This is a genomic window from Novosphingobium sp. (genome assembly GCF_040079535.1).
Lineage (GTDB): Bacteria > Pseudomonadota > Alphaproteobacteria > Sphingomonadales > Sphingomonadaceae > Novosphingobium.
Genome location: NZ_JBEBKB010000020.1, coordinates 1 through 43,944 on the forward strand (window position 1 = coordinate 1; position 43,944 = coordinate 43,944).

At 61.9% G+C, this 43,944-nt stretch carries 51 protein-coding genes and 1 pseudogene; 34 read left to right on the forward strand and 18 right to left on the reverse strand.

Features of this window, described 5'->3' with window-relative positions; all coding sequences use genetic code 11:
- From ABL914_RS08185 to ABL914_RS08210, 6 genes and pseudogenes are all read left to right on the forward strand, one after another.
- A pseudogene (locus tag ABL914_RS08185) lies at positions 1–239 on the forward strand (hypothetical protein); the annotation flags it as partial.
- Positions 240–409: 170 nt separating this feature from the next.
- Positions 410–847, forward strand: a complete 438-nt coding sequence (locus tag ABL914_RS08190) for a TIGR01244 family sulfur transferase (RefSeq protein WP_391562690.1) — start codon at positions 410–412, stop codon at positions 845–847.
- A gap of 5 nt (positions 848–852) precedes the next feature.
- Positions 853–1,266 carry a hypothetical protein gene (locus ABL914_RS08195; RefSeq protein WP_391562691.1) on the forward strand — a complete coding sequence of 138 codons (414 nt, stop codon included), beginning with the start codon at positions 853–855 and terminating at the stop codon, positions 1,264–1,266.
- Entirely contained in the window at positions 1,259–2,155 is an 897-nt protein-coding gene (locus tag ABL914_RS08200) for a sterol desaturase family protein (RefSeq protein WP_391562692.1), read from the forward strand. The genes ABL914_RS08195 and ABL914_RS08200 overlap by 8 nt, the downstream gene beginning before the upstream one ends.
- A gap of 58 nt (positions 2,156–2,213) precedes the next feature.
- Positions 2,214–3,800, forward strand: coding sequence for a GMC family oxidoreductase (locus ABL914_RS08205; RefSeq protein ID WP_391562693.1), 1,587 nt, complete (start codon positions 2,214–2,216; stop codon positions 3,798–3,800).
- A gap of 12 nt (positions 3,801–3,812) precedes the next feature.
- Positions 3,813–4,274: a GreA/GreB family elongation factor gene (locus tag ABL914_RS08210; RefSeq protein WP_391562694.1), complete on the forward strand. Its 462-nt coding sequence runs from the start codon at positions 3,813–3,815 to the stop codon at positions 4,272–4,274.
- On the opposite strand, the gene ABL914_RS08215 is transcribed toward ABL914_RS08210, so the two are convergent.
- Positions 4,275–6,020 (reverse strand): DEAD/DEAH box helicase, encoded by a 1,746-nt coding sequence (locus ABL914_RS08215; protein WP_391562695.1) that lies wholly within the window; start codon positions 6,018–6,020, stop codon positions 4,275–4,277. It abuts the gene before it with no gap.
- Between the two features lie 130 nt (positions 6,021–6,150).
- Between ABL914_RS08215 and ABL914_RS08220 the strand changes: the two genes are divergently transcribed.
- A complete protein-coding gene (locus tag ABL914_RS08220) occupies positions 6,151–7,044 on the forward strand; it encodes an aminoglycoside phosphotransferase family protein (protein ID WP_391562696.1) in 894 nt (297 codons plus the stop codon).
- Here ABL914_RS08220 and ABL914_RS08225 read toward each other — a convergent pair.
- Both ABL914_RS08225 and ABL914_RS08230 read right to left on the reverse strand, forming a co-directional pair.
- The gene (locus tag ABL914_RS08225; RefSeq protein ID WP_391562697.1) at positions 7,038–7,820 is read right to left on the reverse strand and encodes an inositol monophosphatase family protein; all 783 of its coding nucleotides are present in this window, start codon (positions 7,818–7,820) and stop codon (positions 7,038–7,040) included. The two genes, ABL914_RS08220 and ABL914_RS08225, sit on opposite strands and share 7 nt — an antisense overlap.
- Positions 7,820–8,755, reverse strand: a complete 936-nt coding sequence (locus ABL914_RS08230) for a ribose-phosphate pyrophosphokinase (protein ID WP_391562698.1) — start codon at positions 8,753–8,755, stop codon at positions 7,820–7,822. Before ABL914_RS08230 ends, ABL914_RS08225 begins: the two co-directional genes overlap by 1 nt.
- 272 nt (positions 8,756–9,027) lie before the next feature.
- On the opposite strand from ABL914_RS08230, the gene ABL914_RS08235 reads away from it, so the two are divergent.
- The 5 genes from ABL914_RS08235 to ABL914_RS08255 all read left to right on the forward strand — a co-directional run bounded on the left by ABL914_RS08235 (position 9,028) and on the right by ABL914_RS08255 (position 13,536).
- The gene (locus ABL914_RS08235; RefSeq protein ID WP_391562699.1) at positions 9,028–9,474 is read left to right on the forward strand and encodes a hypothetical protein; all 447 of its coding nucleotides are present in this window, start codon (positions 9,028–9,030) and stop codon (positions 9,472–9,474) included.
- 347 nt (positions 9,475–9,821) lie between these two features.
- Positions 9,822–10,541 carry a class I SAM-dependent methyltransferase gene (locus ABL914_RS08240; RefSeq protein ID WP_391562700.1) on the forward strand — a complete coding sequence of 240 codons (720 nt, stop codon included), beginning with the start codon at positions 9,822–9,824 and terminating at the stop codon, positions 10,539–10,541.
- A gap of 5 nt (positions 10,542–10,546) precedes the next feature.
- Positions 10,547–10,936, forward strand: a complete 390-nt coding sequence (locus ABL914_RS08245; RefSeq protein ID WP_391562701.1) for a GtrA family protein — start codon at positions 10,547–10,549, stop codon at positions 10,934–10,936.
- A 100-nt stretch (positions 10,937–11,036) separates the two neighbouring features.
- A complete protein-coding gene (locus ABL914_RS08250; RefSeq protein WP_391562702.1) occupies positions 11,037–12,035 on the forward strand; it encodes a glycosyltransferase in 999 nt (332 codons plus the stop codon).
- Positions 12,025–13,536, forward strand: coding sequence for a hypothetical protein (locus tag ABL914_RS08255; RefSeq protein WP_391562703.1), 1,512 nt, complete (start codon positions 12,025–12,027; stop codon positions 13,534–13,536). The genes ABL914_RS08250 and ABL914_RS08255 overlap by 11 nt, the downstream gene beginning before the upstream one ends.
- Positions 13,537–13,554: 18 nt before the next feature.
- Here ABL914_RS08255 and glpX read toward each other — a convergent pair whose 3' ends face one another.
- Complete coding sequence (glpX, locus tag ABL914_RS08260; RefSeq protein WP_391562704.1) at positions 13,555–14,538, reverse strand: class II fructose-bisphosphatase; 984 nt, start codon at positions 14,536–14,538, stop codon at positions 13,555–13,557.
- A gap of 165 nt (positions 14,539–14,703) precedes the next feature.
- Here glpX and ABL914_RS08265 point away from each other — a divergent pair, with 165 nt between their 5' ends.
- Positions 14,704–15,195, forward strand: coding sequence for a hypothetical protein (locus tag ABL914_RS08265; RefSeq protein WP_391562705.1), 492 nt, complete (start codon positions 14,704–14,706; stop codon positions 15,193–15,195).
- An 85-nt stretch (positions 15,196–15,280) separates the two neighbouring features.
- The gene (locus tag ABL914_RS08270; RefSeq protein ID WP_391562706.1) at positions 15,281–15,742 is read left to right on the forward strand and encodes a hypothetical protein; all 462 of its coding nucleotides are present in this window, start codon (positions 15,281–15,283) and stop codon (positions 15,740–15,742) included.
- Here ABL914_RS08270 and ABL914_RS08275 read toward each other — a convergent pair.
- Positions 15,739–17,049 (reverse strand): homoserine dehydrogenase, encoded by a 1,311-nt coding sequence (locus tag ABL914_RS08275; RefSeq protein WP_391562707.1) that lies wholly within the window; start codon positions 17,047–17,049, stop codon positions 15,739–15,741. The genes ABL914_RS08270 and ABL914_RS08275 overlap by 4 nt on opposite strands.
- A gap of 63 nt (positions 17,050–17,112) precedes the next feature.
- The gene (locus ABL914_RS08280; protein WP_391562708.1) at positions 17,113–17,943 is read right to left on the reverse strand and encodes a hypothetical protein; all 831 of its coding nucleotides are present in this window, start codon (positions 17,941–17,943) and stop codon (positions 17,113–17,115) included.
- 354 nt (positions 17,944–18,297) lie between these two features.
- On the opposite strand from ABL914_RS08280, the gene ABL914_RS08285 reads away from it, so the two are divergent.
- The 4 genes from ABL914_RS08285 (at position 18,298) to ABL914_RS08300 (ending at position 20,959) form a co-directional block, all read left to right on the forward strand.
- Positions 18,298–18,960 carry an energy transducer TonB gene (locus ABL914_RS08285; RefSeq protein ID WP_391562709.1) on the forward strand — a complete coding sequence of 221 codons (663 nt, stop codon included), beginning with the start codon at positions 18,298–18,300 and terminating at the stop codon, positions 18,958–18,960.
- Between the two features lie 77 nt (positions 18,961–19,037).
- Positions 19,038–19,796, forward strand: coding sequence for a MotA/TolQ/ExbB proton channel family protein (locus ABL914_RS08290; RefSeq protein WP_391562710.1), 759 nt, complete (start codon positions 19,038–19,040; stop codon positions 19,794–19,796).
- A gap of 119 nt (positions 19,797–19,915) precedes the next feature.
- Positions 19,916–20,449, forward strand: coding sequence for an ExbD/TolR family protein (locus tag ABL914_RS08295; protein WP_391562711.1), 534 nt, complete (start codon positions 19,916–19,918; stop codon positions 20,447–20,449).
- A gap of 51 nt (positions 20,450–20,500) precedes the next feature.
- Positions 20,501–20,959 carry an ExbD/TolR family protein gene (locus ABL914_RS08300; RefSeq protein ID WP_391562712.1) on the forward strand — a complete coding sequence of 153 codons (459 nt, stop codon included), beginning with the start codon at positions 20,501–20,503 and terminating at the stop codon, positions 20,957–20,959.
- 83 nt (positions 20,960–21,042) lie between these two features.
- Here ABL914_RS08300 and ABL914_RS08305 read toward each other — a convergent pair whose 3' ends face one another.
- Positions 21,043–23,493 (reverse strand): ligase-associated DNA damage response DEXH box helicase, encoded by a 2,451-nt coding sequence (locus ABL914_RS08305; RefSeq protein WP_391562713.1) that lies wholly within the window; start codon positions 23,491–23,493, stop codon positions 21,043–21,045.
- 85 nt (positions 23,494–23,578) lie between these two features.
- Between ABL914_RS08305 and ABL914_RS08310 the strand changes: the two genes are divergently transcribed.
- Together ABL914_RS08310 and ABL914_RS08315 are read left to right on the forward strand one after the other, a co-directional pair.
- Positions 23,579–24,880, forward strand: coding sequence for an MgtC/SapB family protein (locus tag ABL914_RS08310; RefSeq protein ID WP_391562714.1), 1,302 nt, complete (start codon positions 23,579–23,581; stop codon positions 24,878–24,880).
- Positions 24,881–24,912: 32 nt separating this feature from the next.
- Positions 24,913–25,704 carry a dienelactone hydrolase family protein gene (locus ABL914_RS08315; RefSeq protein ID WP_391562715.1) on the forward strand — a complete coding sequence of 264 codons (792 nt, stop codon included), beginning with the start codon at positions 24,913–24,915 and terminating at the stop codon, positions 25,702–25,704.
- Here ABL914_RS08315 and ABL914_RS08320 read toward each other — a convergent pair.
- Positions 25,697–26,533: a hypothetical protein gene (locus ABL914_RS08320; RefSeq protein WP_391562716.1), complete on the reverse strand. Its 837-nt coding sequence runs from the start codon at positions 26,531–26,533 to the stop codon at positions 25,697–25,699. The genes ABL914_RS08315 and ABL914_RS08320 overlap by 8 nt on opposite strands.
- A gap of 42 nt (positions 26,534–26,575) precedes the next feature.
- Here ABL914_RS08320 and lipB point away from each other — a divergent pair, with 42 nt between their 5' ends.
- Both lipB and ABL914_RS08330 read left to right on the forward strand, forming a co-directional pair.
- Positions 26,576–27,250: a lipoyl(octanoyl) transferase LipB gene (gene lipB, locus ABL914_RS08325; protein WP_391562717.1), complete on the forward strand. Its 675-nt coding sequence runs from the start codon at positions 26,576–26,578 to the stop codon at positions 27,248–27,250.
- Positions 27,250–27,561, forward strand: coding sequence for a hypothetical protein (locus ABL914_RS08330; RefSeq protein WP_391562718.1), 312 nt, complete (start codon positions 27,250–27,252; stop codon positions 27,559–27,561). Before lipB ends, ABL914_RS08330 begins: the two co-directional genes overlap by 1 nt.
- A gap of 9 nt (positions 27,562–27,570) precedes the next feature.
- Here ABL914_RS08330 and ABL914_RS08335 read toward each other — a convergent pair whose 3' ends face one another.
- The gene (locus ABL914_RS08335; RefSeq protein WP_391562719.1) at positions 27,571–28,455 is read right to left on the reverse strand and encodes an HpcH/HpaI aldolase/citrate lyase family protein; all 885 of its coding nucleotides are present in this window, start codon (positions 28,453–28,455) and stop codon (positions 27,571–27,573) included.
- 21 nt (positions 28,456–28,476) lie between these two features.
- Positions 28,477–29,568: an alkene reductase gene (locus tag ABL914_RS08340; protein ID WP_391562740.1), complete on the reverse strand. Its 1,092-nt coding sequence runs from the start codon at positions 29,566–29,568 to the stop codon at positions 28,477–28,479.
- 57 nt (positions 29,569–29,625) lie between these two features.
- On the opposite strand from ABL914_RS08340, the gene ABL914_RS08345 reads away from it, so the two are divergent.
- From ABL914_RS08345 to ABL914_RS08365, 5 genes are all read left to right on the forward strand, one after another.
- A complete protein-coding gene (locus ABL914_RS08345; RefSeq protein WP_391562720.1) occupies positions 29,626–30,516 on the forward strand; it encodes a DMT family transporter in 891 nt (296 codons plus the stop codon).
- 29 nt (positions 30,517–30,545) lie between these two features.
- Positions 30,546–30,692 (forward strand): hypothetical protein, encoded by a 147-nt coding sequence (locus tag ABL914_RS08350; protein ID WP_391562721.1) that lies wholly within the window; start codon positions 30,546–30,548, stop codon positions 30,690–30,692.
- A gap of 64 nt (positions 30,693–30,756) precedes the next feature.
- The gene (locus tag ABL914_RS08355) at positions 30,757–31,032 is read left to right on the forward strand and encodes a BrnT family toxin (RefSeq protein ID WP_391562722.1); all 276 of its coding nucleotides are present in this window, start codon (positions 30,757–30,759) and stop codon (positions 31,030–31,032) included.
- Positions 30,998–31,282 carry a helix-turn-helix domain-containing protein gene (locus ABL914_RS08360; protein WP_391562723.1) on the forward strand — a complete coding sequence of 95 codons (285 nt, stop codon included), beginning with the start codon at positions 30,998–31,000 and terminating at the stop codon, positions 31,280–31,282. The genes ABL914_RS08355 and ABL914_RS08360 overlap by 35 nt, the downstream gene beginning before the upstream one ends.
- Entirely contained in the window at positions 31,279–31,782 is a 504-nt protein-coding gene (locus ABL914_RS08365) for a hypothetical protein (protein WP_391562724.1), read from the forward strand. The genes ABL914_RS08360 and ABL914_RS08365 overlap by 4 nt, the downstream gene beginning before the upstream one ends.
- A gap of 2 nt (positions 31,783–31,784) precedes the next feature.
- Here the strand turns inward: ABL914_RS08365 and nadA are convergent, their stop codons facing one another.
- From nadA to ABL914_RS08390, 5 genes are all read right to left on the reverse strand, one after another.
- A complete protein-coding gene (nadA, locus tag ABL914_RS08370) occupies positions 31,785–32,771 on the reverse strand; it encodes a quinolinate synthase NadA (protein ID WP_391562725.1) in 987 nt (328 codons plus the stop codon).
- Complete coding sequence (locus ABL914_RS08375) at positions 32,768–33,403, reverse strand: DUF4230 domain-containing protein (RefSeq protein WP_391562726.1); 636 nt, start codon at positions 33,401–33,403, stop codon at positions 32,768–32,770. The genes nadA and ABL914_RS08375 overlap by 4 nt, the downstream gene beginning before the upstream one ends.
- A complete protein-coding gene (locus ABL914_RS08380) occupies positions 33,385–34,308 on the reverse strand; it encodes an MBL fold metallo-hydrolase (protein ID WP_391562727.1) in 924 nt (307 codons plus the stop codon). Before ABL914_RS08380 ends, ABL914_RS08375 begins: the two co-directional genes overlap by 19 nt.
- A gap of 43 nt (positions 34,309–34,351) precedes the next feature.
- Positions 34,352–34,810 carry a DUF1465 family protein gene (locus ABL914_RS08385; protein WP_391562728.1) on the reverse strand — a complete coding sequence of 153 codons (459 nt, stop codon included), beginning with the start codon at positions 34,808–34,810 and terminating at the stop codon, positions 34,352–34,354.
- A gap of 154 nt (positions 34,811–34,964) precedes the next feature.
- On the reverse strand, positions 34,965–35,162 hold the full coding sequence (locus ABL914_RS08390) for a YdcH family protein (RefSeq protein ID WP_391562729.1): 198 nt from the start codon (positions 35,160–35,162) through the stop codon (positions 34,965–34,967).
- 185 nt (positions 35,163–35,347) lie between these two features.
- Here ABL914_RS08390 and ABL914_RS08395 point away from each other — a divergent pair, with 185 nt between their 5' ends.
- Positions 35,348–35,503 (forward strand): YdcH family protein, encoded by a 156-nt coding sequence (locus ABL914_RS08395; protein ID WP_391562730.1) that lies wholly within the window; start codon positions 35,348–35,350, stop codon positions 35,501–35,503.
- A gap of 18 nt (positions 35,504–35,521) precedes the next feature.
- Here ABL914_RS08395 and ABL914_RS08400 read toward each other — a convergent pair whose 3' ends face one another.
- Entirely contained in the window at positions 35,522–35,674 is a 153-nt protein-coding gene (locus tag ABL914_RS08400) for a hypothetical protein (RefSeq protein ID WP_391562731.1), read from the reverse strand.
- A 5-nt stretch (positions 35,675–35,679) separates the two neighbouring features.
- On the opposite strand from ABL914_RS08400, the gene ptsP reads away from it, so the two are divergent.
- From ptsP to tilS, 4 genes are all read left to right on the forward strand, one after another.
- Positions 35,680–37,956, forward strand: a complete 2,277-nt coding sequence (gene ptsP / locus ABL914_RS08405) for a phosphoenolpyruvate--protein phosphotransferase (RefSeq protein WP_391562732.1) — start codon at positions 35,680–35,682, stop codon at positions 37,954–37,956.
- A gap of 149 nt (positions 37,957–38,105) precedes the next feature.
- Entirely contained in the window at positions 38,106–39,086 is a 981-nt protein-coding gene (locus ABL914_RS08410; protein ID WP_391562733.1) for a helix-turn-helix domain-containing protein, read from the forward strand.
- Between the two features lie 120 nt (positions 39,087–39,206).
- A complete protein-coding gene (locus ABL914_RS08415) occupies positions 39,207–40,175 on the forward strand; it encodes a tol-pal system YbgF family protein (RefSeq protein ID WP_391562734.1) in 969 nt (322 codons plus the stop codon).
- Between the two features lie 52 nt (positions 40,176–40,227).
- Positions 40,228–41,124: a tRNA lysidine(34) synthetase TilS gene (gene tilS / locus ABL914_RS08420; protein WP_391562735.1), complete on the forward strand. Its 897-nt coding sequence runs from the start codon at positions 40,228–40,230 to the stop codon at positions 41,122–41,124.
- Here the strand turns inward: tilS and ABL914_RS08425 are convergent.
- The gene (locus ABL914_RS08425) at positions 41,121–41,771 is read right to left on the reverse strand and encodes a 2-hydroxychromene-2-carboxylate isomerase (RefSeq protein ID WP_391562736.1); all 651 of its coding nucleotides are present in this window, start codon (positions 41,769–41,771) and stop codon (positions 41,121–41,123) included. The two genes, tilS and ABL914_RS08425, sit on opposite strands and share 4 nt — an antisense overlap.
- A gap of 52 nt (positions 41,772–41,823) precedes the next feature.
- Here ABL914_RS08425 and ABL914_RS08430 point away from each other — a divergent pair, with 52 nt between their 5' ends.
- Both ABL914_RS08430 and ABL914_RS08435 read left to right on the forward strand, forming a co-directional pair.
- Positions 41,824–42,606: an SDR family oxidoreductase gene (locus ABL914_RS08430; protein WP_391562737.1), complete on the forward strand. Its 783-nt coding sequence runs from the start codon at positions 41,824–41,826 to the stop codon at positions 42,604–42,606.
- Positions 42,607–42,618: 12 nt separating this feature from the next.
- On the forward strand, positions 42,619–43,410 hold the full coding sequence (locus ABL914_RS08435; RefSeq protein WP_391562738.1) for an SDR family oxidoreductase: 792 nt from the start codon (positions 42,619–42,621) through the stop codon (positions 43,408–43,410).
- Between the two features lie 36 nt (positions 43,411–43,446).
- Here the strand turns inward: ABL914_RS08435 and ABL914_RS08440 are convergent.
- On the reverse strand, positions 43,447–43,944 hold a 498-nt coding region (locus ABL914_RS08440), incomplete at its 5' end, for a L,D-transpeptidase family protein (RefSeq protein WP_391562739.1).

Consider the following 43,944-nt stretch of genomic DNA (forward strand, 5'->3'; position numbering starts at 1 on the left):
CCGCCAAAGCGATCACCGCCGCCACCGCCACTGCTGCCGCCACCGAACGGATCGAAATTATCTTCGCCGAAACCGTCGCGCTTGTCGCGGCCACGGCCACGACGCCCTCTATCAAAACCCATAAAGTCGAACTTACCTTCGTTTCGCCCCAATCAAGACTGCCCGGCGGCGCGGACGAAACGCACCGGGCGACAGGACAAACGGCTGTAAAGCCCTCTCCTCTGCATTTATCCACATAGCCAAGTTTTCCGCCAATGGCGAACGGATTCGCCAAAGCCAATACGTGACCCTGCAACTGTTGTATTTCTGCACATGGCTTTCCGTCATGCCGGGAGTAATCGGTGGAATTGCGAGGTTTTCTGACAGACTGACGCTTGCCACCGGGGCGGCGAATTGGCACAGGGCAGCCATGACGCAGTTCGCCAGAATTTCCGACCGGGTCTTTGCCAGCCCGCAGATTTGCCCTGAAGACGTGGCTAAAGCTGCGTTGCTGGGGGTGAAGTTGATCGTCAACAATCGCCCAGAGGATGAGTCTGACGATCAGACTCCTGGCAGCGTAATCGCGGCCGCGGCCGGGGCCGCTGGCATCGCTTATCTTGCCATCCCGGTAACCCATGTCGGTTTCTCCGACGCCCAGGTCGAAGCCATGGCCAAGGCACTGGCCGATACCGAAGGGCCGGTGCTGGCCTATTGCCGGTCCGGAACCCGATCGACATTGCTTTGGGCACTGGCACAAGCCAGCCGCGGTGCCAGCCCGCACGCGTTGACCGCTGCTGCTGCCGGGGCGGGATACGATCTCACCCCGGTGCGCGCGATCATGGACATGCTTGCGGCGCGGCAGGGCTAGGGGCCATGCTGGGGCAGGTCTTGCAGCTGGCGGGCTCAATCGCGGCGGTGTTGCTGCTGGGGCTGTTGTGTTCGAAGCTGAGGCTTGGCGCCGATGTTCGGATTGGTTCCGAAGCTGAAGCCCGTCAGCTGGCCCGCGATGCACTGTGCGGGTTTGAACCCATTGATCTGGCGCTGGACCGGGCCGGGATCGGCGCGCTGCTGCGCGATGGGCAGGGGCGGGTTATGCTGCTGCGCCGCCACGGCGCTCATTTTGCGGCACGAGAGCTGGATAGCCATGCCTTTGCCCGGTTAGACCGGAATTTCCTGACCCTTGGCACAAGCGAGAGCCAGTTCGGCCGGGTTACGCTCGATCTGGGCGAAAAGGCCCAAAGCTGGGCCAGCAGCCTGCGCCATCTGGGGGGATCGGCCAGTGCCTGAATTCAATCCCGTCGATTTTGCCGTGCCCGGCTTCATCCTGCTGGTCCTGATCGAGATGGTCTGGGCCTGGCGCAAGGCACCTGATAAGTACGAGCCGCGCGATACGCTGATCTCGCTTGGCATGGGCGTGGGCAGCAACGTGACGGGGCTGCTAATGGGCGGATTGATTACGGCGCTGTATTATTGGGCCTGGCAGTTCAGGCTGCTTGATATCGGTTGGCAATGGTGGGCCTGGATCGCCTGTTTCGTGCTCGATGACCTGGCTTACTATTGGTTCCACCGGTTTGCCCACCGGGTGCGTTGGATGTGGGCCGCCCATGTCAACCACCACTCAAGCCAGCACTACAACCTTTCGACTGCACTGCGCCAAACCTGGACCGGCACGATCGCGCTGGGGTTTGTGTTCCGCATGCCGCTGTTGCTGATCGGGTTCCATCCAGTGATGATTTTTTTCTGCGGCGGGATCAACCTGATTTACCAGTTCTGGTTCCACACCGAAGCCATTCACAAATGCCCGCGCTGGTTCGAGGCGGTAATGAACACACCCAGCCACCACAGGGTGCATCACGCCACCAACCCGCTTTATCTGGACCGCAACTATGCCGGTGTGTTCATCATCTGGGACCGGATGTTCGGAACCTTTCAGAGCGAGCTGGAAGGAACGCGAATCCACTATGGGATCGTCAAACAGCTGGGCAGTTTCAATCTGCTGTGGACCGCATTCCACGAATGGATCGGGATCGCCCGCGATGTCTGGAGCGCGCCGTGGGGATCAAAGCTGGGCTATATCTGGCGCCCTCCGGGCTGGACTCACGATGGCAGCCGCGACACCTCAGACGCGTTGCGGGCACTGTGGCTGGCCATGCAAGGCGACGCGCCTGCCGAATAGCATTGCGCAGATTTAACCGCGCGCTTAAATCCTCCCCATAACCAATGGAGTCAGGTGCGTGGATCAGTTTGATGTGATCGTGATTGGTGGCGGCAGCGCAGGCAGCGCTGCTGCTGCAAAATTGGCGGCTGATGGCAGGCTGAAGGTCTGCCTGCTTGAGGCTGGCGGAGCCAACACCAATCTGGCGATCCGGACACCGGGCTTGCTCAGCTTTGCGCCCAAGGCCAGCAACTGGGCCTATGATACCGAACCGATGGGGGGACTGAACGGCCGGATCGGCTATCAGCCGCGCGGCCGCGGGATGGGCGGATCAAGCGCGATCAACGGCATGGTCTATATCCGCGGCAACCAGTGGGATTACGATAATTGGGCGGCGTTGGGCTGCACCGGCTGGGGCTGGCAGGATGTGTTGCCGGTATTCCGAAGTCAGGAAAACAACCAGCGCGGCGGCAACGCCTATCACGGGACGGGCGGCGCGCTCCACGTCTCAGACCAGATTGCCCCCAGCCCGGTCGGCCAGGCTTTCGTCGATGCCGCCAGCCGGCTGCAAATGCCGCTGAACGATGATTTCAACGGCGCGCAGCAGGACGGCTTCGGGCTTTACCAGGTGACCCAGCACAACGGCGAGCGCTGGTCCGCCGCGCGGGCTTTTATCGATCCCTTGGCTGGCAAGCCAAATTTGTCTGTGCGGACCGGCGCCACGGTCGAGAAGATCGTGATCGAGAATGGGCGCGCCACTGGGGTCGCTGTGCGGATAGGCAACCGGCAGGCGGTGATCAAGGCCAGTGGCGGCGTGGTGCTATCGGCCGGGGCCCTCGGCAGCCCGCAGATCTTGATGCTGTCCGGGATCGGACCGGCAGCGCATTTGCGGGATCATGGGATCGGCGTTCAGATCGACAAGCCAGCGGTTGGCGCAGATCTGCAGGACCACTGCGATTTTCTGGTGGGCTATGATCTTGATGACCTCAGCTTGTTCGGAGGCTCCTTGCGCGGGCTGATGAAAGTTGCCAGCGCGTTTATCGAACACCGTCTCAAACGCACCGGTATGCTCACCACCAATTTCGCCGAAAGCGGAGGTTTCGTCAAAATCCGTCCCGATGCCCCGGCACCCGACGTGCAATACCACTTTATCCGGGCAATCATCCAGAACCACGGGCGCGACAAGCCCAAGGAGCACGGCTTCTCGCTCCACGCCTGCGTGCTGCGCCCCGAAAGCCGCGGCTGGGTGAGGCTGAAATCAGCTGATCCGGCGATGGCCCCGGCGATCAATCCCAACTTCCTCTCCGATGAGCGCGATCTTACCCTGCTGCGCGATGCCGCCCGGCTGATGTACCGCATAGCTGAAACCCCGCCGCTGTCGCAGCTGGATGCGCGCGATCGCGATCCGATCGATTACAATGACGATAAAGCGCTTGAAGCCCGTATCCGGGAAACTTCTGATACGATCTATCACCCGGTCGGCACCTGCAGGATGGGCAGCGATGAAGCCGCAGTTGTCGATCCCACGCTCAAGGCGCGCGGGATCGAAGGGCTGTGGGTGGCCGATGCCAGCGTGATGCCGCGGCTCGTCTCGGGCAATACCAACGCGCCCAGCATCATGATCGGCGAACGCGCGGGCGGCTTTGTGAAGGCTGCGCTGGCGTGATATGAAGCCGCAATGAGCGTCGCATTTCGCCGTGAAAGTGATGAGGAGCATCTCGAACCCAAGTTTGAGCTGCCGATCCCGCTTGGCCCCAATCTTGTCACCGCGCGCGGGTTGACCCTGCTCGAAGCGAAAGTGGCCGAACTGGAGGCCGCGCTGCCGGCGATCACGGAAGAAGCCGAGCGCAAGAAGCACCTGCGCGAACTGCGCTATTGGCGCACCCGGCTGGCCACCGCCGAACTGACCGAAGCGCGGGCAGGGGGCGTGGTCGGCTTCGGCAGCCGGGTAGAGCTGCTGCTGAACGACAAGCCCCGCGTGATCGAACTGGTCGGGCATGACGAAGCCGATCCAGTTGCGGGAAAACTGGCGTTTACCGCCCCACTGGCCCGCGCGATGATGGGAGCCGAGGCGGGGGATTTGCTCGATTTTGGCGGGAAAGAGGGGGCGATTGAGGTGGTGGCAAGCACCACAATCTAATTACCCGCGCGGCCCCTTCGGCTTGCCTTTGTGAAACACCCTTGGGCCATTGCCAGCTTTGCTACCTGGCCCGCCCTGGCCGCGGTGCGGCTTGGGAGGTGGGCCGCCGCGGGGTTTGTGCGGGGCGCCGTGCTGCGGGGGGCTTTCGCTTTGCTCGATGGTGATCCCGCTCTCATCGTCGCCATCGATCCCGGCGGTGCGTTTCACGGCGTCGGCAAATTTACGGGCGACGGCTGACGGAACCTGAAAATGGGTTTCGTGCTGGCCGATCCGGATCGCGCCAACTTCGCCCCGGGTAACGTGGCCCCTGCGGCACAGCAGTGGCAGGATCCAGCGGGCGTCGGCGTTTTGCCTGCGGCCGACGTCCATGCGGAACCAGACCACATCGTCAAAGCCGGGGCGGTGACGTTCCACTTGCGCGGCGCGCTGGGCTTCGTGGGTGCCGGGGATCAGTTCTTCGGGCGCGGGCATCGCGGCGCGGTGCGCGCGCACGAGTGCGGCGGCAATGTCTTCGGCGCTGCGTTCGGTCAGCAGCCGGGCGGCGATTTCGCGGTCTTCATCGTCGGCTTCGATCGGCGCAAGCAGCGCCGCGATCAGGCGTTCGCGATCGTTCTTGCGGATGTCGTCAGGGGTTGGCGCTTCGCGCCACTCAGCCTCGATCCGTGCACCGCGCAGCATCGATTCGACCCGCTTGCGGCGCGGATAGGGGACCACGATCACCGCCGTGCCCTTTTTGCCAGCGCGACCGGTCCGGCCCGAGCGGTGCTGGAGCGCTTCGGCATCGCGCGGGATTTCAACATGGACCACCAGGCTTAGCGTCGGCAGATCGATCCCGCGCGCGGCAACGTCGGTTGCCACACAGACCCGGGCGCGGCGATCGCGCAAGGCTTGCAAGGCGTTGTTGCGCTCAGACTGGCTATGCTCGCCTGAAAGCGCGACAGCGGCGAAACCGCGCTCTATCAGCGTGGCATGGAGGTGGCGAACATTGTCACGCGTGGCGCAAAACAGCATCGCGGTTTCGGCTTCGTGAAAGCGCAACAGATTGATTACTGCGTGCTCGATCTGGGCCGGGGCGACCATGACCGCCTGATAGGCGATATCGCCGTGACCGCGATCCTCGCCCACGGTCGAGATCCGCACTGCGTCGTTCTGATAGCGCCGCGCCAGTGCGACAATCGGCTTGGGCATCGTGGCCGAAAACAGCAGCGTGCGGCGCCCGGTGGGCGTGGCATCGAGGATTTCTTCCAGATCCTCGCGAAAGCCCATGTCAAGCATCTCGTCGGCTTCATCGAGCACGATGCTGCGCAAGCCGGTTAGGTTCAGCGCACCGCGTTCAAGGTGATCGCGCAGCCGGCCCGGTGTGCCAACCACGATATGCGCGCCGTGGCTGAGCGCGCGGCGTTCCTTTGATGGATCCATCCCGCCCACGCATGTTGCGATCCGGGCTCCGGCCTTGGCATAGAGCCAGATCAGTTCGCGGCTGACCTGCAGTGCCAGCTCTCGCGTAGGGGCGATCACCAGCGCGAGCGGCGCGGCAGCGGGCGCCAGTGCGGCTTCGGCCAGCAGCTCATCGGCCATGGCGAGGCCAAACGCGACCGTTTTGCCTGATCCGGTCTGGGCCGAAACCACCAGATCGCGGCTTTTGGCGCCAGGCTCGATAACCGCCGACTGGACAGGGGTGAGGGCAGTATAGCCATGCGCGGCAAGCGCTTCGGCAAGAAGCGGGGTTACATCTGGGAAAGTCATGATGAGCGCGCCCTTACAGACAGAATGCGCGTTTGGCTTGCACTGATTTCAGGCCCGCCCGAAACAGCGCTGCGGCGCGGCCTGACACCGGCTTTGCAAACTGCCCAATCTTGCGCCATTGCCGGGCGCGATGTCCCGCACACCCGAACCAGAAATCATCGTCGATTCGAAGACGGTTGCGCAGCTCGTGGCCAGCCAGTGCCCCGAATTGGCCGGTCGCCCGGTAGAATTGCTGGGGCACGGCTGGGACAACTGGCTGTTCCGGCTGGGTGATCAGCATATCGTTCGGCTGCCGCGCCGCGCAGTTGCTGTGGCGCTGCTGGAACATGAAATCAAATGCCTGCCCGGTCTGGCACCGCGCCTGCCGATCCCGATCCCGGTCCCGGTGTTTTGCGGAACCGGGGATTCCAGCTATCGCTGGCCCTGGCTGATTGCGCACAGGTTTGGAGGCGATAACGCGGATCTTGATCCGCCACGGCCCGATCAGGCATCCCGGCTGGCAGAATTCCTGCTGGCCTTGCATTTGCCTCACCGCGGCATGGCACCTTACAATGCCCATCGCGGTGTCGCATTGGGGCAGCGCCATGAAACCATGACCAGCGGCTGGGATGTGCTGGCCAAGCGCGGCGAACCAATTGCCCCGGAATTATCAGCGCTGTGGGAGCGCGCCTGCCAGGCTCCGGCAGATTTTGAGCCCGTCTGGCTGCACGGCGATCTGCACTATGCCAACGTGCTGGTACAAGCCGGCGCGTTCACCGCGATTATCGATTGGGGCGATATCTGCGGCGGTGATCCGGCGACCGATCTGGCGTCATTGTGGATTCTGTTTGATGATCCTGCCGCTCGGCGATTGGGCCTGGCCTCCTATGGCGCCAATGCCGATATGATTGTGCGGGCGATGGGATGGGCGATATCGTTTGGCTCGGTGCTGCTTTCAACTGGCCTTGCCGATAACCCCCGCCACGCTGCAGTCGGACGGGCAACGCTGCGACGGTTGCAGGCCGATCTGGGCCTGGCTCAGTGATTGCAGGCCAGCGCCGCAACCACATCCTCAACTCGTGCCGGATCGCCCAGCGCCAGCACATTGCCATCGCTGGCGGCGTGCAGCGGATCGCCGTTCCAATCGCACATCACCCCGCCGGCACCTTCAACCACCGGGATTAGCGCGGCATAGTCGTGGAGCTTCAGGTTTGCCTCACAAACAAGGTCGAGGTGCCCGCTGGCAAGCATCGCATAGTTATAGCAATCGCCGCCCATCACCATCCGCTTGTGATCGGTCTTTGCGGCTAGCGCCATGAAGTGCTGGCCTTGATGATCGTCAAAATAGTGTGGCCCGGTGGTGGCAAGCGCAGCCTCGGCCAGATTAGGACACGGGCGGGTTCGTACTGGCACACCGTTGAAGGTGGTTGGCTTGCCGGTGATCCCGATCCAGCGCTCACCCAGAATTGCCTGATCGATCAACCCCATAACCGGCCAGCCTTCCTGAACCAGCGCAATCAAAGTGCCAAAGATCGGGCGCCCGGCCATGAACGCGGTAGTCCCGTCGATCGGATCGAGCACCCAGGTCCGGCCCGATGTGCCGGTGGTCGCGCCAAACTCCTCGCCGTGGATCGCATCATTCGGAAATGCAGCCTCGATCAGCGCGCGCATCGCCTGTTCGGCGCCGCGATCGGCTTCGGTCACCGGCGTACGATCAGCCTTGCGCTCCCCGGGCGTACCCGTGCGGAACAGCGGCTGAATTACAGCGCGCGCCGCATCAGCAAGGCGGTTCGCCAGCGCGAGTTCGGCGTCATAGGCCATCAGTCCCACAAACTCGAAACCGAGCTTTCCTCAGCAATGCGGTGGATCGCCTCGCCGATCAGCGGGGCGATTGAAATGGTCCGGATCTTCGCGGCGGCCCGGGTTGCCTCGCTCGGTTGGATCGAATCGGTGATCACCAGTTCCTTGAGCGCCGATTTCTGCACCCGCTCGGCCGCGATGCCTGAAAGGACACCGTGGGTGAGATAGGCTGTGACCGATTTCGCGCCCGAATCCATCAAGGCCTGCGCGGCGTTGCACAGCGTTCCGCCCGAATCGATGATGTCATCTATCAGGATGCAATCCCAGCCTTTCACATCGCCGATGATGTTCATCACTTCGCTGCTGCCCGGCTTGTCACGGCGCTTGTCGACGATCGAAAGCGGCGCATTGCCCAGCCGCCGGGCCAGCGCGCGAGCGCGGACCACACCGCCGACATCGGGCGATACAACCATCAGGTTTTCGCCGCCGCTGCGTTGCAGGATATCGGCCGCCATAACTGGCGCGCCATAAAGGTTGTCGGTTGGGATATCGAAAAAGCCCTGGATCTGCCCGGCGTGCAGATCCACCGCCAGCACCCGGTCAGCGCCGGCTTCGGTGATCAGATTGGCGACCAGTTTGGCGGAAATCGGGGTGCGCGGGCCCGGTTTACGGTCTTGCCGGGCATAGCCAAAATAGGGAATCACGGCGGTGATCCGCTTGGCCGAAGAGCGGCGCAGAGCATCGATGCAGATCAGCAGTTCCATCAGGTTATCATTTGCCGGTGCGCTAGTCGATTGCAGCACGAAGACATCTTCGCCGCGCACGTTTTCGTGAATTTCGACAAACACTTCGTCATCGGCAAAGCGGCGTACGTCTGCATTGGTCAGCGGCAGCTCAAGATAGCCCGCGATCGCCCGTGCCAGCGGCAGGTTTGAATTTCCGGCCAAGAGTTTCATGAAAGGTGCCTTGTTGTGCCCTGCGATGTGAGCGGCTCTAGCGAGGCTTCCTGTGATTGCAAGAGTGGCGCAGAACGCGGCGCGGACAACAGCGGGTGGTGAATAATTGCCTGTACTGCCCGCATCGCCAAGGAATCGCGCCTTGAGGGGAGTGCGCCTTTTTCAAAGTGCAGGCGCAATTTGCCATCTTGATACTCAAAAATATGGCGCGTTTATCCAACACCGTATGGTCGCTCGCTTGTAGGAAGGGCGTGAATACGAGAGGATCGCACATGACCAAATCTGAATCCACCAGGGCAACAAGCCGCCTGGCACCGTTCCGTGCCTTGGCCGCTGGTCTTGCCCTATCGCTTGCAATTCCGATCTTCGCCTCGGCCCAGTCTCTCGAATATTTTCCGCAGCCCGATAGAGTCGCCGCAGCGGGCGATGAGGCTCGATTCTGGTATTCTCGGGGTATTGATGAATACAACCGAGCAGTAAGCGCGGAGAAATCTGGGAATTACAAGGAAGCGTGTCGAAACTACAAGCATGCGGCAGGTTCGTTTGATTTATCCCTATCGGAACTAAAGCTGCAATATATGGAGAATAAGACTGTTCAAGTAGGCTGGACATACGACGGCGGTGGAATCAATTCAAACCAGCGGCAAGCTAGAACGGCGAAGGCCACAGCAAAGCTGGCCGCAAAGCGAGCCTGCGCCATGGAAAAAGCCGCCCGGTAATCGGCGCGAATTGCAGGGGGCATCAGCAAATCGTCAGTCCCGGCTCACTGCTGGTTGCGGTGTTCGCCCGAAACCTAGCGGACTGTCCTTGGCGCGATTTGGCCAACGGCAGCTCATGATAGCCCGCGATCGCCCGTGCCAGGTTTGAATTTCCGGCCAGCAGCATCATGACCAAGCTCCCTGCTAGATCTGTTGCGACCTGCTCTCAATGCGCGGCCTTGCGATTGTAATCGGGGAAGGCGAAACAGCGGCGCAAAACTGTGCATGGCCTTGGGCCAGGGGGAATTTTGGCTGTTCGCAGGCCGGGCTTGGCGATATGGCCGCGGCGATCTGAAGGGTGGCACGCGATGAATTCCGATGCATTTGCCTATGAAGGCGCAGAGCTGGAGCATTTCGCGCTGGCGCTGAACTGGAAGCGCTATGTCAAAGCGCGGTTGGCGCCGTTCCTGGCCGGGCAGGTGGTTGAAGTTGGAGCTGGGTTGGGCGAAACGGCGCGCACATTGCGGCCTGGGCTCGATCTGGAAAGCTGGCTTTGCATCGAACCGGATCCGGCGATGGCTGCGCAGATTGGGGCATTGGCCGCAAGCGGCGCGCTGGGCGAAGGAGTTTCGGTTCTGGCGGGAACGCTGCGTGAAATGCCCGCCGAAGCGCGCGCCGATACGGTGATCTATGTCGATGTGCTTGAACATATTGAGCACGATGCAGCCGAACTGCGCGCTGCCGCAGAACTGCTGCGGCCTGGCGGTAGGCTTGTGGTCCTGGCACCGGCATACAACTATCTGTTCTCACCTTTCGACAAAGCGGTGGGACACTATCGGCGCTATACCAAAACCATGCTGCGCGCGATTTTGCCTGCTGGGCTAAGCGAGGAGGCAGCGTTCTATATGGATTCGGTGGGATTGATGGCCTCGCTGGCGAACAAGTTGCTGCTCAAGCAATCACTGCCAAGCGCTGATCAGGTGAAAGTCTGGGACCGGTTGATGGTGCCGGTTTCGCGCTTGATCGATCCGCTGCTGGGGCACAGCTGTGGGCGCAGCGTGGTGCTGGTCTGGCGCAAGCCGGGCTAGGCGCGATGCAGCAGCCGCCTTCACAAACCCTGGGTTCGCTGCTGCGCTTCATCGGCGTTGGCCTTTGTGCAACAGGGCTGTATCTAGCGCTGTCGATCGTGCTGCTGAACCGTGGATTAAATCCGCAAATCTGCAATATTGTTGCTTTTATTTTTAGTACGCTTGCGTCATATTTGGGGCATTATTTCTTCACTTTTAAATCTAACCAGAGCCACTACAGGACTGGGTCCCAATTTGTATTTATAACTTTTGCGATTATGGGACTATGTCTCTTGATTCAATTAATCGCTTTAAGCATCGGATTTTCTGCAAAGTGGGCAGCTGTTGTTGTTGCTGTCACCTATCCTCCTCTCAGTTTCATTGCCAACTCGCTCTTGACCTTCGCCAAGCGCTGAAATATCGCATTTTTGCTGCGCGGCACCGCATTGCTGGGCGACTATGGGGGTCCTGAATGCTGCGCATCCAATGCTTCATTGACCAGATGGTGCTTCGCGCATGACCGCTGGGGACCAACGCTTGCTCCAGATTGTAATGCCGGTTTTCAACGATTGGGAATCTGCACAATTCCTGCTGGCCGATATCGAACGCGAATTTGCGGATGAGGCGGTCACCATTGAAGCTGTGCTGGTTGATGATGGTTCGATCCAGGCTGGGCCTGCGGCGATTCCGGCTGGCCCCCGGATCAGCAAAATCACCTGCCTAAAGCTGGGCTGCAATGTTGGCCACCAGCGCGCGATCGCTATCGGTTTGACCGAGATCGCCAGCCACTCACCCACCGGGCATGTGGCGATAATGGATTCTGACGGGGAAGATCGCCCGGCAGAGCTGCGCCGCCTGTATACCATGGCGCAGGAGGATCAGACCGTGGCGCTTGTCGCGCAGCGCGCACAGCGATCGGAGTCGTTCCTGTTTCGCTTGTTTTACCGGATCTATCTGGGGCTGTTCCGGTATCTGACCGGGCAGCGGATCAACTTTGGCAATTTCGCGATCCTGCCCGCCGGGATGGTTGGCCGGATAGTGCGCGATCAGAATGTGTGGAACCATTTTGCCGCCGCATTGCTGCGTTCGCGGATTCCGATCCGGTTCGTGCCAACCCGGCGTGGGACACGTTATGTCGGCCAGTCGAAAATGAACTTCGTTTCGCTGATCGCACATGGCCTGGGTGCAATCTCGGTCTTTACCGAGGCCGTGTTCATCCGCATTCTGATCGTTAGCGCGGTGATGCTGGCCCTTTCGATGGGGGTCACCGGACTGGCGCTCTACTTCAAATTCTTCACGGCTATGGCCTTGCCCAATTGGGCCACCACGGTGCTGGGCTTTGCAATTGTCATTTCGTTTCAGGCCCTGATGATGCCGATCCTGATGGCATTCATGCTGCTCAATTCGCGGGCTCACATCCAGCCCGTGCTTAGCCGGGTGGTGCTGGACTATGTGGCCGAGCGGATCGACCTGACGGCGCGGATCAAGGGCAAAAGGGCGGGCCGTGCCGGATAGCGGTCCGGGCGGCCAGTCCAGGCGGCAAATACGGGTCGGCATCGCGGTGGCGGCGGTATTCTGGTTGATGCTGGCACTGGCCGGCTTCCCCCGTGCCTATCCCGATGATGCGATCATGATTGGCCCCGCGCTGGGGCTGCGCGATCACGGTTTTCTCGATAACGTCTTCCTCAGCCGGGCCTTCTATCCAGAACCGGCCTATCTGTTTTATCCGCCGACATTTTCCTGGGCACTGCTGGGCTGGATTTCGCTTTTCGGCCAATCGCTAAAGGCCTTGGCGCTATTTTGGGCGGCATGCTGTATCGCCGCAAGCATTGCCTTGGGCACGCTCATATCGCGGCTGGGCCGGATATCCTGGGGCATTCCGGCCGCCTGCGTGCTGCTCTTGGGCTGCGTCGCTTATTCGGGCATCCGGATGGAGATTCTGGGTTTTGCCACTTTCTTTTGGGGCGTGATGCTAACCAGCAACGGGCGAGCGCACTGGCGCGGGCCGGGCTATTTTCTGTTGTTTGTAACACCAACTATTGCCCCAACGTTCCTGGCCTTCTGCCTTGTGGCCAGCCTGGCGCTGTTTGTTCGGCGGATCAGCGCGCGCGAACTGGTGCTTGCTGGAGGCGGCCTTGCGCTGGCCTGCCTGGTGCTGATCCTCGCCTGTCAGGGCGACGTCGGCGGACTTGCCCGCACGATGTACAAGTACAGCTCGATCCGGGTCGGGATCGGCGGGCGCGGGGATTTCCTGCAAAATCTGGTGCGTGTACTCGGGTTGGGCGTGATCATGACCGCGGCTATCTGCCTGGTCCGGATCAAGGCACTGGGCGAAAAAGTGATGTCGGCGCATGTCATGGTGCCGGTATTGCTGACCACCGGGTTTGCGCTGTCGGTCGCAACCCACAGCCGCCCTTCGATCTGGATCGCCTATACTCTGGGGCAGCTGTTCCTGCTGGCACTGACCGGGCAGGCGCTGCTGAAGCATGCGCAGGCAATTGGCGCTGGCTGGGCAAGCTTGGCGCGCTTGGCAACCTGGCCGGTCATGCCAATTGGCCTTCTGGTCTTTCTGGCGGCGTTCAATGGGCACTATGCCGCGCGTTATGCGCCGGTACCGCTTTCGCCAGGACTGACCGCAATTGCCCGAACCGCGGTTGAAGGCGCCCCTGCCGCTGACATGGTTTTTGCCGATGCGGCGGTGTTTGGCGCGCTTGATTTCCCCACGGCCCGGCCGATGCGCGATGCCATGGTGGTCAATCCGTGGCCAGATTATCTGCAGGATTTCAAGGCGATCCCCAAGGGGCAGACCTGGGTTCTCAGCTTGTCAAATTTCCTTGCGCTCAGCCAGAATGGAGGCGGGCGCGTGGCTCAGACCCCGCGGCTGGCACGCTATCTGGTTGCACCCGGCGGTGCGCGGGTTGATGCCGAGCAAGTCTGTGTCTTGCGCGCCGATGCGTCGGTTGTGATTGCGCAGGATATCGACGCCGCGGTTAGGCGATATTGCCGCGCCGGCTAGAGCGCGCCAGCAGCCTGTTTACTTGGCGCGGTGTTCGCCCGAAACCCAGCGGACCGTGCCCGAACTGGCCCGCATCACAACCGAATTGGTGGTCAGCACGCCACCCTTGTGGCGCTTCACTCCTTTGAGCAGCGATCCATCGGTGACCCCGGTTGCAGCGAAGATGCAATCACCTTTTGCCAGCTCTTCCAGTTTGTAGATCTTGTTCAGATCCTCAATCCCCCACTTGGCGGCGCGCATCCGCTCATCATCGTTGCGGAAGATCAGGCGGCCGTTGAATTGCCCGCCGACACAGCGCAGTGCGGCTGCCGCCAGAACGCCTTCAGGGGCGCCGCCCGAACCCATGTAAAGATCGATATTGGTATCTTCGTTGGTCACCGCGATTACGCCCGCCACATCCCCATCAGGGATCAAGGCAACCCCGCAGCCCAGTGCGCGCAGCTCGGCGATCAAATCCGCATGGCGCGGCCGATCCAGAACGCAAACGATAATATCGCCCGGCTCCACACCTTTGGCCGCAGCCACCGCGCGGACGTTTTCAGTCGGGCTTTTGGCCAGATCGATAATCCCATCTGGATAGCCCGGCCCCACCGCCAGCTTGTCCATATAAACATCCGGAGCGTTCAGCAGGTTGCCTTCTTCGGCGCAGGCCAGCACCGCCAGCGCATTGGGGCCAGCCTTGGCCGTGATCGTGGTGCCTTCCAGCGGATCGAGCGCAATGTCGATCTTGGGTCCGGTGCCCTGCGCACCGCCAACCTTTTCACCGATATAAAGCATCGGGGCTTCATCGCGTTCGCCTTCGCCGATCACCACGGTGCCGTCGATCGCCAGCCCATCGAACGCCAATCGCATGGCTTCAACCGCAGCTGCATCAGCGGCCTTTTCATCGCCGCGCCCGATCAGCTTCGAGGCGCTGATCGCTGCAGTTTCGGTAACCCGAACCATTTCGAGCACAAGCGCACGGTCAAGAACTTTGGATGCTGCGGGTTTGTTAGATGTCATCTTGATCGGCTCGCCTTTGACGAAGGGGACTGTGCATAGGTATGTGAAGCGCGCTTAGACGCGGCTTGTGACAATGTCGAGTGTAGCTAGCTACTTGCAAGAATTGCGGGGCAAGGTATAGCGCGCAGCAGGTCGGGCGTCTGCTTTAGAATTAGGAGAGTTCCAATGATTTCAAGGTTGATCGGCGCCACGCGCGTCGGCCTGATGGGCGTGGCGATGGCTGCTGCACTGGCTCCGGCGGTAACCCAGGCCGAAGATAATTCGGTCAAGCGCAAGCTGGATAGCATGGGCCAGAAGTATGAAATCGACAAAGACGGCGATTTCAAAATGACCTTCAAGTTTTCCGAAGACAACCGCACCCAGGTGGTGTTTGTCTCAGGCAAGGTTGAAGAAGCAGCTCCTTTGATGATCCGCCAGGTTTTTGGCCCGGTCGCCAATGTTGAAGATGACAATATCAAGAGCAAGGCACTGGATTTGCTGCGTGACAATTTCGGGTTGCGGATCGGCGCCTATGAAATTTCAGGCGATTATCTGATTTTCAACGTGAAGCTTCACGATGGCGCCAGCGTCAAGGAACTGGAAAAGGCGATTCATCTGGTTGCCGGTGTGGCCGATGAAAAAGAAAAGGAAATCAGCGGGACCCGGGATACTTACTGATCCTGAGGGCTGCTGAAATCTATTCAGCCAAGATTAACCGAAAAACCCGTCCCTGCTCCTAACCGGGGCAGGGACGGGAGTGGTAATGCGGCGCTATCGGTTTGGCTTTGTGGTGCTGGCGTTGGCCGCCGCGCCTGCCATCGCCGAACAAGCTTCAGGCCCGGTTGATCCGGGCCGGCGGGTCGATGAACTGATCGACACGTCCAGGCAGGCCTTTGGCGAAGCTGAACCGCAACGCCAAAGCTGCGCTCAGGCCGATCCCAACGAAATTGTCGTCTGTGTTGATCGCGGCCGCGATCAGCGGGTTGCTTCAACCGCGCAAACCGATCCCAATTCGCTGGCTGCCCGGCGCGCGCTTGATGGAAATATTCCCAGCGCTCCCTTTGTTGGCTCAATCCGGTGCCGCAAAGGCGCAGACGGGGTTTGCCGGGGAAACATGGGAAGCGCCCCGGTTCCAGCCTATTTCGTCGATGTCACAGCGCTGCCGCAGGCCCCTGAAGGTTCGGATGCAGACAGGATTGCCAAGGGCGAAATCGCCGCGCCCTAGTTTTCCAGAATATGCAGCACCAGCGGTGGTTCGCTTAGGCTCTCTGATCCCTCAAGCAGCCTGACCGCTTCGCTCACCGCGCTTTCGGGCCCTTCGTGGGTTACCAGGGCAACCATCACTTCGCCGGCATCCCCGGCGCGGCCCTTTTGAATAAGGCTTTCGATTGAAACCCCGGCATCGCGCAGCGCGGCGGCGATTTCTGCCAGCACGCCCGGGCGATCCTTGACCATGAAGCGCAAGTAGGCCCGGCTCAGCCGGTGTCCGGTCGGGGCGGGGGGCTTGGCCTCCAGTTCGCCAACCGGAACCGAGAAGGCATTGTCCACCTCAGCGCCGCGCATCATTGAGCGCGCGATGTCGATGATATCGGCCACCACGGCGCTGGCGGTTGGGCCATCGCCCGCGCCCGCACCTTGGAACAGCAAGCGGCCCGAAAAATTGCCCTCAGCCACAACCGCATTGGTTGCCCCGTCAACATGGGCCAGCGGGTGATCCATCGGCACCAGGTGCGGTTGAACCCGCTGAAACAGACCATCATCGCCAGCTTCGGCCATGCCGATCAGGCGGATCACATAGCCCAGCGCATCGGCCTGGGCGATATCGGCGGCGCGCAGCCGCGTGATCCCCGAAGCGGCCACTCCGGCAAAATCAAGCCTCGTGCCAAATGCGATAGCGGCCAGGATGGAAAGCTTGTGGGCAGCGTCGATCCCTTCGACATCGAAGGTCGGGTCAGTTTCAGCATAACCCAGCGCCTGCGTTTCGGACAGAACATCGGCGAAATCACGGCCCGAATCTTCCATCACGGTAAGGATGTAGTTGCAGGTTCCGTTGAGGATTCCGTAAACCCGCTCGATCGCATTGGCCGCTGCACCTTCGCGCAGGCCCTTGATCACCGGGATCCCGCCAGCCACCGCCGCTTCGAACTTCAGGGCAACCTTGTGCTCCTCGGCCTTGCCGGCCAGTTCCAGCCCATGGTGGGCGATCATTGCCTTGTTGGCGGTGACCAGCGCCTTGCCGGCCTCAATCGTGGTACGCGCCAGCGCCAGCGCCGGGCCATCTGATCCGCCGACCATTTCGACCACAACGTCAACGTCGCCGCGCTCGCCCAGGATCACCATATCGTCTTCCCACGCATATGGCGATAGATCGACCCCGCGGTTGCGGCTGCGATCGCGGGCCGAAACAACGGTGATTGTGATCGGGCGCCCTGCGCGCCGCTCGATCAGGGCGCGGTTGGCCTCGATCAGGCGGATCACGCCAAGGCCAACGGTGCCCAATCCGGCAAGTGCAATTTTAAGCGGCTCGGCCATGGAAGCTCCCTGTTCGCGAGCCGGGCCTTAGGCACCGTCCGTGCGGCGGGCAAGCCCTGAAAGCTAGCGGCGGATCCGGGGGCACGGCCCCAGCTGGACCATGACAAAGGCATAGTCACGCGCTGCGGCCACCCGGTCAGCCGGTGCATCAGAGATGTTCGCAGGCTGCGGCAGGCCAGCCGGCAGGAAGCAGGCTAATCGATACCAGCCCAAGGTATCGCGCGCGGGCGCTCCATCGCTGGCGACCAGTTCAGAAAACGAAACCCCCCAGCGCGGGGCCTGCCCCGGTGCCCGCCGCACCGTGATCGCGGCCGGTTCGCCATTGGCGGCGGTCAGGAAAATCTGGGTCTCCCCGGCACCGGCCAGATCGCCTGGAACATGGATTGCCTCGCGCACACCGCTAATCCGCTGCGGTGCGCCGGCACTATAGAGCTCGCCCAGCACGCCCTTTACCCGCTGTTCAAGCGCGGGATCCCACAGCAATTGGGCGTCGGGCGCAGTCAACTGAATCTCGCCGGGCCGGGATGGCACCGGCCGGGCGAACAGGATCACGACCCGCTTCTTGAGCTTGGGCACCTTGCCCTTGGGATCAAGCGGAACATCAACCAGATAACGCAGCGCTTCGCCCACCGGGGTGCTGCCGGCGATCAGGGCTTCGGTTTTGGCTTCGATATAAAGCCGGGCCCAACCCGGACGCAGGCCCGGCGCGCGGGCGGGTTCGACCAAGGCGACCTTGCGCACTTTGGCGCGGATCACCAGTGGGGCCTGGTCAGAAAGGTCTGCCAGGTCGGCATAGCTGGGCGGCAAGGGCGGGGGAATCGGCGAATCAGCAATGCCCGCAGCAGGCTGATTTGCCGCCATCAGCAACAGGATAACAGCAGTCAGGCGGGCCAACTTACGTTTCAATCCGGAACCTGTCATTGCTACTCCACCTTGCCGAGCCGGCTGCAACCGCAGGAATCAGCGGCATTTCCGGTCATCACAACATTACCACAGTTGAATCGAAGGTTAACGGATAAACCGTTGCGCCAAAGCGATCACGAAGCTAATGATTCGTCATAACCGGGCCAAACACAACAACGGCCCGCGATCTGGATATGGATGCGTCGGGCGCATTCCGCAGTATCCCGGATTGACCCATCAGGGTGGATAATAACGTTTTAGGGGCGCCTGCCCTTTCCTTCGGGAGGAGTGGGCGTTGGGTCCGGGCCTTGGCCCGGGGGGATTGTCATGGAGTGATGCATCTGAATGGCCTACGCTGACCAAGAGATGAGCGGCAACAGGATTGCCGCATTTGTCCTAGTCGCCCTTCTGCACCTCGCCCTAGGCTATGCGCTGGTTACCGGCCTTGCCTATGAAGGGTTCAAGGCTGTGGTGAAGAAGGTGACGACCGTCGACATCAAAAAAGATGAACCCAAAAAGGAAGAGAAGCCACCTCCACCCAAGAAGGATGTGACTCCTCCGCCAATCGTTGTGCCGCCGCCGCGGATCAACCTTTCGCCGCCGCAGACCAATATACAAACGGTCACGTCAGCTGCTCCCGTGCGTCCAACTCAGACGTTTGAGCCGCTGGCAACTGCGACAGCAGTGGCAACGAAAGAGCCGCCGAAGGCTCCCCCCGTGCAAGGCAAGCCCAAGGGCAATCCGGGCGGCTGGGTGACCAACGACGACTATCCGACCCGGGCGATGCGTGAAGAGCGGCAGGGAACCACTGGTTTCCGGTTGACTTATGGCGCGGATGGCAGGCCAACCAGCTGCGATATCACCTCTTCAAGCGGCAGCCCGGATCTGGATTCAACTGCTTGCTCACTGCTGATGCGGCGTGCCAGGTTCGTCCCCGGGATGGAAGATGGCAGGCCAACCGGTGGATCGTGGAGCAGCCGTTTCCGCTGGGTTATCCCGGAAGAGTAAGTTTTGGCGGGGCCCGGCGAACGGCCGGGATCCCAATGGGTACAACGTTTCAATTTCTTCTTTGAGAGGACTATCGCATGGTTTTTGAACTTCTTGCTGCCGGCGCTGCCGCGGCTCCGCAGAACAAGTTTGGCTTCGCAGAAGCTCTGGAGCAGGGCGGTTTCATCGCTTATGCCACCGTCATCATCCTGGGCGTCATGTCGTTCGGTTCGTTCTTCATCCTGATCACCAAGTGGATTGAGCAGAACAAGATCATCAGCCAGTACAAGGCTGCTCGCACGAACTTCTGGCGCGCACCGTCGCTCAAGGAAGGCGCTGCCAAGCTCGACAAGAACAGCGCCTGGCGCCAGATTGTTGATGATGGCCTGACCGCTGAAGACCAGCACAGCAAAATGACCGATTCGATGGAAGCCCACGATTGGCTGCACGGTTCGCTGGCCCGCTCGGAAGCTTCGATCAATGCTCGTCTTGCTGGCGGCCTGCCGTTCCTGGCGACCGTTGGTGCAACCTCGCCGTTCATCGGTCTGTTTGGTACCGTGGTCGGCATCTACCGCGCGCTGATCGCAATCGGCATTGCCGGTTCGGCATCGATCGACAAGGTTGCTGGCCCGGTTGGTGAAGCGCTGATCATGACCGCACTCGGTCTGCTGGTGGCCGTTCCGGCCGTGCTCGCCTACAACTATCTGCAGGCCCGCAACAAGCGCATCGCAGAGAACCTCTCGGGCTTCTCGACCGACGTGCTGGCCAACATCAACTCGAAGGGTGCCGTAAAGCCCGCTATGGCTGCTGCACCGGCCGCCAAGCCCGCCGCCGCTGCCCCGGCCGCCAAGGCCTGAGCGCAGAGCTGAGCATGATGCGGACGGTGAACCGTCCGCATCACGCCCGGACCAGGGTCACGGCAACTGCCCAAATGGGCAGCAAGCCGGCCCGGACAAGAACAGATAGGATTTGACTCATGGCGATGGCAGTTGGCGGCGGCGGCGAAGAGAAGCCGATGTCGGACATCAACACCACTCCCCTCGTGGACGTGATGCTGGTGCTCCTGATCATCTTCCTCATCGCGGTTCCGATCGCAATCCAGACGATCCAGAAGCTGAAGATTCCGATCATTGCGACAGTGGAATCCAAGGACAAGGTTGAAAACCTGCTGCTGACAGTCAGCACCACCGATGCGGCTGGCCGCAATGCAGGAGATCCGGGTTTTGAAGGCGCCTCGCTGGGCGGGGAATGCCGGGTCTATTTCAACAATATCACTCCGGTCGATTCGCAAGAGCTTTATGACAAGGCTTTCGCGTGGCTCGATGTGATCGTGAAAAAGGCCGGCGGCCCTGAAGCGATCAAGAACAATCCGGAACTGATCCCGCAGGTTCACATCCGTGGTGACCAGCAAGCCCCGTGGCGCTGCGTTGCCGGTGCCATCTTCAATGTTCAGGTAGCTGGCTATCCGACCGTTGGCTTCATTTCGACCCCGGTCGATCCGAACGGCTAAGTCGTAACCCAGGCCTTGGCCATCTTTGGCCCAATTCAGGAGTAACCCCCCATGTCAATGTCAGGCGGCAGCGATGATGGCGAACCGATGATGGAAATGAACACGACGCCGCTTATCGACGTCATGCTCGTTCTTCTCATCATGTTCATCATCACCATTCCGGTTGCGACCCATGCGGTGAATATCGATCTGCCGGCTCCCCAGCCGCCGACGAATGTTCCGCCGCCAAAGCACGACAAGAACAAGGTTTCGATCACCCCGTCGAACGAGATCACCTGGAACAATACCGTCATCACTGACGGCCAGTTGGTTTCGCTTCTTCAGGAAACGCTCAAGATCAAGCCTGAACCCGAACTGCAGTTTCAGCCCGATCCGTCGGCGCCGTATGATTCGGCTGCGAAAGTTCTCAACATCATCAAGGGTTCGGGAGTCTCGGCGTTTGGATTTGTTGGCAACGAACAGTTCCAGTCGTTCGGCAAAGCGCCAGGCGCGTCAGGCGTGAAGCAATAGAGGCCGGCCAACCAGCGATCATCTGGTTTGACCATCACCTGGTTTGAAGGGGGCGGAGTAATCCGCCCCCTTTTCCATTTGCACTAATCGCTCTCCAATGCCGGATCGATCCGCATCGCAACCCCGGCCAAGCTTTCTGCCTCAAGCAGCAATGCTTCATCGGCCTGGCCTTGCGGCAAGCCCTCGCGCCCAATCATCACCAACACCGGCACCGCCAGCGGGCTTACCCGCTCCAGCCTGACATGCCGCATTTCACGCCCAGCTCGGCCAAGCAAACCCGCCAGCCGTTCAAGATCAGTCATCCTGGCGCGGGCATCGGCCCAGGCCGCCTCGATCAGGATATGGCCCGGCTCGTATTTGCGCAGCACATCGTAGATCAGATCGGTCGAAAAAGTTACTTGCCGTCCGGTCTTCTTCTTGCCCGGCAGCTGGCGCTCAATCAGCCCGGATATCACCGCGACCTCGCGGAAAGCGCGGCGCAGCAGATAGCTGTCCTGAACCCAATCGGAAAACTCACCGGCCAGGATATCGGGCGACAACAGCGCGGCAGGATCGGGGATCGCCTGAAGCCCCCAAACCGCCAGCGAATAATCGTTGGCAACAAACCCCAGCGGCATCAATCCGCGCTGCTCCATCCGCCGGGTCAGCAGCATGCCCAATGATTGGTTCGCGGGCCAGCCTTCGAAGGTGTAGAACACGCTGTAATGACGCGCTTCGTGCGGAAAGCTTTCAACCAGCAGTTTGCCGGGTCCCGGCAGTTCACTTCGCCAGTCCTGCACTTCAAGCCATTCGCGCACGTCGTCGGGAAACTTCGCCCACCCGGAACGGTCCGCCAGCAAGCTCTGGACTCGCCCGGAAAGGTGCGTGGTTAGCGCAATACGCTGGCCCATATAGCTTGGAATCTGGCCGGGCCTTTTGGCCGCGCGGACCAGCAATTCGGTTTCGCGCATCGCCTCAACCTCAAGGTCCAGGCCGGCGAAGCGAAAGGTTGACCCCGGCTTCAGCGAGGCTGCGAAATTCTCCTCCACCCGGCCCAAGGCGCGGCCATTGCGGAACCGCACGTCGATCATTTCGCTATCGACGATGATCCCGGCATTTAGCCGGAACCGCGCAGCGTGTTCGGGATGGGTCAGGCGCCAAACATCCTTGCCGGCCTTGTCCTTCACAATCCGCCGAAAGCGATCATATGCCCTGAGCGCGTAGCCCCCGCTGGCAACAAAATCGAGCACCCGCTGCCACCGCGCATAATCCAGCCAGGCATAGGGCTGGGCGCTGCGCACTTCGGCAAATAAGGCATCGCCATCGAACGGCCCGCAACAGGCCCGCGCCATCACGTGCTGGGCCAACACATCAAGTCCGCCGGGCCGCAAATCCTCCCCATCGCGCTGCCCGGCTTGCACGGCCTGTTCCGCCGCAAAGGCTTCCAGAAATTCAAACCGGTTGCCCGGCGCGATCAGTGCGCGGCTGGGTACATCAAGCCGGTGTCCGGCACGCCCGATGCGCTGCAGCAACCGCGAGGAACCCTTGGGCGCACCCATCTGCACGACCAGATCGACATCACCCCAATCGATCCCCAGATCGAGGCTGGCGGTGCAAACCAGCGCCCGCAAACGCCCATCGGCCATCGCGCCTTCCACCTTGCGGCGCGCTTCCTTTGAAAGCGATCCATGATGGATTCCGATCGGCAGATTCGCGTCGTTGGCCTCCCACAGCTTTTGAAAGATGAATTCGGCCAGAAAGCGTGTGTTGCAAAACACCAGCGTGGTGCGATTGCGGCTGATTGCTTCGATCAGCTGCGGGACGGCCCATGCGGCGGCGTGGCCGCTCCAGGGCACTCGGGCATCCACCGGCAAAAGGATCTCCAGCTGGGCAGGCGCGCCGGCCTCGCCTTCAACCAGGGTAACACAATCGGTCTGCCCGGCCGGCGCCAGCCAGGCCCGAAAGTCCTCCGGGTCGGCCAGCGTTGCGGATAGCGCAACCCGCTGCATCGCCGGGGCCAGTGCCTGAAGCCGCGCCAGCGATAGGGCCAGCAGATGCCCGCGCTTGCTGGGGGCCAGTGCGTGAACCTCATCAATGACAACCCGCCGCAGGCCAGCGAACAGACCTTCGGCTTCTGGGTAAGACAGCAGCAGCGAGAGCGATTCGGGGGTGGTCAACAGCACATGTGGCGGGTGCGCTCGCTGGCGGGCCTTGCGCTCGCTGGGTGTATCGCCGCTGCGGACCTCGATCCGCATCGCCAATCCCAGCTCTTCCACCGGGGTCAGCAGGTTGCGCTGCACATCGTGCGCCAGCGCCTTAAGCGGCGAGATATAAAGTGTGTGCAATCCCTCGCCCGGCACAGCCCCGCCCGATGGACAAAAATCAGCCAGCGTTGGCAGAAATCCGCCCAGCGTCTTGCCCGCGCCAGTATCGGCCACCAGCAGCGCGTGGCGCCCGCTGGCAGCAACCGCGATCATTTCGCGCTGGTGGCGGCGCAAGGTCCAGCCGCGCCCGGCAAACCACTGGATCAATTCAACAGGAAGCGCGCCAGCCATAGCCCACAGCATTGCACCCATTGATCGCAACGGCCACCAGCAATTGCCGCTTTCACCGCGCGGCGCGTCCTGCCACAACCGGCCAATGGAAAGCTTTGCAACTGGTGATCTGCTTCGGCTGGGGCTGGCCCTGGCCTTGGGGCTGCTGATCGGCTTGCAGCGCGGCTGGGCGATGCGGGGGCAGGCTGATGGCAGCCGCTTTGCCGGCATTCGCACTTATGGTCTGCTGGGGTTGGCGGGCGGGATCGCCGGATTGTTGCAGGATCGCGCCAGCGTGCTGGCCGCTGTGCTGCTGGCGGCCACCGCCGCACTGGTGGTGCTGGGCTATTGGCGCAGTACGCGCGGCAATAGATCGATCAGCGGCACCGCCAGCCTCAGCGGGCTTATCACCCTGGCGGCGGGCTATCTAGCCGGCAGCGGCGGGCTTGCCCTGGCCAGCGCGCTGACCGGGCTGACCGTGCTGCTGTTATCGCAGCGCGCGCGCCTGCACCACGCCCTGCGCCATATCGATGCCGCAGAAATGGCTGCCATTGCGCGCTTTGCCCTGCTCGCGCTGGTTATCCTGCCACTGCTTCCAGATAGCCCGATGGGCCCGTTCGGTGCCTGGCGTCCGCGCCAGCTGTGGCTGGTGGTGGTGCTGGTATCCGGCTTTTCGTTTGCCGGATATGCCGGGGTCAGGCTGCTTGGCCCGGCGCGGGGCGTGCTGGCCACGGCCGCGGCAGGCGCGATGGTCAGCTCTACCGCGGTCACGGCATCGCTGGGCGGAAAATTGCGCGAAGCAATGGATGATCCAGCGCGGTCTGGCGGCGCTGCCGTGCTTCTCGGCGGCGCCGTCGCGCTTCTCAACGGCGCTGTCGCGCTGGCCAGTGCGGTGATGTTTGTGCGGGTGATGCTGCTGTGCGCGGTGCTGGCGCCGTTTGCATTGCCTGGCTTTGTCCGGATTGCGTTGCCGGGCATGCTGGTCAGTTTGATCGGCACCGTGCTGCTGCTGCGCAGGGCTGATAGCAAGCCGGAATCCCGGCCGGCCGAACTTGCGGTTCGCAATCCGTTTGAGCTGAAACCGGCGCTGCTGCTGGTGATCCTGACCATGGCGCTGACCGTGGCGGCGCAGTGGGTTTTGGCCCGTTACGGCGATGCCGGATTGGCGACTGTGCTGGCGATCGCGGGAACGGTTGATGTCGATTCGGCGGTAATCACCATGGGCAACCTGCCACCCGGAACGCTGGACGCGCGCCTGGCTGCGCTGGTGCTGGCCGTGCCGGTTGCGCTCAATACCCTGTTCAAAAGCGCAACCCTGTTGGGGCTGGCTGGGCGCAAGGGGATGGGCGGATTGCTGACGCTGCTGGCCAGCCTGGTCGCAATGGGCGCGGGCGTGCTGCTGGTTTAGCAAGGGTTGCCGGATTTTTTGGGGAGTAGCTGATGACAAATCTGAACACGATGGACCCGCTGGACGATTTTGCCCGGCGCAGGATCAGCCTGCTCGATCAGGAACGGCTGGTCTATATTGCCGGCAGCGGCCCGGCGGTGGTGGTGATGACCGAGATGCCTGGGATCAGCCCGCATGTAGCGCGCTTTGCCCGCTGGGTCCGGGATGCCGGGTTCACGGTCTATATGCCGCACTTGTTCGGCAAGGACGGCGCACCGCCAGGCGCACTCTATGCCGTCACCACCATCGCCAAAGCCTGTATCAGCCGTGAGTTTCGCGCCTTCGCGGCCAATGCTTCAAGCCCGATCACCCAGTGGCTTCGGGCACTGGCGGCGCAGGCCCATCAGGAATCCGGCGGCAAGGGCGTGGGGGCGATCGGGATGTGCTTCACCGGCAATTTCGCATTGTCGATGATGCTGGAGCCATCGGTGCTGGCCCCGGTGCTGGCGCAGCCCAGTCTGCCGCTGGGCCAAAGCGGTGGGATGCATATTGCGCCCGATGAACTGGCCGCAATCAAGGCGCGGATGGTGACCGAAGATCTGACCGTGCGGGCCTACCGGTTTGAAGGCGACAGCTTTTGCAAGGCCGAACGTTTCGCGGCCTACGCCGACGCATTGGGCGATCGGTTTGAAGCCCGGGTTCTGGCCGATAGCGCGGCCAATCCCAAGGCGATGATGAAGAACCCGCATTCGGTCGTGACGATCCACCTGATCGATGAAGCTGGCCAGCCGACCGTGCAGGCCCGCGATGAAATTCTCGAATTCTTTCGGATGCGGCTCAATTAAAAGTGCTGTTCACCGGCGCAATCGGGGTTTCGGCCAACTGGCGGTAGCTGGCCGCAAACACCGCATTGAAGCACACAGTCATCGCCGCCTGGACACTGGTTGCGATCAGGGTTGATCCCAGCAACGCTGCCTCGCCGCCGATCAGCACAGACAGCAGGGCATTGACCAGCCCCGATGCCACCAGGGTCAGCACGATTGTTGCCACAAACAGCAATGCGAAAAACACCAGCAGCCGCAAGGCGTGCCCTTCGGTTAGCAGCCAGGCGCGGTTCAGGGCTTTGAGTGGGTTGCTCATCTGCTCCACCACAACCACCGCCGGGATCAGCGAAAGCCGGGTTAGCGCCCAGACCCCCAAACCGAACGCGGCCACCGCACCCAGGAATGAAAGCGCCGCGCTGCCCAGCATCCCGCCCAGGGTGGCGGGTACGATCAACATCGCCCCCACGCCCGCGCACATGATGATCTGGGCAAAAATCACCGTCGGCATCCGGGCAAAACCCTGCCGGATTGCCTGCCCTACGGTGGGCCGCGATGGATCGGTGAACAGCGCCAACATGGCCAGCGTACCGGCCGTATGGATCAGCCCGGAAATCACCAGCGCCGGTGCGTTGTTACGGTAGTATTCGCCAAGACTGGTCGCAAAGGCCATCAAATCACCGTCTTTTGCCGGTTCGGGCAATGGCAGCAAGACTGCGATTGCAAAGGCCGGCAAGACCAGAAAGACCCCGGCGAGCGCTATCAGCAGATCGCGGTTGGTTTTGATCAGGGACAGCGCATCCTGCCAGGCATGGTTGCTGTCAAACGGAGAGATCGGGGGTGCTGCGTTCATGCCCCTTGATAACCACAGCAAATGCCGCCACGCAAACATTCGATGGAAATCCTTGTCGCCCCGGGAATTGAATTGCGCTGCGATGGCGCGCCGGTGCCCTATCGGCAGGCGCTTGATTTCATGACCGCGCGCAATTCCGCAATTGCGCAAGGCAGCGCCCAGGAATTGCTCTGGCTGCTGGAACACCCTCCGGTTTACACGGCTGGGACCAGCGCGGCGGCGGATGAATTGCTTGATGCGCGTTTTGAAGTGGTCGAGGCCGGGCGCGGCGGACGATATACCTATCACGGGCCGGGGCAGCGGGTTGGCTATGTCCTGCTCGATCTGAAGCGGCGCAGCCGCGATGTGCGCGCGTTTGTCCACGCGCTTGAAGGCTGGGTGATCGATACGCTGGGCCATTTCGGGGTGGAAAGCTGGCGCAGCGAGGGCCGGATCGGGATCTGGACCCGCGATATCGATGGGCGCGAGGCAAAAATTGGCGCTATCGGCGTGCGGATCCGGCGGTGGGTGACGATGCACGGTTTTTCGATCAATATCGCGCCCGATCTTTCGCACTTCGGCGGAATTGTGCCATGCGGGATCGAGGAATTTGGCGTGACCAGCCTTGCAAGGTTGGGCCATTCGGTTGATTTTGATATGTGGGATCAAGCATTGCTGGCCCGCGCGCCAAAATTTCTGGCGGCGCTCGATCAAGCGTGTGGAGAGAGGGCGGCATGATGCGAAGCTGGATGATGATAGCCGGTCTGGGCCTGGCGCTGGCGGCCTGTCAGGGCGAGGAGAAGAAGGCCACCGGGGGCAATGCCTCGGGTGAAATTCTGCCCGGTTCTGTCAGCGATGCGATGCTGCCGCTCGATACGGTGAAAAGCCAGGCCCCGCTTGCGCCCAAGGCCGAAGGATCAGACAAGGCTGAGAGCGGAGCCAAAGCCGCTGTAAAACCGGGCAAGGATAGCGCCAAACCAGCGCCGCAGCCCGAACCGGACGATGCTCCAGAACCCAAAACTGCCGTGTCTGGGGCTGACGGCGAATAGCCCGCCGGATTATTCTTCCAGCCCCAGCACTCTTAGCGCCAATTTGTAGTGTGGCCGGTCAATCATCCGCTGATCGATCTGCAATGTGCCGGCATCGGGATTGCTCTTGAACGCATCGACGATCGCGCGGGCTTCGGCCAGTTCATCCTCGCTGGGGGAAAAGGCGGCGTTGATAATCGCAACTTGTGCCGGGTGAATGGCCAGCATGCCGGCAAACCCATCAGCGCGCGCGGCTTCGGCGGCGCGCTTCAGGCCTTTGTCGTCGGCGAAATCGGCATGCAGCGTATCGATCGCCATAATCCCGCGGGCATGGGCGGTCAGCAGCGTCTGGGTTCGGGCAAAGCGGAAGGCGTCGGTCCATTGGCCATCCTTATCGCGCTTGCGGGTTGCTCCGATTGCCGCCGAAAGGTCTTCTGCGCCCCAGGTTAGCCCGGCCAGCCGCGGCAACGAGGCCGAGGCATAGGACGGGATCGAAACCGCCGCCGCCGCTGTTTCGCTGACCAGCGGCAGGATCCTGATAGAACCGGCTTGCAGGCCCGCGCGCGGTTCAAGCTCATACAGCTCTGCGCCCAGCTGCTGGATTGATTCGGGACCGGCGCTTTTGGGCAGCATGATGCCATCAGGCGCGCCGGGCAGCACAGCCACCAGATCATCACGCCACTGCCGGCTATCAAGCGCGTTGATCCGCACCCAGCGGCCCATCCGCTTGCCATCGGTTACCTGCGGGCGGTGCGCTGCCAGCCAGGTTCCGGCCATGGCCCGGGCCTTGGCCTTGTTATCGGCGGCAACCGAATCCTCCAGATCAAGGATCACCACATCAGCCGCAGTGCCCGCGACCTTATCCAGCTTCTTTTCGCTGTCACCGGGAACAAACAGCCAAGAACGCACAGCCATTTTAGCGGGCCCCTCTTCAGTTCAGGCCGGCACCAATGCCGGATAATCGATGTACCCTTCCGGTCCTGGCAGATACCAGCTTTTCGGAACGTTAAGATTGGGCGCCCAATCTGCACCAGCGTGAATTCGCTCGGCCAGATCGGGGTTGGAAATGTAGGGGCGGCCAAAGCTGATCGCTTCGCACCGGCCCGATGCCACATCTGCATCGGCTTCGGCGGCGGTGTAATCGGAATTGAGCACAACCGGGCCTTTGTAGACGGACCGGATCAGGCCGTCCTGCTTGGGCACATCGGTTGATCCGAAGGTGCCATTGGGACCGGGCTGGCGCAGTTCCAGCCATGAAACCTTGAGTTCCTGCAAAACCTTCGCCGCCGCACCAAAAACCGCACCCGGATCGGTATCATCACAGCCCTGCGAATTGCCATTGGGCGAAAGCCGGATTCCAACCCGGTCTGCACCCCACACTGCGATGATCGCTTCCAGCATTTCACGCATGAACCGGGTGCGGTTTTCGGGGCTGCCGCCGTATTCGTCGGTGCGCAGGTTGGTGCCGTTGCGCAGAAATTGATCGACCAGATAGCCGTTGGCGCCGTGCAGCTGAACCCCATCGAACCCGGCAATCTTGGCGTTGGCTGCGGCCCTGGCGTAGTCATCTGCAATCCGCACAATATCGGCCTTGGTCGCGGCGCGGGCCTGTTCGTGCGGCTTGCGCCCGGTGGGGGTGTGGGCATGATCGGGCGCGGTGGTGGCGCTGGCCGATACACCGGGCTCTCCGCCCAGAAAATCGGGATGGACGATCCGGCCCATATGCCACAGCTGCAATACGATCTTGCCGCCAGCTGCGTGGACTGCATCGGTTACAGGCTTCCAGCCCTGGGTCTGCGCATCACTCCACACGCCCGGCGCGGCTGGCCAGCCCAGCCCTTCAACGCTGATCCCGGTGGCCTCGCTGATGATCAGGCCGGCCCCGCTGCGCTGGCGGTAATATTCGGTCATCATCGCACCCGGCACCGAACCTGGATCGGACCGGCCGCGAGTAAGCGGGGCCATCAGGATGCGGTTCTTTGCTTCGATTGCGCCAAGGCTTAGCGGCTGGAACAGTGCATCGTGCAAGGCAGGATCTCCATCGATTTCGTTTTGCAATTCGTTGGCGAGCGCTAAGGCATGGCCATGGTGAATGCAACGGGGGCAATAGAACAAGCGGCGCCGCGCTGGACCGCTTTGCATTTCGCCGCGCTGTTGGGCGGCAATGTCGCACTGGCGGTGGGGCCGTGGTTTGTGCGCCAGGCCGATAGCGGGCCGGTCAGTGCCGGGTTCTGGCGATTGCTGCTGGCGGTGCCGCTGCTGTTCGCACTGGCATTTTGGAACCGCGAGAAGGTGATCGGCTATCGCCCATCGACCTGGCTGGCGATCGCCGGGGCGGGGGTGTTCTTCGGGCTTGATATTGCCAGTTGGCACATCGGCATCGGCATGACCCGGATGGCCAATGCCACGCTGTTCGGCAATTCGGGCAGCCTGGTGGTGATCGCGGTGGGCCTCTATGCCTTGCATCGCACGCCGCGCCGAAATGAATGGCTGGCCTTTGCGCTGGCAATTGCGGGCTCTGCAGTGCTGCTGGGCCGCAGCCTGGAAATCGGGCGGACTACTTTGGTGGGGGATCTGTTCTGCATCACCGCCGGGCTGCTCTATGCCGGCTATATCCTGCTGCTGCAAAAACCGCGCGCGCATCTGGGCAGCTGGTCGCTGGTGGCCTGGTCAAGCGTGGCCGGCGCGCCGATTATGCTGGCAACTGCGCTGCTGGTGGGCGAACCGGTCTGGCCCACGCTGTGGTGGCCGCTGGTGGCGCTGGCCCTGCTGGGGCAAGTTACCGGGCAGGGCCTGCTGATCTATGCGATGCGTCACTTTACCCCGCTGGTGTTCGGCTTGGCTTTGCTGACCCAGCCGGCGATTGCCGTGGCGCTGGGCTGGCTGGCCTTCGGCGAGGCGCTGGTGCCGGTCGATTTCCTGGGCATGGTGATGGTTGGCACGGGATTGGCACTTGCCCGCTCGGCGCAGGACTAGGGCTGGGCGGTCCGCCGTTCAAGTTCGCGGTGTCCAAGAAGGCCCTGTGCGAGGAAGCGAAGCAGCCCTGGGGCAAGGACTATACGCTGCGCCGCTATAACGACACCGTGCTCAGCTTCGGCTCGCCCCCGGTGAAATACGTGCGGGCGCTGATGTTTGGGGAGGCGGTGCGGTAGGGGTAACTCCGTATTGGACCCAATTCGCGTTGCCTGCTATATGTGATTCACATAGTCTGGCGACATGGAGTTCGAATGGGATCAGATCAAGGATGAGGCCAATCTGTTCAAGCACCGGCTGCGGCTGGCATTTGGGCAAAGGGTGTTTGATGATCCGAACCACATCGTCTCTTCGTCGCACAGACCGATCGATGGCGAAGATCGCTACAAGGCGGTCGGACTGGTTGAGGGAAAACTCTACACCGCAGTCCATGTCTGGCGCGGTGAGGCAATCAGACTGATTTCGGTCAGGCGGAGCAATGCAAGTGAACAAAGAGACTACCATAGCGATCCCGGCTGATCCCAACGATCCAGAAGATTTTGATGTTTCGGTCGCTGGGGTCGAACGCGCCCATATGGGTCGCCGCATCCGCAAGCTGCGTAACCGTTTGGGGATGAGCCAGCAGGAATTCGCCGTCGCCTTCGGGATCGCCGCCAGCAGCATCCGCCAATACGAAATCGGCCGCCACATGCCGCCCCCTGCGGTGCGTGCCTACCTCAAGGTAATTGAGGCCGAGCCAGAGATGGTGAAGCGGGTTGTGGCGGGGTGAAGCGGATATCGGAGGCTGAACTCGATCATGCATTTGCGGAATTGATTGAGCTTGATCCTGTCCTTCAAAGATTTCTTCTGGATGGTGGCCGGTTTGGGCATGTAGCTGACACCGCCCGACTGCTCGTTGATGATCAGCGGTCTGCCCGCAAGGCAAAACACTGGTGGAAGCATTGGTGGTGCAAACTTCCTGACGGATCTGCGTGGGAAACCGACATTTTCCTTGTATTCGAAACCGAGACTGGACGCTTCGCAATTCACATTGAGAATAAACCGAGCGATGGAAATTTGCGATTTGAACAGGCGGCGGCCTATCGTCGCCGCGCAACATTCAAAGCCAACGATCCAAGTTGGCTCAATTACTGGGATTTCGAAACGATCTTGATGGCACCATCATCGTTTCTCGCGGAAAACACTTCCGCAGCAGCTCAATTTGATCGCTCAATCAGCTATGAAGACATCGCCGCATTCATCCCGCTGTTTTCCCTGGCTTTGGAATAGCATCACCGCGCCCCCAAATCACCCTTCCCCACAGTCCCGCCAGCCATCTCCAGCATCCGGTCGAGACTCTTCTTGGCCTGCAGCCGCAGCCCTTCCTCGATCTCAATCTGCGGCTTCAGATCGCGCAGCGCGAGGTATAGTTTTTCCAGCGTGTTGAGCGCCATGTAGGGGCAGATGTTGCAGGCGCACTGGCCGTCGGCGCCGGGCGCGCCGATGAAGTGCTTGTTCGGGATTGCCAGTTCCATCTGGTGGATGATGTGCGGTTCGGTGGCGACGATCAGGGTATCGCCGGGGAAGGTCTTGGCGAAATTGAGGATGCCGCTGGTGCTGCCGACGTAATCGGCATGATCGATTATGTGCGGTGGGCATTCGGGGTGCGCGGCCACCGGCGCGGCCGGGTTCTGGGCCTTGAGCTTGAGCAGCTCGGTTTCACTGAACGCCTCGTGGACAATGCAGACGCCCGGCCACAGCAGCATTTCGCGATCAAACTTGCGCGATAGATAGCCGCCCAGGTGCCGGTCAGGGCCAAAGATGATTTTCTGGTCCCCCGGAATCTGGGCCAGGATCGTCTCGGCGCTGGAACTGGTGACGATGATATCGGACAGCGCCTTCACCTCTGTGCTGCAATTGATATAGGTCAGCGCGATGTGATCGGGATGGCGTTCACGGAACTGGGCGAACTTTTCGGGCGGGCAGCTATCTTCCAGGCTGCACCCGGCATCCAGATCGGGCAGGATCACAGTCTTGTGGGGAGCAAGGATCTTGGCGGTTTCGGCCATGAATTTGACCCCGCAGAACGCGATCACTTCGGCATCGGTGGTGGCGGCCTTTTTGGATAGCTCAAGGCTATCCCCGATATAGTCGGCCAGATCCTGAATTTCGGGTTTCTGGTAATAATGCGCCAGGATCACCGCATTGCGATCTTTGCGCAGGCGTTCGATCTCGGCGCGGATATCGATGCCGGAAAGGTTTTCGGTCTGGATAGTCATTGGGTTCCCTTTTCCCCTTCGAAGCGCACCTCTACTGTGACATCGCCGTGCCCCGCAACCTTGAGCGGCACCGACAGATTTTGTCCGACAGCCTGACGGGCTGATCCGCGCGCCAGTTCCAGCAAGGCGGGGTTGCGCGCCTGCTTGGCGGCCTGGCGCTGGGCTTGCAGCGTGTTGTCGCGGGTCAGCTTGGCCTGGGCCGGGCCGGTGATCCATACCCCTTCGCGCAGATACTGCGCGCGCGCTTCATCAAGATTGGGCACGGATAATTCCAGCGGCGGCAGGGTAACGATCAGGCGGCGGCCTGGCTGATCCCAACGAAACCGGGCGGCATCCAGCCGGGCCAGATCAAGCGTATAATCAATCCGCGCCGGGATCACTGCGATCTGGCGGCTTTTCAGCAAGCCATAGCCGCGCACATCATCGGCGCTGACCACCGGGGCCAGCTGGGCCGAGAACACGGTCAGCCGGTTGGCCTTTTCAAAGGCGGCCAGGCTGGTGGCAACCGGATCGCCAGAATCGTTTGCGCGCCAGACCTGCCAGCCCAGCAGCGCTGCCACCGCCATCGCTCCGCCGGCAATCAGCCATGGCAGACGCTGGGCGGGAGCCGGCTTCAAGAGATCACGCGCCATTGCTCGCCCTCGTCGCTCACTTGCCCGCGCGATCTAAGGTCGATCAGGTGAGCCAGAACTGAACGCCCGGCCGCGCCGGTCAATCGCGGATCAAGCCCTTTGTACATCGCTGCAACCATATCGGGAATGACATGCGGGGCCTGCGCCAGCAGCCGCAGGATCTGGGCCTCGCGGCTGCGGCGATGCCCCAGCATTCCGCGGACCAGCTGGCGGGTCTTCAAGATGGCCGGGCCGTGGGCGGGATAGAACACCGTGTCGCCGCGGTCATAAAGCTTGTCGAGGCTGGCCATATAGGCGGCCATATCACCATCGGGCGGGCTAACCACGCTGGTAGACCAGGCCATCACGTGATCCCCGGTAAATAGCGCGCGGCTTTCCACCAGGCCGTAGCACAGATGGTTGCTGGTGTGGCCCGGCGTGGCCACGGCTTCGATCGTCCAGTCCGGCCCGGTCAGCCGCTCACCATCCTTGAGCACCCGGTCCGGCGCATAGCTGTGATCAAACGCGCTATCGGCGCGCGGGCCATCGTCACTGATTGTCAACGGCGCACAGCCGATGATCGGCGCGCCCGTTGCGGCCTTGAGCACGGCAGCGGCGGGGGAATGATCGCGGTGGGTGTGGGTACACATGATCGCGGCGATCCGGGCTGGGCCCACAGCGGCCAGGATCGCTTCGACATGGCCCTTGCCATTGGTATCCGCGCCTTTGAACGGCGATGGCTCGCTTTCCCCGGCGGCATCGGCCGGGCCCGGATCAATCACCGCGACCTGATCGGCTGCGCCAACGATATAGGTCTGCGTTCCGGTGAAGGTGTAGTGCGAGGCATTGGGCGCCAACACCCGGCGGACCAGCGGTTCGCAGCGTTCGGAGAGGCCGGTGGGCCAGGGTTTGGCAGGAATGTCCATTGGCAGCGGATATGGGGAGCCGCAACGCCCAAGTCGAGTAAAACTAGCCGCGCACCTGCTGGCCAAGCCGTTCGCGCAAGGCGGCAATCGCGCTGGGCGCGGCGGTATCACGCTCGCGCCAGCCGGCGTCGAGCCGCTTCAGCCGGGCGTGAAAGCGCTCGGTTGCGCGAACCAGTTCGCGGGTATCGCTATCAAGCAGGGCCAGCCGGGCGGCTTCACCTTCGGGGAAATCGGCCAGCTTGCCATAGCGGCGCAGCTGAAATTCGCTGAGTTCACCAGCGAAATAGGCCCGGTGGTTGAGCAGCCAGGCAACGCTGTGCATCATCCGGGTTGTGGTGCGCAGCGCTTCGCAGGAAAGCGCAAGGCGCGCATCGTCTTCTTCGCCCACGGCATCAAGCCGGCCCGAAAGCGCAAATACCGCGCGAACCTCGTCCGAAAGGACGAGCGCTTCGCAGTATAACCCTTCGACAATGCGCGGATTGATGTTGGCCGGCTTCCCCATGAAAGCTGCGATAGGCGTCCTTTGATCCCGCTGCCAACCGGGGGGTTACCCGGTTTTGCACACCATTTTGGGACTGTCCCGAATGGGGGCGTTTTGATCCGATGCATGCCGGTGTTGCAAGCTGATCGCGGAGGCGATCAGCGCATCCAAGCCACTACGCAATAATATCCGGGATCAGGTAATCCTCGACCATCGCGATCTGGTCTTTCAGTTTCAGTTTGCGCTTTTTCAGCCGGGCAATCTGCAGTTGGTCGGTGGCGCCTGCGCCGGTCAATGCGTCAATCGCAGCATCAAGATCGCGGTGTTCGGTGCGCAATACTTCAAGTCGCTTGCGCAGTTCCTCTTCGTTCACCTCGAAAACACCTTTTTGGCCAGCTCGTCGCGGCGGCGTGGCGGATTGTCGCAGGACCTGTCCTGAGCATCTTGCAAGATAGGATTAATATGATTGAATGACAATCGCGAGACCCGTCGGTAACCGAGTCGGGAACTGATCAGGGATCCGCAGCCCGAAGGGGGCTATTACAAGGAGAATCCCCTATGGAACAGTCGCATGTCAGTGCATTGCAGCTCAAGCACGCCGGTATAGAGCGCCGGATCGCACAAGAAATGAGCCGCCCATTGCCTGACCTTGAAGCGATCCAGTTGCTGAAGCGGCAGAAGCTGCGAATCAAGGATGAACTAACCAGCGCCTGATAGTCTTGCTCGGTCGCGCTATTCGCGTCCGCGAATAGCGCGGCAGGCCAGCCTGGCAGCAAGGACCGAAAGACCTGGGCCCACCAGAGTGAGCCGGACCAGCACGCCGGCCCCAATCCGATTTTCCTGTGCTGATGTGCGTTTGCTTGGCGCGCGCTTTGGGGTAGTCATGGCACATGCCAATCACCAGCGCCGTTTCAGCCGCCCGCACCATTCTGACCCGTCTGCATGATGTGATGGCTTCGCGCAGCAATGCGCAGGCCAAATTGAACACCGTAGTTGATGTGATCGGCGAAGGGCTCGATAGCGAAGTTTGTTCGATATACCTGCTGCGCGAAGGCCAGCTTGAGTTGTTCGCCACCCGCGGCCTGGCGCAAGAGGCGGTCCATGTCACCCGGCTGGGGATCGGTGAAGGGCTGGTCGGCACGATCGCAGACAATATCGAAACGCTCAATCTGGCTGAGGCAACCGCACACCCGGATTTTTCGTACCGGCCCGAAACCGGGGAAGACAAGTACCATTCCTTTGCCGGAGTGCCGATCGTGCGGCGTGAGCGCGCCGTGGGTGTGCTGTGCGTTCAGCATGTCGATCCGCGCCGCTATGAAGAGGTAGAGATCGAGGCGCTGCAAACCGTGGCGATGGTTCTATCCGAACTGATCCACAATGCCGATCTGGTCGATGAAGAAGAAGGAATCCTGGGCCCGGCCCAGACCGGCCCGGTAAACCTTTCCGGGCTCAAACTGGTCAAGGGGTTGGCGGCCGGCAACGCTGTGTTCCATCAGCCGCGGATCACGATCGAACACGTCATGGCTGAAGACCGTGACGCAGAATTGAGCCGCGTCTATCTGGCCTTTGACAAGATGCGTGAGCAGATTGAGCGGATGCAGGCGCAGGCCGAATTTGGCGTCGGTGGTGAACATGAAGAGGTGCTCGAAACCTACAAGATGTTCGCTTACGATGAAGGTTGGAGCCGCCGGATTATCGAAGCTATCGACAGCGGGTTGACTGCCGAGGCGGCGATTGAGCGGGTCCAGCAGCGCACCCGGATGCGGATGCGCCAGATCGACGATCCGTTGCTGGCTGACCGGATGCACGATCTGGAGGATCTCTCCAATCGGCTGCTGCGGATTGTTTCGGGGCAGATGGGCACAGCCGCCAGCCAGGGGTTGCGATCGGACACGATCCTGATCGCCCGCAATCTGGGCCCAGCCGAACTGCTTGAATACGATAAGCGCCGCTTGAAGGGTGTGGTGCTGGAAGAAGGGTCGCTTACCGCACACGTGGTGATAGTAGCGCGCGCAATGGGGGTTCCGGTTCTGGGCCGGGTTCACGGGCTGAAAGGCGCGCTGCGCGAAGGTGATGAGCTGTTGCTCGATGCCGATCAGGGCCACATTACCGTCCGGCCAAGCCCGGCTATGGCCGAAGCTTTCGACGCCCGCTTTGCCAAAAGCCGCGAGCGCCAGGCGGCCTATGCCAAATTGCGCGATGTGGAACCGTTCACCCGCTGCGGCACCCGCATTCAGGTGATGATCAATGCCGGGCTGCGCGATGACATGCCTGGCCTGCAATTGACCGGTGCCGATGGGGTGGGGCTGTTCAGGACCGAGTTCCAGTTTCTGGTCTCGGCGACTTTGCCCGCGCGCGAACGCCAGACCCGGCTCTACCGCGATGTGCTTGATGCCGCAGGGGACAAGCCGGTGGTATTTCGCACGGTCGATATCGGCGGTGACAAGGTGCTGCCATACCTGCGCCACAACGATGGTGAGCATGAGGAAAACCCGGCCATGGGCTGGCGCGCGCTGCGCGTGGCGCTGGACCGTGATGGGTTGTTGAAGGTTCAGGCCCGCGCGTTGCTTGAAGCCGCGGCCGGACGCACGCTAAACGTTATGTTCCCGATGGTCTCCGAGCCGTGGGAATTTGATGCCGCGCGCGATGTGTTTGAGGCCCAGCGCAAGTACCTCAAAGGCCAGAAGAAGCTGTTGCCCGAAGCGATCCGGTATGGGGCAATGCTTGAAGTGCCGGCGCTGGCCGAAACGCTGGATATCCTTGCTCCAAAGCTCTCGTTCCTGTCGATTGGCACCAACGATCTGACCCAGTTCCTGTTCGCGGCGGATCGATCAAATCCGCGCCTGGCAGAGCGGTATGATTGGCTTAGCCCGGCGATCCTGCGCTTTTTGCGGCGGGTTTTGCAAGGGGTTGCGGGGCATCAGGTGGATGTCACGGTCTGCGGCGAAATGGGCGGGCGGCGGCTAGAGGCGCTGGCGCTGATGGGGCTGGGAATCCGGCGCTTGTCGATCACCCCGGCCGGGGTTGGCCCGATCAAGGAACTGGTCCGCAAGGTCGATCTGGCCGAGATCGCCGGGGCGATGAACGGCTGGCTGGCGAACCCGCCGCCAAGCATGCGCGAAGCCCTGATGGCATGGGCGGAAGAACGCGCAATTGAGGTCGATTGAGACGGCCTGAGCAGTCCTGACTTAATTCCAGCCCGGACTATCGTTTCGAAAGCCGAAAAACCGCAAATCCCGTTGACTTTGGCAAGCAACGCGCCAGTGTCCGCGTCCAACAGGGTTCAAGCCCGGGCAATACCTTAGTTGGGGTCGGCATGTCAGAAGATATTATGGAGGCGGCAGAAGCAGAACTGCCGCTGGAAACGGTTGGTTCACAGCTGCGCCGCGCGCGCGAAGGGGCCGGGCTGAGCCTGGCCCAGGTGGCTGCCGAGACCCGGATTGGTGAGCGCCAGCTTAGGGCAATCGAAGATAGCGACTATGCCGCGCTTCCCGGGCGCACTTATGCGATCGGCTTTTCGCGCACCTATGCCCGGATGCTGGGCCTGAACGAGCTTGAGGTTACTGATAGCGTGCGCCGCGAACTGGCCGATCACACGCCAGCCGAATCGCGCCGCCCGGTGCAGACTTTCGAACCCGGCGATCCTGCCCGCGTGCCCAGTGCACGGCTGGCATGGATTGCTGCGGCAGCCATTGCGGCAGTGATTTTCGGCGCTTTGGTGGTGTGGCCATCGATCTTTGCCCCCGGCGGCAAGCTGGCCTCCAGCCTGGCTGAGGAAGCACCGACGGCGGTGCCCAGCGAAGGCGCGGCTGCAGCGATTGCTGCCCCCACTGGCCCTGTGGTGTTCACCGCGCTTGATGCTGCGGTGTGGGTCAAATTCACCGATGCAGCGGGCAACCAGCTGTTCCAGGCCGAAATGGCCAAGGGTGAAATTTTCACCGTACCGACCGACAAGGGCGAGGTATTCATCCGCACCGCGCGGCCTGAGGCGCTGGCCATCACGATCGGCGGCCAAGGTGTGCCCAAACTGGCAGAAGTGCAGCAAACGATCGGCAATGCCCCGGTCAGTGCAGCGGCCTTGCTGGCCCGCGGCACGGCGGTTCCGGTTGCTGTTGCCAGCACTCCGGCGCCGGTAGCAACGCCTGCCCCGCGCCAGCAGACCCAGCGCGCCGCATCGCAGCGTGATCGCCAGCGGACCGAACGGCCCCGGGTTGAAGCATCGCCAGCACCGGCCGATCTGCCCAGCGCCAGCGCACCGGCTATACCCGCCCCGGTGCCCGCGCCCAGCGCAACCTAAGCTGCGCAAAACGTGGCGCTCTTGCTCGACAGGACCCGGCCTGGCGCGCTAAATCACGGTTAAGCTAGGGTTATGCTTGGTTCTGCCAGGAATGCCCTTACCATCCGGATGGAACGCATGATGATGAAGCAACTCCTGTCGAAAAAGCGCCCGTTGGCTGCCCTGATCGCAATGGTCATCGCGGCGCCAGCCCTGGCGCAAAGCGGCACCGATCTTGAAGGCCGGCTGCGCAAGCTTGAAGCCGAAGTGGCGGCGATCCAGCGCACCGTGTTTCCGGGCGGCGATCCGCGTTATTTCCCGCAGCTGCAAACTGGCCAGCCGGCCGCCAGCGCTCCGGGAACCCCAGCCACGACGCCGGGCGCTGATATGCTGGCGCGGATGGATGCGCTGGAAGGCCAGGTTGCCCGGCTGACCGCGCAAGTCGAGGAAGATCACAACCGGCTGGAAAAAGCCGAAGCGCGCCTTGCCGCGCTTGAAGCCGGGGCCAAGGCGGCACCCGCCGCAATCCCTGCCGCTGGTGCAGCCAGCCAGACCAACCTTGCCGCGATGAGCGGCCCCGCTGCGTCGAGCCCGGCGCCCAAACCTGCGGCAACATCCAGCGCTGCCTCGGCTAAGCCGGCACAGGCCAAACCGGCTACCGCCGATGGATCGGCCAAACGCCTGGCCGCAGTGCGCGCGGTGCCCAAGCCCAAGACCCAGGATCCGGGCGATGACGAATATTCCTATGGCTTCCGTCTGTTTGAGGCCAGTTTCTATCCCGAAAGCCAGCAGCAACTGAAGCTGTTCCTGCAGAAATACCCCAAGCACAGCCGCACCAGCTATGCCCGCAACCTGCTTGGCCGGGCCTATCTGGAGGATGGTAATCCGCGTGAGGCTGCGGGCTGGTTCCTGCAGAACTACAAGACCGAACCTAAAGGTGCCCGCGGACCGGATAGCTTGCTCAACCTGGCCGAAGCAATGCGCCAACTGAACGACAAGGACCGCGCCTGCGTGGCAATCGATTCGTTCCGCAGCGAATATCCGGCCGAAGCGGCGGGGCGGCTCAAGCCGCAGTACGACGCCACGCGCGCGCGGCTGAAGTGCAATTGATAGGCCCGTTTCGTCCGATCTGATCCAGCGGTTCAGCGCCGCGCTGACTGCATTGTGGAACGGTGAGGGGCGGCTTGGTCTGGCGGTTTCAGGCGGGCCAGACAGTCTGGGCTTGCTGCTGTTGGCTCAGGCCTTGCTGCCGGGCCGGATTGCCGCCGCTACGGTCGATCATGGGCTTCGCGCCGATAGCGCTGCAGAGGCTGAATGTGTCGCCCGCACCTGCGCGCAGCTTGGCGTTGCGCATAGTGTGCTAGGCGTTCAGGTCGATCCGGGTAATCTGCAAAGCCAGGCCCGCGCTGCGCGTTACACCGCGCTGGCAGATTGGATGCGGCGCGAGGATCTGGCCGCGCTGTGCACCGCGCACCATGCCGACGATCAGGCCGAAACCATGCTGCTGCGGCTGAACCGGGCAAGCGGGGTGGCGGGTCTTGCCGGGGTCCGCGCGCGGGCGCTGGTGCCCGGTGCGCGCCAGCTGCTGCTGCGGCCATTGCTGCAATTCCGCCGGACCGAACTGGCCAGTGTGGTGGAGGCCGCCGGACTGGCCGCAGCGGCCGATCCTTCCAACACCGACGACCGTTTCGATCGCGCGCGGATCCGCAAGGCGATTGCGGGGGCGAACTGGCTTGATGTGCCAGCGCTGGCCGCCAGCGCCGCACACCTGGCCGATGCCGATGCGGCGCTTGATTGGGCGGCCGAACGTGAGTGGGCCGAATGCGTGACCAAGGCGCCGATGGGCCTGATCTATCGCCCGCAGGCCCCGCGTGCGGTGGCATTGCGGGTGATCACCCGGATCGTGGCCGAACTCGGTGGTGAAGCGCCGCGCGGTAGCGCCGCAGCGCGGGTGTTCGATGCACTGGTGGCGCACCAACCGGCTTCAATTGGCAATCTGGTGGCGCGATCCGGCATCGATGGCTGGAACTTTACCAAGGCGCCCAAACGCCGCGCCTAGCGCGCAGCCATCCCCTTTTGCTGCATCCGCCAGACCAGCTGGTCATAGCGGTCCTGCCCGAAGAACGGCTCGCCATCATAGACCATCAGCGGCACACCGTAGTGGCCTCCTGTGCGCTGATCGGCTTCGTTCTGGGCGATTGCTGCGTCGAGCCTTGCGGCTTCGGCCTGCTGCGCCGCATCCATTTCGGCCAGATCGCAGCCGGCCTTGGCCAGGGCCAGGGCCAGGTGATCGCCTTCATTCCAGCCATCAACCTCGCCTGACCAGATCAGATGGCTAACCGCACGCAGCACGGCCAGGCCGTGCCCGCGCTCTGCCGCCAGTTGCCCAAGGCGCGTCAGGCGGTGGATATGGGGCTGTTCCTTGGGATAGGTCCGGGTCGCGAAATCCATCGCCACCGGATCGGGCCGCGGCCAGCGCAGCGGCATTCCGGCAAATTCCGCGCTGCGCACGCTGTCCCGAAACAGATAGCTGAACCACAAGGGATCGGAATTGGCGAAAAATTCCGGCTGGCGCACCGCGATCGGCAAAACCGGCCTGACATTTACCCGGGCATCGAAATTCCGCTCCAGCTCAAGCAAACGGGGCATGACGATATAGGAATAGGGGCTGCGAAAGCTCCAATAGAGATCAAGGGTGTGGGTCATTGCCTTCCTCGCTTCAGCGCGTCATTAATCGCGCGATTAAAGGGAGAGTCAAATGAAGTTCGATTCGGACACGGCTGCGGTGGTAACCGGCGGCGCATCAGGGCTGGGGCAGGCAAGTGCAGAGGCTTTGGCTGCGGCGGGGGTCAAAGTTGCGATTTTCGATGTGAACACCCAAAAGGGCGAGGCCGTGGCCAGCGCGATCGGAGGGCTGTTTTGCCAGGTCGATATCACCAGCGAACAATCGGTGCTTGATGGCTTTGCCAAGGCCCGCGCCGCGCACGGGCAGGAACGCATCACCATCCACTGTGCGATGACCAGCAAGCGCGGCAAGACGCTGGCTTTTGATAAAGAGGCCGGCAAGCTGCGCCGCACCCCAACCGAGGACTATGAATACGGTGTGCAGGGCATTCTGGTTGCAAGCTACAGGATTGCCTCGATTTCGGCCGAGGGCATGGCCGCGCTTGAGCCACTGGAAGATGGCGAGCGCGGCTGCATCACATTGACCGCATCGGTTGCCGCGCAGGATGGGCAGATCGGCCAGATCATCTATGGATCGGCCAAGGCCGGGGTCAACGGTCTGGTATTGCCGATGGCGCGCGATCTTTCCGATATCGGGATCCGGGTCAATTCGATCATGCCGGGGATCTTTGCCACCCCGCTGATGCTGGGGGCCAAGCCGCAGGTGCTGGATAGTCTGGCCGCTTCCGTGCCGTTCCCCAAGCGTCTGGGCAAGCCCGAAGAATTCGCCAGCCTGGCAATGGAACTGGCCCGCAACAGTTATTTCAACGGCCAGTGCATCCGCCTTGATGGCGCGATCCGCATGGCCCCGCGTTAAGGAGTAACCGTGATGAATTCACCTTTCAGGGACGGCCTGTTTGAAGGCAAGGTTGTGTTCGTGGCCGGCGGAACCAGCGGGATCAATCTGGGCATCGCCAAGCGCTTTGCCCAGCTTGGCGCAAAGGTTGCAGTGCTGGGCCGCAATCCGGAAAAAGCTGCCAATGCGGCCGCAGAGATCGGCCACGGTGCATTGGGCCTGATTGCCGATGTCCGCGATTTCGGCGCGATACGGGCGGCGATGGAAGATGTTCGGGGGCGGCTGGGGCCAATGGATGTCGTCGTATCAGGCGCGGCGGGCAATTTCCTGGCCCCGGTGCTGGGGATGAGCGCCAACGCCTTCAAGACCGTGGTCGATATTGACCTGCTCGGCACTTTCAACGTATTTCGCGGCTGCCACGATCTGCTTGCCGAAAACGCCTCGTTGATCGCGATTACGGCCGGGCAGGCGGTGAACCCGATGCAGCTTCAGGCCCATGCCTGCGCAGCCAAGGCCGGGATCAACCAGCTAGTTCGGGTGCTGGCGCTGGAATGGGGCCCCCATGTGCGGGTCAACGCGATTTCACCCGGCCCGATCGAGGGCACCGAAGGAATGGCCCGGCTGGCGCCCGATGTATCGACAAAACAAAAGCACTTCGATCGGATCGCGATGAAGCGCTGGGGCCATATCGAGGAGATCGCCGAGGGTGCGGTATTCCTGTGTTCGGACGCTGCGAAATATGTAACCGGCACCGTGCTTGATATCGACGGCGGCAGCTCGCTTGGTGATGCCACCCAGCGGCAGATCGATAAAGGGCTGGCCTGATTGGCGCGTCGGACGCGGCCAAACTCGGAACGACGGCTAGATCAGCGAGTCACCCTGCTTGGCGGTTTTGCCGCGGGTCACGTAAACCTGCGTGCCGATCGGGGATATGCCAAACAGCTTCTTGGCAAACACAGTTGGCACCCCGATGCAGCCGTGGCTGGCATAGCCCTTTTCAACCTGAGTGCCATGGATCGCCACGCCGTCCTCTGTCAGGTTCATGGTAAAGGGCATCGGCGCGCCATCGTAGGTCGATGAATAGTGATCGGCATCCTTCCATTTGATCGGAAAGATCCCGGTTGGCGTAGGCTTCTCGCCGGTTCCAAGCAGCACGGCGGTCGCGCCGATTTCATAGCCGCCCTTGAAGATCGACAGCACCCGTGCATCAAGATCAACCGTGATAACGATGGGACCATCGGGCACGCCCTTTTCATCCCAATGCCATTCACCGTACTTGATCGGCCCGGTGATCGGCAGGATACGCTTGATCACAAAGCGTTCGTCCTTGGGCGGGGCGGGCGGCGCTGGGGCCTGGAC

Bases quoted from the DNA above. Each gene is read 5' to 3' on its own strand.
- ABL914_RS08345 (WP_391562720.1), top strand. From the start codon at position 29,626: ATGGTGAATGCAACGGGGGCAATAGAACAAGCGGCGCCGCGCTGGACC.
- ABL914_RS08310 (WP_391562714.1), top strand. From the start codon at position 23,579: ATGGAAAGCTTTGCAACTGGTGATCTGCTTCGGCTGGGGCTGGCCCTG.
- nadA (WP_391562725.1), bottom strand. From the start codon at position 32,771: ATGACTATCCAGACCGAAAACCTTTCCGGCATCGATATCCGCGCCGAG.
- ABL914_RS08400 (WP_391562731.1), bottom strand. From the start codon at position 35,674: ATGACTACCCCAAAGCGCGCGCCAAGCAAACGCACATCAGCACAGGAA.
- ABL914_RS08235 (WP_391562699.1), top strand. From the start codon at position 9,028: ATGACCAAATCTGAATCCACCAGGGCAACAAGCCGCCTGGCACCGTTC.
- ABL914_RS08300 (WP_391562712.1), top strand. From the start codon at position 20,501: ATGTCAATGTCAGGCGGCAGCGATGATGGCGAACCGATGATGGAAATG.
- ABL914_RS08275 (WP_391562707.1), bottom strand. From the start codon at position 17,049: ATGGCCGAGCCGCTTAAAATTGCACTTGCCGGATTGGGCACCGTTGGC.
- glpX (WP_391562704.1), bottom strand. From the start codon at position 14,538: ATGACATCTAACAAACCCGCAGCATCCAAAGTTCTTGACCGTGCGCTT.
- ABL914_RS08330 (WP_391562718.1), top strand. From the start codon at position 27,250: ATGCGAAGCTGGATGATGATAGCCGGTCTGGGCCTGGCGCTGGCGGCC.
- ABL914_RS08210 (WP_391562694.1), top strand. From the start codon at position 3,813: ATGAGCGTCGCATTTCGCCGTGAAAGTGATGAGGAGCATCTCGAACCC.
- ABL914_RS08285 (WP_391562709.1), top strand. From the start codon at position 18,298: ATGGCCTACGCTGACCAAGAGATGAGCGGCAACAGGATTGCCGCATTT.
- ABL914_RS08425 (WP_391562736.1), bottom strand. From the start codon at position 41,771: ATGACCCACACCCTTGATCTCTATTGGAGCTTTCGCAGCCCCTATTCC.
- ABL914_RS08295 (WP_391562711.1), top strand. From the start codon at position 19,916: ATGGCGATGGCAGTTGGCGGCGGCGGCGAAGAGAAGCCGATGTCGGAC.
- ABL914_RS08230 (WP_391562698.1), bottom strand. From the start codon at position 8,755: ATGAAACTCTTGGCCGGAAATTCAAACCTGCCGCTGGCACGGGCGATC.
- ABL914_RS08430 (WP_391562737.1), top strand. From the start codon at position 41,824: ATGAAGTTCGATTCGGACACGGCTGCGGTGGTAACCGGCGGCGCATCA.
- ABL914_RS08240 (WP_391562700.1), top strand. From the start codon at position 9,822: ATGAATTCCGATGCATTTGCCTATGAAGGCGCAGAGCTGGAGCATTTC.
- lipB (WP_391562717.1), top strand. From the start codon at position 26,576: ATGGAAATCCTTGTCGCCCCGGGAATTGAATTGCGCTGCGATGGCGCG.
- ABL914_RS08225 (WP_391562697.1), bottom strand. From the start codon at position 7,820: ATGGCCTATGACGCCGAACTCGCGCTGGCGAACCGCCTTGCTGATGCG.
- ABL914_RS08335 (WP_391562719.1), bottom strand. From the start codon at position 28,455: ATGGCTGTGCGTTCTTGGCTGTTTGTTCCCGGTGACAGCGAAAAGAAG.
- ABL914_RS08380 (WP_391562727.1), bottom strand. From the start codon at position 34,308: ATGGACATTCCTGCCAAACCCTGGCCCACCGGCCTCTCCGAACGCTGC.
- ABL914_RS08190 (WP_391562690.1), top strand. From the start codon at position 410: ATGACGCAGTTCGCCAGAATTTCCGACCGGGTCTTTGCCAGCCCGCAG.
- ABL914_RS08290 (WP_391562710.1), top strand. From the start codon at position 19,038: ATGGTTTTTGAACTTCTTGCTGCCGGCGCTGCCGCGGCTCCGCAGAAC.
- ABL914_RS08195 (WP_391562691.1), top strand. From the start codon at position 853: ATGCTGGGGCAGGTCTTGCAGCTGGCGGGCTCAATCGCGGCGGTGTTG.
- ABL914_RS08385 (WP_391562728.1), bottom strand. From the start codon at position 34,810: ATGGGGAAGCCGGCCAACATCAATCCGCGCATTGTCGAAGGGTTATAC.
- ABL914_RS08250 (WP_391562702.1), top strand. From the start codon at position 11,037: ATGACCGCTGGGGACCAACGCTTGCTCCAGATTGTAATGCCGGTTTTC.
- ABL914_RS08435 (WP_391562738.1), top strand. From the start codon at position 42,619: ATGAATTCACCTTTCAGGGACGGCCTGTTTGAAGGCAAGGTTGTGTTC.
- ABL914_RS08355 (WP_391562722.1), top strand. From the start codon at position 30,757: ATGGAGTTCGAATGGGATCAGATCAAGGATGAGGCCAATCTGTTCAAG.
- ABL914_RS08375 (WP_391562726.1), bottom strand. From the start codon at position 33,403: ATGGCGCGTGATCTCTTGAAGCCGGCTCCCGCCCAGCGTCTGCCATGG.
- ABL914_RS08215 (WP_391562695.1), bottom strand. From the start codon at position 6,020: ATGACTTTCCCAGATGTAACCCCGCTTCTTGCCGAAGCGCTTGCCGCG.
- ABL914_RS08315 (WP_391562715.1), top strand. From the start codon at position 24,913: ATGACAAATCTGAACACGATGGACCCGCTGGACGATTTTGCCCGGCGC.
- ABL914_RS08305 (WP_391562713.1), bottom strand. From the start codon at position 23,493: ATGGCTGGCGCGCTTCCTGTTGAATTGATCCAGTGGTTTGCCGGGCGC.
- ABL914_RS08410 (WP_391562733.1), top strand. From the start codon at position 38,106: ATGTCAGAAGATATTATGGAGGCGGCAGAAGCAGAACTGCCGCTGGAA.
- ABL914_RS08395 (WP_391562730.1), top strand. From the start codon at position 35,348: ATGGAACAGTCGCATGTCAGTGCATTGCAGCTCAAGCACGCCGGTATA.
- ptsP (WP_391562732.1), top strand. From the start codon at position 35,680: ATGCCAATCACCAGCGCCGTTTCAGCCGCCCGCACCATTCTGACCCGT.
- ABL914_RS08270 (WP_391562706.1), top strand. From the start codon at position 15,281: ATGCGGCGCTATCGGTTTGGCTTTGTGGTGCTGGCGTTGGCCGCCGCG.
- ABL914_RS08320 (WP_391562716.1), bottom strand. From the start codon at position 26,533: ATGAACGCAGCACCCCCGATCTCTCCGTTTGACAGCAACCATGCCTGG.
- ABL914_RS08220 (WP_391562696.1), top strand. From the start codon at position 6,151: ATGTCCCGCACACCCGAACCAGAAATCATCGTCGATTCGAAGACGGTT.
- ABL914_RS08245 (WP_391562701.1), top strand. From the start codon at position 10,547: ATGCAGCAGCCGCCTTCACAAACCCTGGGTTCGCTGCTGCGCTTCATC.
- ABL914_RS08265 (WP_391562705.1), top strand. From the start codon at position 14,704: ATGATTTCAAGGTTGATCGGCGCCACGCGCGTCGGCCTGATGGGCGTG.
- ABL914_RS08415 (WP_391562734.1), top strand. From the start codon at position 39,207: ATGATGAAGCAACTCCTGTCGAAAAAGCGCCCGTTGGCTGCCCTGATC.